45 protein-coding genes and 4 pseudogenes are annotated in these 51,820 nt (G+C 71.9%); 23 read left to right on the top strand and 26 right to left on the bottom strand.

Annotated features, from left to right (window positions below; translation table 11 throughout):
• The first annotated feature begins 124 nt into the window (after positions 1-124).
• The 3 genes from B1L11_RS29355 to B1L11_RS29345 all read left to right on the top strand — a co-directional run bounded on the left by B1L11_RS29355 (position 125) and on the right by B1L11_RS29345 (position 2,959).
• Complete coding sequence (locus B1L11_RS29355; RefSeq protein WP_218671389.1) at positions 125-1,429, top strand: APC family permease; 1,305 nt, start codon at positions 125-127, stop codon at positions 1,427-1,429.
• 84 nt (positions 1,430-1,513) lie between these two features.
• Complete coding sequence (locus tag B1L11_RS29350) at positions 1,514-2,545, top strand: NADP-dependent oxidoreductase (protein ID WP_079318285.1); 1,032 nt, start codon at positions 1,514-1,516, stop codon at positions 2,543-2,545.
• Between the two features lie 18 nt (positions 2,546-2,563).
• The gene (locus B1L11_RS29345; protein ID WP_079318283.1) at positions 2,564-2,959 is read left to right on the top strand and encodes a MerR family transcriptional regulator; all 396 of its coding nucleotides are present in this window, start codon (positions 2,564-2,566) and stop codon (positions 2,957-2,959) included.
• On the opposite strand, the gene B1L11_RS52270 is transcribed toward B1L11_RS29345, so the two are convergent.
• The 7 genes and pseudogenes from B1L11_RS52270 to B1L11_RS29320 form a co-directional block, all read right to left on the bottom strand.
• Positions 2,938-3,366 (bottom strand): hypothetical protein, encoded by a 429-nt coding sequence (locus B1L11_RS52270; protein WP_256863003.1) that lies wholly within the window; start codon positions 3,364-3,366, stop codon positions 2,938-2,940. The two genes, B1L11_RS29345 and B1L11_RS52270, sit on opposite strands and share 22 nt — an antisense overlap.
• Before the next feature lie 45 nt (positions 3,367-3,411).
• Positions 3,412-4,217, bottom strand: a pseudogene (locus B1L11_RS52265) (DUF6350 family protein); the annotation flags it as partial.
• A gap of 97 nt (positions 4,218-4,314) precedes the next feature.
• Positions 4,315-4,425, bottom strand: a pseudogene (locus B1L11_RS52260) (hypothetical protein); the annotation flags it as partial.
• 350 nt (positions 4,426-4,775) lie between these two features.
• Positions 4,776-5,651, bottom strand: a complete 876-nt coding sequence (gene sucD / locus B1L11_RS29335) for a succinate--CoA ligase subunit alpha (protein ID WP_079318281.1) — start codon at positions 5,649-5,651, stop codon at positions 4,776-4,778.
• Positions 5,651-6,832 (bottom strand): ADP-forming succinate--CoA ligase subunit beta, encoded by a 1,182-nt coding sequence (sucC, locus tag B1L11_RS29330; RefSeq protein WP_079318279.1) that lies wholly within the window; start codon positions 6,830-6,832, stop codon positions 5,651-5,653. The genes sucD and sucC overlap by 1 nt, the downstream gene beginning before the upstream one ends.
• 157 nt (positions 6,833-6,989) lie before the next feature.
• Positions 6,990-7,391: a cobalamin B12-binding domain-containing protein gene (locus B1L11_RS29325; RefSeq protein WP_076433118.1), complete on the bottom strand. Its 402-nt coding sequence runs from the start codon at positions 7,389-7,391 to the stop codon at positions 6,990-6,992.
• A gap of 72 nt (positions 7,392-7,463) precedes the next feature.
• On the bottom strand, positions 7,464-7,910 hold the full coding sequence (locus B1L11_RS29320; RefSeq protein WP_179155378.1) for a MarR family winged helix-turn-helix transcriptional regulator: 447 nt from the start codon (positions 7,908-7,910) through the stop codon (positions 7,464-7,466).
• 174 nt (positions 7,911-8,084) lie between these two features.
• Between B1L11_RS29320 and B1L11_RS29315 the strand changes: the two genes are divergently transcribed.
• Positions 8,085-8,981, top strand: a complete 897-nt coding sequence (locus B1L11_RS29315; protein ID WP_143737632.1) for a hypothetical protein — start codon at positions 8,085-8,087, stop codon at positions 8,979-8,981.
• A gap of 265 nt (positions 8,982-9,246) precedes the next feature.
• A complete protein-coding gene (locus B1L11_RS29310) occupies positions 9,247-11,265 on the top strand; it encodes an endo-1,3-alpha-glucanase family glycosylhydrolase (protein WP_256863000.1) in 2,019 nt (672 codons plus the stop codon).
• Positions 11,266-11,379: 114 nt separating this feature from the next.
• Here B1L11_RS29310 and B1L11_RS29305 read toward each other — a convergent pair whose 3' ends face one another.
• Both B1L11_RS29305 and pcrA read right to left on the bottom strand, forming a co-directional pair.
• Positions 11,380-11,946, bottom strand: a complete 567-nt coding sequence (locus B1L11_RS29305) for a copper chaperone PCu(A)C (RefSeq protein WP_079318271.1) — start codon at positions 11,944-11,946, stop codon at positions 11,380-11,382.
• A gap of 486 nt (positions 11,947-12,432) precedes the next feature.
• The gene (gene pcrA / locus B1L11_RS29300) at positions 12,433-14,649 is read right to left on the bottom strand and encodes a DNA helicase PcrA (RefSeq protein ID WP_143737633.1); all 2,217 of its coding nucleotides are present in this window, start codon (positions 14,647-14,649) and stop codon (positions 12,433-12,435) included.
• Between the two features lie 105 nt (positions 14,650-14,754).
• On the opposite strand from pcrA, the gene B1L11_RS29295 reads away from it, so the two are divergent.
• The 5 genes from B1L11_RS29295 to B1L11_RS54195 all read left to right on the top strand — a co-directional run bounded on the left by B1L11_RS29295 (position 14,755) and on the right by B1L11_RS54195 (position 18,210).
• Entirely contained in the window at positions 14,755-15,489 is a 735-nt protein-coding gene (locus B1L11_RS29295) for a PIG-L deacetylase family protein (RefSeq protein WP_256862999.1), read from the top strand.
• A 108-nt stretch (positions 15,490-15,597) separates the two neighbouring features.
• Complete coding sequence (locus B1L11_RS29290) at positions 15,598-16,086, top strand: hypothetical protein (protein ID WP_079318267.1); 489 nt, start codon at positions 15,598-15,600, stop codon at positions 16,084-16,086.
• Positions 16,087-16,256: 170 nt separating this feature from the next.
• Complete coding sequence (locus B1L11_RS29285; protein ID WP_143737631.1) at positions 16,257-17,162, top strand: histidine kinase dimerization/phosphoacceptor domain-containing protein; 906 nt, start codon at positions 16,257-16,259, stop codon at positions 17,160-17,162.
• Complete coding sequence (locus tag B1L11_RS29280; protein ID WP_079318263.1) at positions 17,159-17,413, top strand: ATP-binding protein; 255 nt, start codon at positions 17,159-17,161, stop codon at positions 17,411-17,413. Before B1L11_RS29285 ends, B1L11_RS29280 begins: the two co-directional genes overlap by 4 nt.
• Positions 17,410-18,210: a response regulator transcription factor gene (locus B1L11_RS54195; protein WP_079318261.1), complete on the top strand. Its 801-nt coding sequence runs from the start codon at positions 17,410-17,412 to the stop codon at positions 18,208-18,210. Before B1L11_RS29280 ends, B1L11_RS54195 begins: the two co-directional genes overlap by 4 nt.
• On the opposite strand, the gene B1L11_RS29270 is transcribed toward B1L11_RS54195, so the two are convergent.
• The gene (locus tag B1L11_RS29270) at positions 18,174-18,713 is read right to left on the bottom strand and encodes a type II CAAX prenyl endopeptidase Rce1 family protein (RefSeq protein WP_256862998.1); all 540 of its coding nucleotides are present in this window, start codon (positions 18,711-18,713) and stop codon (positions 18,174-18,176) included. The genes B1L11_RS54195 and B1L11_RS29270 overlap by 37 nt on opposite strands.
• 389 nt (positions 18,714-19,102) lie before the next feature.
• Here B1L11_RS29270 and B1L11_RS29265 point away from each other — a divergent pair, with 389 nt between their 5' ends.
• The gene (locus B1L11_RS29265; protein WP_079318259.1) at positions 19,103-20,305 is read left to right on the top strand and encodes an RNA-guided endonuclease TnpB family protein; all 1,203 of its coding nucleotides are present in this window, start codon (positions 19,103-19,105) and stop codon (positions 20,303-20,305) included.
• 55 nt (positions 20,306-20,360) lie between these two features.
• Here the strand turns inward: B1L11_RS29265 and B1L11_RS29260 are convergent, their stop codons facing one another.
• From B1L11_RS29260 to B1L11_RS29245, 4 genes are read right to left on the bottom strand one after another with little or no spacing between them, the layout of a single operon-like run.
• Entirely contained in the window at positions 20,361-21,047 is a 687-nt protein-coding gene (locus B1L11_RS29260) for a neutral zinc metallopeptidase (RefSeq protein ID WP_079318289.1), read from the bottom strand.
• 59 nt (positions 21,048-21,106) lie between these two features.
• Complete coding sequence (locus B1L11_RS29255) at positions 21,107-22,567, bottom strand: glutamate--cysteine ligase (RefSeq protein WP_079318257.1); 1,461 nt, start codon at positions 22,565-22,567, stop codon at positions 21,107-21,109.
• A gap of 57 nt (positions 22,568-22,624) precedes the next feature.
• Complete coding sequence (locus B1L11_RS29250; RefSeq protein WP_076432599.1) at positions 22,625-23,263, bottom strand: response regulator transcription factor; 639 nt, start codon at positions 23,261-23,263, stop codon at positions 22,625-22,627.
• On the bottom strand, positions 23,260-24,435 hold the full coding sequence (locus B1L11_RS29245; RefSeq protein WP_079318287.1) for an ATP-binding protein: 1,176 nt from the start codon (positions 24,433-24,435) through the stop codon (positions 23,260-23,262). The genes B1L11_RS29250 and B1L11_RS29245 overlap by 4 nt, the downstream gene beginning before the upstream one ends.
• 143 nt (positions 24,436-24,578) lie before the next feature.
• Here B1L11_RS29245 and B1L11_RS29240 point away from each other — a divergent pair, with 143 nt between their 5' ends.
• The 5 genes from B1L11_RS29240 to B1L11_RS29220 all read left to right on the top strand — a co-directional run bounded on the left by B1L11_RS29240 (position 24,579) and on the right by B1L11_RS29220 (position 30,687).
• On the top strand, positions 24,579-26,480 hold the full coding sequence (locus B1L11_RS29240) for a PspC domain-containing protein (protein WP_079318255.1): 1,902 nt from the start codon (positions 24,579-24,581) through the stop codon (positions 26,478-26,480).
• Positions 26,470-26,676: a hypothetical protein gene (locus B1L11_RS29235; RefSeq protein ID WP_079318253.1), complete on the top strand. Its 207-nt coding sequence runs from the start codon at positions 26,470-26,472 to the stop codon at positions 26,674-26,676. Before B1L11_RS29240 ends, B1L11_RS29235 begins: the two co-directional genes overlap by 11 nt.
• A 117-nt stretch (positions 26,677-26,793) precedes the next feature.
• Entirely contained in the window at positions 26,794-27,330 is a 537-nt protein-coding gene (locus B1L11_RS29230) for a PadR family transcriptional regulator (RefSeq protein ID WP_079318251.1), read from the top strand.
• Complete coding sequence (locus tag B1L11_RS29225) at positions 27,327-28,070, top strand: ABC transporter ATP-binding protein (RefSeq protein ID WP_079318249.1); 744 nt, start codon at positions 27,327-27,329, stop codon at positions 28,068-28,070. Before B1L11_RS29230 ends, B1L11_RS29225 begins: the two co-directional genes overlap by 4 nt.
• 1,087 nt (positions 28,071-29,157) lie before the next feature.
• Positions 29,158-30,687 (top strand): ABC transporter permease, encoded by a 1,530-nt coding sequence (locus B1L11_RS29220; protein WP_079318247.1) that lies wholly within the window; start codon positions 29,158-29,160, stop codon positions 30,685-30,687.
• A gap of 109 nt (positions 30,688-30,796) precedes the next feature.
• On the opposite strand, the gene B1L11_RS29215 is transcribed toward B1L11_RS29220, so the two are convergent.
• From B1L11_RS29215 to B1L11_RS52245, 5 genes are all read right to left on the bottom strand, one after another.
• A complete protein-coding gene (locus B1L11_RS29215) occupies positions 30,797-31,534 on the bottom strand; it encodes a TIM barrel protein (RefSeq protein WP_218671388.1) in 738 nt (245 codons plus the stop codon).
• A complete protein-coding gene (locus B1L11_RS29210) occupies positions 31,531-32,367 on the bottom strand; it encodes a carbohydrate ABC transporter permease (protein ID WP_079318245.1) in 837 nt (278 codons plus the stop codon). Before B1L11_RS29210 ends, B1L11_RS29215 begins: the two co-directional genes overlap by 4 nt.
• On the bottom strand, positions 32,361-33,248 hold the full coding sequence (locus B1L11_RS29205) for a carbohydrate ABC transporter permease (protein ID WP_079318243.1): 888 nt from the start codon (positions 33,246-33,248) through the stop codon (positions 32,361-32,363). The genes B1L11_RS29210 and B1L11_RS29205 overlap by 7 nt, the downstream gene beginning before the upstream one ends.
• A 14-nt stretch (positions 33,249-33,262) precedes the next feature.
• Complete coding sequence (locus tag B1L11_RS29200; protein WP_256863001.1) at positions 33,263-34,117, bottom strand: ABC transporter substrate-binding protein; 855 nt, start codon at positions 34,115-34,117, stop codon at positions 33,263-33,265.
• A gap of 95 nt (positions 34,118-34,212) precedes the next feature.
• Positions 34,213-34,587: an extracellular solute-binding protein gene (locus tag B1L11_RS52245; protein WP_256862997.1), complete on the bottom strand. Its 375-nt coding sequence runs from the start codon at positions 34,585-34,587 to the stop codon at positions 34,213-34,215.
• Between the two features lie 342 nt (positions 34,588-34,929).
• On the opposite strand from B1L11_RS52245, the gene B1L11_RS29195 reads away from it, so the two are divergent.
• From B1L11_RS29195 to B1L11_RS29180, 4 genes are all read left to right on the top strand, one after another.
• On the top strand, positions 34,930-35,931 hold the full coding sequence (locus B1L11_RS29195) for an SIS domain-containing protein (protein ID WP_079318241.1): 1,002 nt from the start codon (positions 34,930-34,932) through the stop codon (positions 35,929-35,931).
• 227 nt (positions 35,932-36,158) lie between these two features.
• Positions 36,159-37,031, top strand: a complete 873-nt coding sequence (locus B1L11_RS29190; RefSeq protein WP_079318239.1) for a PfkB family carbohydrate kinase — start codon at positions 36,159-36,161, stop codon at positions 37,029-37,031.
• Between the two features lie 47 nt (positions 37,032-37,078).
• Positions 37,079-38,590, top strand: a complete 1,512-nt coding sequence (locus B1L11_RS29185; protein ID WP_256862996.1) for a transposase — start codon at positions 37,079-37,081, stop codon at positions 38,588-38,590.
• 75 nt (positions 38,591-38,665) lie between these two features.
• The gene (locus tag B1L11_RS29180) at positions 38,666-39,763 is read left to right on the top strand and encodes a LacI family DNA-binding transcriptional regulator (protein ID WP_079318223.1); all 1,098 of its coding nucleotides are present in this window, start codon (positions 38,666-38,668) and stop codon (positions 39,761-39,763) included.
• A gap of 18 nt (positions 39,764-39,781) precedes the next feature.
• Here B1L11_RS29180 and B1L11_RS29175 read toward each other — a convergent pair whose 3' ends face one another.
• Complete coding sequence (locus tag B1L11_RS29175; RefSeq protein ID WP_079318221.1) at positions 39,782-40,822, bottom strand: sulfotransferase; 1,041 nt, start codon at positions 40,820-40,822, stop codon at positions 39,782-39,784.
• A gap of 123 nt (positions 40,823-40,945) precedes the next feature.
• Positions 40,946-41,836 (bottom strand): CDP-alcohol phosphatidyltransferase family protein, encoded by an 891-nt coding sequence (locus B1L11_RS29170; protein ID WP_079318219.1) that lies wholly within the window; start codon positions 41,834-41,836, stop codon positions 40,946-40,948.
• Positions 41,837-41,990: 154 nt separating this feature from the next.
• Between B1L11_RS29170 and B1L11_RS29165 the strand changes: the two genes are divergently transcribed.
• The 3 genes and pseudogenes from B1L11_RS29165 to B1L11_RS55270 all read left to right on the top strand — a co-directional run bounded on the left by B1L11_RS29165 (position 41,991) and on the right by B1L11_RS55270 (position 43,571).
• The gene (locus B1L11_RS29165) at positions 41,991-42,407 is read left to right on the top strand and encodes a hypothetical protein (protein WP_143737628.1); all 417 of its coding nucleotides are present in this window, start codon (positions 41,991-41,993) and stop codon (positions 42,405-42,407) included.
• A 113-nt stretch (positions 42,408-42,520) separates the two neighbouring features.
• Positions 42,521-43,345, top strand: a pseudogene (locus B1L11_RS29160) (stealth conserved region 3 domain-containing protein); the annotation flags it as partial.
• A gap of 52 nt (positions 43,346-43,397) precedes the next feature.
• Positions 43,398-43,571, top strand: coding sequence for a hypothetical protein (locus B1L11_RS55270; protein WP_372974743.1), 174 nt, complete (start codon positions 43,398-43,400; stop codon positions 43,569-43,571).
• 1,692 nt (positions 43,572-45,263) lie between these two features.
• On the opposite strand, the gene B1L11_RS55265 is transcribed toward B1L11_RS55270, so the two are convergent.
• From B1L11_RS55265 to B1L11_RS29140, 5 genes and pseudogenes are all read right to left on the bottom strand, one after another.
• Positions 45,264-45,767 (bottom strand): CDP-glycerol glycerophosphotransferase family protein, encoded by a 504-nt coding sequence (locus tag B1L11_RS55265; protein ID WP_372974742.1) that lies wholly within the window; start codon positions 45,765-45,767, stop codon positions 45,264-45,266.
• Between the two features lie 65 nt (positions 45,768-45,832).
• Positions 45,833-47,359: pseudogene (locus B1L11_RS55260) on the bottom strand (CDP-glycerol glycerophosphotransferase family protein); the annotation flags it as partial.
• 118 nt (positions 47,360-47,477) lie between these two features.
• The gene (locus B1L11_RS55255; RefSeq protein ID WP_372974741.1) at positions 47,478-48,113 is read right to left on the bottom strand and encodes a glycosyltransferase; all 636 of its coding nucleotides are present in this window, start codon (positions 48,111-48,113) and stop codon (positions 47,478-47,480) included.
• Between the two features lie 198 nt (positions 48,114-48,311).
• On the bottom strand, positions 48,312-50,285 hold the full coding sequence (locus tag B1L11_RS29145; protein ID WP_079318209.1) for a CDP-glycerol glycerophosphotransferase family protein: 1,974 nt from the start codon (positions 50,283-50,285) through the stop codon (positions 48,312-48,314).
• A complete protein-coding gene (locus tag B1L11_RS29140; RefSeq protein ID WP_079318207.1) occupies positions 50,249-51,667 on the bottom strand; it encodes a glycosyltransferase family 2 protein in 1,419 nt (472 codons plus the stop codon). The genes B1L11_RS29145 and B1L11_RS29140 overlap by 37 nt, the downstream gene beginning before the upstream one ends.
• Positions 51,668-51,820: the final 153 nt, after the last annotated feature.

The raw sequence follows: 51,820 nt of genomic DNA, 5'->3' as shown, positions 1-51,820 counted from the left end.
TCAACGCCGCCAAGAACATCCTCGCCGCCGGACGGGCGGAGAGACTAAACGCCTGTGGAGCGCAGGTAAGACCAGGCTCTGGCCTGGCACAGCGCGAGGAAGCAGGAAGCCTCAGAGGTGTCGCGTGACCGCGCGGCACGGGCTGAATCCCCGGCCTTCAGGCCGGGGAGCGCGTCAATGCATCTCGCAGTTCGCCAAGCGCCGGGCCTCGGCCGGCTCGCTGTACAACTACGCCGCTCAGGGGCTCGGCCCGCTCGGCGCGTACGTCACCGGCATCACACTGATCATCGGCTGTTTCGGCATCGCGTCCGGCTCCCTCGCCGGCGCCGTCTACCACTTCAACGCCTTCCTGGCCGGGATCGGGCTGACGATCCACAACACGCTGTGGAACGTCGTGCTCGCGGTGGTGATCGGCGGCCTCGCCACGCTGTTCACCGTGTGGGGCATCCGGATGTCGGCGCGCATCTCGCTCATCCTGGAGGTCATCTCCATCACGATCATCACGGCGATGCTGGTCATCGTGCTGTTCGCCGGGGACGGGCCGGTCTTCGACAGCAGCCAGCTCACCCTCGACGGCGCCACGCCGCACGGCATCGCGGTGGGCATGGTGCTGGCGATCCTCGGGTTCGTCGGCTTCTCCAGCTCCGACGCACTCGGCCGCGAGGCGCGCAACCCGTTCAAGGCGATTCCCCGGGCCATCATGTGGAGCGCCGCGGGCGTCGGCCTCCTTTACATCTTCGCCTCCTACACGCAGGTCGCGGGCTATCGCGCGCTGGGCGACCTGGGCACCAGCGGCAACCCGCTGGACGAGCTCGCGGTGGCCGTCGGCATGCCCGGCTGGTTCCGCCCGGTGCTCAGCCTCGGCGTCACGGCGTCGTTCTTCGCCGTCGTGGTCGCCCCGATCAACGTGATCGGCCGCATCGTCTTCGTCATGGGCAAGGAGGGCGTGCTGCCCGCCTCCCTCGGCCGGACCCACCGGACCCAGCAGACCCCGCATCGGGCGATCCTCACGGTCGCGCCGATCGCCGTCGCGCTGACCGCGCTGCTCTTCGCGCTGGGCATGGACGGCATGGAGATCGTCGTCAACGTCGACACCTACGGCACGTACGGCTACATGGTGGCCTACGCCGTCGTCGCGCTCGCCGCGCCGATCTTCCTGCGCCGGGAGCGTGTGCGGATCCCGCTCATCTGGCCGTGCGTGATCGTCTCGGTGGTGGGCATGGCGTACGTCTTCTACGTCAATGTCGTGCCGTGGCCGGCCTGGCCGCTGAACTTCGTGGTCCTCGCCTTCCTCGTCACCGTCGCCGTGGCCCTCGTCTGGTACGGCTACCTCCGCACGGCCCGGCCGTCGTCGTCCAGACCATCGGCACGACCGAGACCGACTTCGCCGAGATGGCCTGACGACCACGCCGTGCCCGCTTGCCCCTGACGCGCGGGTCAGGGGTTAGCGTCGCGGGGCCGTGCGGGGCTGTGCCGCACGAGCGGTCCCTTTCCGACACCGTGGGAGTTCCCCATGCCCCAAACCCCGCCCCGCGCCGCACGGGAGATCCGGCTCGCCGAGGTTCCGTCCGGTCTTCCCGGCCCGACGCACCTGACCGTCGCCGAGGTCCCGCTGCCCGTACCGGGGGCCGGTGAGGTCCTGGTGCGCAACCGCTGGTTCCAGGTCTTCCCCTCGCTACGCACGCTGATCGCCGGAGGCGTGCCGGGCACGCCCTTCCCTCCGCTGCGGCCCGGGGACACGCTGTTCGGCCCGGCCGTCGGCGAGGTCGTCACGGCCTCCTTCGGCAAGGGCACGGACGACAGCGGTCTGCGGCCGGGCGACCTGGTCGCGCACTTCCGGGGCTGGCGTGAGTACGCCGTGGTCCCCGTGTCCGCGCCGCTCGGCGACGCCCTGCCGGACCCGGCCGCGCACCTCGCGTCGGGCGCCACCGCGTACGCCGCCCTGACCCGGATCGCCCGCCTGCGCGCGGGCGAGACGGTGCTCGTCACCGGGGGCGCGGGAGGCGTCGGGTCGCTCGCCGGCCAGATCGCCCGGCTGCTGGGCGCGGGCCGCGTAATCGGCACCACCGGCTCGCCGGCGAAGGCCGAGCGCATGATGGCCGAGCTCGGCTACGACGCGGTGGTGCTCCGCGACGGGAGCCCGATCGGCGGGCGGCTGGCCGAGGCGGCCCCCGACGGCGTGGACGTGGTCGTGGACACCGTCGGCGGCGAGCAGCTCCAGGCCGCGGCCGCCGCGGCGCGGCCCGGCGCCCGCCTCGTCGTGGTCGGCACCCTGGCCACGCAGCTGTCGGCCGCGTCCGGCGGCACGACGGCGCCCGTGGAGCTGGACGCCTTCCAGCTCATCGCCAAGAACATCACTCTGCGCGGCCTTACCGGCGTCGACGACGAGATCCACGCGGAGTGGACGGAGCGCTTCGGCGCCTGGCTCCGCTCGGGCGCCATCGCCTTCCCGCACACGCGGATCGCGGGCATCGAAAACGCGCCGCGGGCGTTGCGTGAGTTGTTCGAGGGACGGCACGTGGGAACGGTCGTCATAGAAGTCTGAGCACGGCCGGGAGGTCTCATGCGGATCGGCGACGCCGCGGCGGCGGCCGGGACCACGCCACGCGCGTTGCGCCTGTACGAGCAGCGCGGATTGCTCCTGCCGCCTCCGCGCACGTCGTCGGGCCAACGGGAGTACGGCCCGCGGGACATCGCCCGCATCCGCCTGGTGCGCCAGTTGCTCGCCCTCGGCCTGACCATCGAGGACGTCGCCCGCTGCGCCGACCGCCTGGACCTTCTCGAGGGCGACACGCTGCCGCCGTACGGCAGCCCCGGCTGCTCTGGCGGCAGCGGGGTCGTGCAACGCCGGATCGCCACGCTGGACGCCGAGATCGCCCGCCTGACGGACCTGCGGGACCGCCTCGCGTCGGCCGTCGCCGAGCCGCCCGGGACGGATCAGTCGCGGTCCCAGGCGTAGGGATCGACGTAGATGACATGGCCCCCGCGGTCGTCGGTCTCGTCCACGATGTCCGTGCGCGGCTTCGGCGGGGGGCTCGGGGCGCGGCGCTTCGCGGCCGGTTTGCGCGGGATATCGGGGATTTTCGGGGTGCCCCCGGCCCGCCGCGCGCCCATGTCGTCGAAGGTCTCCGCCGCCGCCGCGGCGTGCTCGTCGGTCCAGTCGTCCCTGATGACCGGGATCGGCTGGGTGTCCGCCTCGGTGGCGTCCAGCCAGTGGCCCGGCAGGTGGGCGCCGCGGGCGGGCCGCACCCGTCCGGCCGCCTTGGCGATCACGGCGCCGGCCTTCCGCACCGGCTCGGGCGGGGTTGCCGGCCGCCGGGAGATCAGCCACCAGTTGGCGATGCCGGCCGAGATGCCGGCGGCCACGCCGACCTCGAGTGTGACCGACAGCGCCACCTCCCAGGGCGACGGCCCCACCGCGGCCAGGCCCGCGCCGCCGAGCGGGCCGCCCGACAGCGCCGCGAGCGTTCCCGCGACGAGGCCGGAGGTGATCCCGCAGACGAACCCCCACAGCGGCGCGGCCTCGATCGACGGGGTCGCGCGACGCGGGCCGTCACCACGCCGGCGACCGCCCCCGCCGCGAACGGCACCGCGATCACGCCCATGACCCAGGTGGGCGCGGCGCCTGACGACGGCAGGGCGCCAAGCAGCGGCAGCATGGGCACCGCGCTCAGCTTGACCCCGGTGGGCGCGACCAGCGTCCCGGCGCCCACCGCGAAACCGGGCCCCGAGATGTACGCCATGCCCCAGACGACGGCGTTGAAGAAGTAGAGGACCTCCAGGAGCAGGAGCAGCAGGCCGCCGACCACCCCGGGGCTGAGGAGCTCCGACATCTGCTGGATCCTGGCGAAGTTGACCACCACGGCACCGAGGACCAGCACGGCTCCGGCCACGAGCATCAGCGAGGTCGCGACGGCCGTGCCGGCCACGAGCGACCGCGGCCGCTCGGGCAGCAGGCGCAGCATCGATCGCCAGGGCCCGATCGTGCGGGCGGTGGCGACCGACCCGGTGACGAAGGCCAGCAGCAGGTGGCTGACCAGCGCCTCCCCCAGGAACGGCTGCATGATCTCGTTGCCGGAGACCAGGGCGATCACCCCGGCGAGCAGCGCGTACGGCGCGGCCAGCGAGATGCCGGCCTGGGCGATGAGCGCGAGCTGGGCGCGGCGCCGGGCGTTCTCGAGGTCGCGCGGGGTGCCCTTGGGCAGCCGGGCCGGCATCCGCACCCGCAGGTCGGCGTCCCCGCGCCATCCACAGGCCGGCCCGGTAGAGCAGCGCCCCCGGCAGGATCATCAGCCCGATGGGCAGCAGGCCCACCCGGCCGCCGGGGATCGCGAAACCGGCGTGGTGGGCGGCGAGCCAGAGCTGGCAGGCCGTACGGAAGACACCGGGCAGGCCCTCGCCGAACGGCCCGCGGGGCGCGGCCATCCAGCCGATGAGCGTGAGCGTGGTGAGCACGGCGAGGCCGACGCCGAGCGTCCCGACCGCGGCCAGCATGCCGGAGACGGGCAGCGGACGGCGGGTCTCCTCGTCGTCGCCGCCGCCCATGCGGCCGAGCACGGCGCGGGGAGCGGTCCTGAACTGATCGAGAAGGCCCGTCACGCTACCGCATCATCCCAGCCCCGCGGCCTCCCTCCACGTCGCCACGCCGAGGAGTACGCAATCCGGACGCATCGGCACGCGTACCGGCCGGGCCGGAAAACGACCGCGACCTTGCGCTCGCACCACCGCGGCGGTGGGAGGGCAAGGTCGCGGACGACAGTCGGATGCCTGCGCGATCAGCGGCTGGACATGATCTCGCGCATCAGGCGGGCGGTCTCGCTGGGGGTGCGGCCGACGCGGACGCCGACCTTCTCCAGGGCCTCCTTCTTGGCCTGGGCGGTGCCGGCGGAGCCGGACACGATCGCGCCGGCGTGACCCATGGTCTTGCCCTCGGGCGCGGTGAACCCGGCGACGTAGGCGACGACCGGCTTGGTCACGTGCTCGTCGATGTAGGCCGCGGCGCGCTCCTCGGCGTCGCCGCCGATCTCGCCGATCATCACGATCGCGTCGGTCTCCGGGTCCTCCTGGAACGCCTGGAGGGCGTCGATGTGCGTCGTGCCGATGACCGGGTCGCCGCCGATGCCGACGCAGGTGGAGAAGCCGATGTCGCGCAGCTCGTACATGAGCTGATAGGTCAGCGTGCCGGACTTCGACACCAGGCCGACACGGCCCTTGGTGGTGATGTCGGCCGGGATGATGCCCGCGTTGGAGGCGCCGGGCGAGGCGATGCCGGGGCAGTTCGGGCCGATGATGCGGGTCTTGTTGCCCTTGGAGACGGCGTACGCCCAGAACTCGGTCGTGTCGTGGACCGGCACGCCCTCGGTGATGACCACGCACAGCGGGATCTCGGCGTCGATGGCCTCGCGGACGGCGGCCTTGGTGGCGGCCGGGGGCACGAAGACGACGGACACGTCGGCGCCCGTCTGCTCCATGGCCTCCTTGACCGTGCCGAAGACCGGCAGGCCCTCGTGCGTGATGCCGGCCTTGCGGGCGTTCACGCCGCCCACGACCTTGACGCCGGCGGCGAGCATGCGGCGGGTGTGCTTGGTGCCCTCACCACCGGTCATGCCCTGAACGATGATCTTGCTGTTCTCGGTGAGCCAGATAGCCATTACGCACCTACCGCGGCGAGCTCTGCGGCGCGCTTGGCCGCTTCGTCCATGGTGTCGACCAGCTCGACCCGCGGCAGCGCGGCGTCGGCCAGGATCTGCCGCCCCAGGGCGGCGTTGTTGCCGTCCAGGCGGACGACCAGCGGGTGGGTCACTTCCTCGCCCCGGCTCTCCAGGAGCTTGAAGGCCGAGACGATGCCGTTGGCGACCGCGTCACAGGCGGTGATGCCGCCGAAGACGTTCACAAAGACCGACTTCACCGACGGGTCGGACAGGATGATCTCCAGGCCGTTCGCCATGACCTCGGCCGACGCGCCACCGCCGATGTCGAGGAAGTTGGCCGGCTTGGGCTGGCCGGGGAACTCCTCGCCCGCGTACGCCACGACGTCGAGCGTGGACATGACCAGGCCCGCGCCGTTGCCGATGATGCCGACGTTGCCGTCCAGCTTGACGTAGTTGAGGTGCTTCTCCTTGGCCCGGGCCTCCAGCGGGTCCTCCGCGGCCTTGTCGACGTACGCCGAGTGCTCCGCCTGGCGGAAGTTCGCGTTGTCGTCGAGGGTCACCTTGCCGTCGAGCGCCTTCACCTGGCCGTCCGCCGACAGGATCATCGGGTTGACCTCGACGAGCGAGGCGTCCTCGTCGACGAAGACGGCCCAGAGCTTCTCGATCAGCTCGGCGGCGCCGTCCAGCGCCTGCTGCGGCAGGCCGCCGGCCACCGCGATCTCGCGGGCCTTGGCGCGGTCGACGCCCGTCAGCGGGCTGACCGGCACCTTCGCCACCTTCTCCGGCGCGGTGTGCGCGACCTCCTCGATGTCCATGCCGCCGGAGGCCGAGCAGATGGCGAGGAACGTGCGGTTGGCACGGTCGAGAAGGAAGGAGAAGTAGTACTCCTCCGCGATCTGGCTGGCCTCCTCGATCAGGACCTTGTGGACCGTGTGGCCCTTGATGTCCATGCCGAGGATCTGCGTCGCCTTCGCGTGCGCGTCGGCGGCGTCGTCGGCCACCTTCACGCCGCCGGCCTTGCCGCGCCCGCCGGTCTTGACCTGGGCCTTGACGACAACGCGTCCGGTGAGCTGCTCGGCAGCCGCCCGCGCCTCCTCCGCGGTGTGCGCGACGATTCCGCGCGGCACCGGGATGCCGTACTCCGCGAAGAGCTCCTTCGCCTGATGTTCGAACAGGTCCACGAGGGTCCGTCCCTTTTGATGTCCGAGGCCGGGCGCCGTCGTCCCGCCCGGCGTTTCCGCGCATGAAGCCTAGTCCCCGTACGAGCGTGGCCGCGTCGTCGGGTCCCACTGGAGCCTTGCCAACAACCCTTGGGTACGGCAAGGTTGGGCAAAATGCCTAAACGGTGGCTGGGACCGCCGAACGGACCCATTCCACGATCTCCTGCGTCGTGGACCCCGGCGTGAATATCCTCGCGACCCCCATCTTCGCGAGTTCGGGGATGTCGGCCTCGGGGATGATGCCCCCGCCGAACACGACGATGTCCTCGGCGCCCTCCTCGCGCAGGACCTCGAAGAGCCGGGCGAACAAGGTCATGTGGGCGCCGGACAGGATCGACAGCCCGATCGCCGCCGCGTCCTCCTGGATGGCCGTACGGACGATCTGCTCCGGCGTCTGGTGCAGTCCCGTGTAGATGACCTCCATGCCCGCGTCGCGCAGCGCCCGCGCCACCACCTTGACCCCGCGGTCGTGCCCGTCGAGCCCCGGCTTCGCGACGACGACCCGAATCCTGCCTGCCATGAAGACCTCCCTACGGTGCCCGCTGCCCGAAGCTAACCGCCGCCCGTGGACCTTCCGCGGAACGGCCCCGTGTCAGCCGCCCGCCGGCCGTCCCCGCAGCAGCGCGCGCAGGCCGTCCACGAGCCCCTGCCTCTCCTGCGGGGTCATCGTGCGCACGGCCGCCGCCAGCGGGTCGTCGTCGCGCTCGGCGTCGTCGCGGCCCGCGTTCACGGTCGCGGTGCGGCCCGTCTCGGTGATCCGGACGTACACACGCCGCCGGTCGCGCTGGTCGCGTATCCGCGCGACCAGCCCACGACTCTCGACGCGGTCGAGGAGTTCGGTGGTCGCGGCCCGCGACAGCCGCAGGCGCCCGGCCAGGTCGCCCACCGTGAGCGGCCCGTACGCCGCCAGATGACGCAGGACCGACAGCATGCGGGCGGTCACGTCACCCCCCGGCAGGAGGCGGCCGGACGTGCGCAGGCGCCGGTGGACGGCGGGATAGAGCCGTGTGATCTCCTCGACCGCCGCCTTCTCCTCCATGACGTCCTTTCGCATCCGAACTTTTCGCGGCGAAATAATAATCAGCCCGCATACCGAGCCACTAGCTGAATACTCACAGGAAATCCTTATTTTCGTTACTTTCCTGTGATCATGAACCGCAAGGATTCCCAAGCTGCCCTCCTGATCTTGAGGGCACTTACGGGAGGAATCACCTTGAAGCGAGCACTCATGGCGCTGGCGTGCGCCGCGACGGCCGCGCTCGTGGCGCCCGCCGTCGCCGCCCCCGCGCAGGCTCAGACCTCGGCGCAAGCGCCAGCCCCCGCCGCCGACCCGGTGGCGGCGCTGCGCAAGCAGTTCGTCGCCGGCCACGGCGTGCGGTTCGTCTCCTCGGGCACGCTGAGCATCGCCGGCGTCACCGCCGTCAAATTCACCTCGAACGGCGGCTACGCCTTCGGCCGGCCCGGCGTCGTCGCCGCCGACAGCACGCAGAAGAGCAAATACAGCGAGCTGCTGAAGGACGAGGACGAGGACCTGAAGGACGCGGAGAAGCCCCTCCGCATGATCGTCCTCGGTGGGTCGGGCTACTTCTCGGGCGGGGTCTACTCGACCATGCTCCCCGAGGGCAAGACCTGGCTGCGGATCCCCGGGGTGCGGGCGAACACCTCGTTCAGCCCGTTGAACCCCACCGACTGGCGCAACCTCAAGGCGGTCCTCGCGACCACCAAGGCCAAGGGGCCGGGCGGCAGCGTCAACGGCGCGAAGACCACGCTCTACCGCGGCACCATCACGCTGAGCCAGCTCATGAAGGCCAGCCCGAGCGTCAAGGACAGCCTCGCCAGCCTGGGGTCCAACCCCGGCAAGACCGTGGTGTCCTGGAAGCTGTGGATCGGCGCCGACCAGCTCGTCCGCCGCGCCTCGGCGAGCGTCGACCTGAAGATGAAGGCCGACGGCGATTCCTTCACCTTCACCCTGTCCGAGGACCAGACGTTCGCCGGCTGGGGCAGGAAGGTCACGGTCAAGGCGCCGCCGAAGAGCCAGGTCGCGAACCTGTCCGACCTCGACGGCGACGTGCCGGAGACGCCGGGCACCGTCATCCTGCCCAACGACTGAACCGGGCGGGCGATCAGGCACTGAACCGCGCGGCCGAGCCCCCCGCGCGGCGCTGAACAGAGGCGGCCGGCCCCTGGGTGATCACACCCGGGGGCCGGCCGTTCCGTTTCAGCCCGTTTCCGGGCGTCCGGGCGCGCCTGCTTCGCGGGCGCCGACGGCCCGGGGTCGTGTGCCGTTTCGGGCGCACCGAAATTGTCATCGTTCCAAGTCGGGCGACTTCGGCGAAGATCGTGCATGCTGATCGATCTTGTCCCAATCTGGGCTGATGACTACGCAGTCCCAACGCTCGCCCCTGAGAACCGGGGCGCATCGCGGACTCCTGCCGGCGCTGGCGATGTTCGCCACCCTGCTGGCGGCCGTGCTCGCTCCCACGCCCGCGTCCGCGACCGGCACCGCCCTCACCACCACAGGCACCTCGGCGGCCACCTCCACGGCCGGGGCCGTCTCCACGAGCGTCGCCGCCACCGACGACGTCTTCGTGAGCGAGGCGGAGCCCACCAAGAACTTCGGCACCGCGACCTGGATGAGCGTGTGCGGCAGCGCCTGCGGCGGCACGGCCGCCGGGCAGCGCGTCGCCCTCGTCCGGTTCACGGTCGCCGGCATCCCCGCAGGCGCCGCAGGCGTCACCGTGACCCTCGCCGTGACCTCGGCGAGAACGACCGACACCACCATCGCGGTCCGTCCGGTGACCGGCGCCTGGACGGAGACCGGCACCACCTGGAACACCCGGCCGGCCATGGGCGAAGTGATCGACTCGCACAGCGGGTTCACCGCCGGCGGGACCGCCACGCTCGACGTCTCCTCGGTGGTCAAGGGCAACGGAACCTACGCCTTCGCGCTGACCGGCACCTCGGCGACCACGACCGTCCTGCACTCCTCTCGGGCGGGCGAGGCCCTGACCCCCACACTGAAGATCAGCTATACCGAGGGCACGGCGGGGCCGCTGCCGTTCACCATGCCCACGACGGCTCAGCTCCGGGCGTCGGCCAAAAAGGTGTTCGCCCACTACTTCACGCCCTACCCGGTCTCGCTCGACAACAAGGCCCCGGCGGACGACTACTACACCAGGAACTACCTCAATCCCGACGGCGAAAGCGGCAAGCACTCCGCCTACGGCGGGCTGCTGCGCGACCGGCCCCTCGGACGTGACCCGCTCACCGGCGACTGGGCGCTGGCCGACTTCACGACCGAGGTGCGGCAGGCCATCGCGGCCGGGCTGGACGGCTTCACCGTCGACATCCTGTCGTTGACGGGCACCCACTGGACCCGGGTTCAGAAGCTCATCCAGGCCGCCGAGGCCGTCGATCCCGCCTTCAAGATCGTGCTCATGCCCGACATGAACGGCCTCGCCTCGGCCGACAGCGCGGCCTTGGCCGACGCCGTGGCCACGCTGGCGGCCTCGAAGTCGGTCTACCGGCTCGGCGACAACCGGCTGGTCGTCGCGCCCTTCAAGGCGGAGGGACGCACCGCCGCCTGGTGGGCGGACTGGATGACGACCATGGAGACCGAGCACGGCATCAAGGTCGCCCTCGTCCCCTGCTTCCTCGACTTCACCAAGTATCGCGACGCCTTCAGCTCGATCAGCTACGGCTTCGCCAACTGGGGCGGCCGCAGCCCCGCCGCCAACAGCGGCCTGACGGCCAACATCGACCGCGCCCACGACATGGGCAAGATCTGGATGCAGCCGGTGTCCGTCCAGGACGAGCGGCCCAACCAGGGCATTTACGACGAGGCCGCCAACACGGAGAACCTCCGAGCCACCTGGAAAGGCGCGATCGACGGCGAGGCCGACTGGGTCCAGCTCGTCACCTGGAACGACTACTCGGAGAACACCCAGTTCGCCCCGTCGAGGAACGCCGGGTGGACCTACCTCGACATCAGCGCCTACTACCTGACCTGCTACAAGCTCGGCTGCCCCGCGATCACCAAGGACGTGGCATACCTGACGCACCGGGTGCACCCGGTCGCGGCCACCCCCTCCTACGGCGAGACGAAGCTGATGAAGCTCCGTACGGGCAGCACACAGCCGCGGGACACGGTCGAGGTGCTGACCATGCTGACCGCGGCGGCCCAGGTCAGTGTGGACGTCGGCGGCACCGGGCAGACCTACGACGCGCCCGCCGGGGTCTACGCCAAGACGTTCGCCCTGCGGCCGGGCTCCGCCTCGGCCTCGGTCTCCCGCAATTCCACGAACGTGGCCACGGTGGTGTCGCCCTTCGCCATCACCGCGACGCCGTACGTGCAGGATCTGCACTACCGCGCGGCGTCGAGCGGCCGGCCCTGACGGCAGGCCACCCGGAGTCCATGACACGCCCTCGGCCCCCGGTGGTCCGCACGACCACCGCGGGGGCCTTTAGGAGCCGGCCGGCCGCTCCGGACGCCCAACCGGTCGCCGCGACTAACTGCGGACGGGTGTGGGCGATCCGGCCCCTCGTGACAGCGGGAGGACGGGGATGCGGAGGGTGATCGTGCCCGCGGTGGGGAAGCGGAACGTGACGTCGATGGGAGTGGCACCGAGCGGGCGGTGGATGTCGACGAGCTCCAGGTGCGGGCGGTCGTGGCCTTGCTGGAGGGAGACGGCCCCGTGAGCGGGGATCGTCACATTGACGGCCTGCTGGGGGGAGGACGGCCCTTGCCGGTAAACGACCCGCTCGGCGTGGACGGTGCTGACGCCGTCGAGCGTCTGCGGTCGGTCGCTGTTATTGACCAGGGTCAGGTACAGCCCCAGGTCGTCGCCGGCCTTCTGCTCGTTCATGGGCGGGGCGAGGATGTGGACGTGCAGCAGCCGCACCGGGCCGATCTGCCCGTCGACCAGGCCGCTCCTGCTCCAGGTGCCGTGGGGCCTGGCCCGCTGCCGCGGGGAGTCGCACGCCTGTAGCGCCAACGCCAGGCAGGTCGCGAGCAGGATGCACAGCGCCACTACTCGCCGGTGATCCGTACGACGACGGTGAGATGACGTGTTCATGCGGCGCTCCCTGATCAGGCGGCTGAGAGTGTGGCGCTGCGATCGGTCCTTCCGGCACGCGGTCCGATGACGCGCACATGAGCCGGCCGGAATCGCCGGCTGCGTCGCCGACGGTGATCCCGCCGAGTTCGCCGCTGATCGCCCCCGCTTCGCGGGTCTTGCCTGCTCGGAAAGAGCCTCCACGCGCTCGGAGAATCCCGTCACGATCACACGGCGACGTAGTGGCGTTCATACGTGGCCATGGCGCACCTGTTCGTGCGCGCCAGACCTCCCCCGCGCGAGTGACACCGCCCACCCCGCGCGCGAGTGACACCGCTCCACGCCAGTATGCGACCGGTCCCGCGGCGGCCGCAAGACAACGGAAACGCCCGTGACCTCGGCTCTTACCTGCTCTCCAACGCTCGGGCAACCGCATGGCCGCGTTTCCCGCCACCTCGTACACCCCAGGAGCATGGGCACCGGGAGGACGGGCTCAGAGCTTGTCGATCAGAGCTTGTCGATCGGCGCGTAGGCGAGAAGCAGGGTCTTCTCGCCCTCGCTTCCGAAGTCGATCTTCACTCGCGTCTTCTCGGCCTGACCGTCCACCGCCACCACGGTGCCCAGCCCGAACGTGTCGTGGGTGACCCGGTCGCCCGGCGACAGGTTCGGGATCTGCCGGCCGCCGGGCTTCTGCGCGGGAGCCGTACGGGCGGCCGGGCGGGAGGTCGCGGCGGACCAGGCGGTCTTGCCCGGGTCGCCGCGCCACTCGACCAGGTCGCCCGGCACCTCGGACAGGAAGCGCGAGGCGGGGTTGAACGACGGCGCGCCCCAGGCCGAGCGGACCGCCGACCTGGACAGGTAGAGCCGCTCCTTGGCCCGGGTGATGCCGACGTACGCCAGCCTGCGCTCCTCCTCCAGTTCCTTCGGGTCGCTCAGCGAGCGCATGTGCGGGAAGACGCCGTCCTCCATGCCCGTGAGGAACACCACGGGGAACTCCAGGCCCTTGGCGGTGTGCAGGGTCATCAGCGTGACCACCCCGCCGTGGTCGTCCCCCTCCGGGATCTGGTCGGCGTCGGCGACCAGCGAGACCTGCTCGAGGAAGTCGACGAGCGTGCCCTCCGGGTTCGCCTCCTCGAACTCGGCGGCCACCGAGATCAGCTCGTTGAGGTTCTCCAGCCGGCTCTCGTCCTGCGGGTCGCCCGAGGTCTCCAGCTCCGTCCGGTAGCCGGTGGCGCTCAGCACCTCCTCGGCCAGGTCGGACAGCGGAAGCTCCTTTGCGCGCAACTCGTCCAGCAACGTGACGAAGTCGCGGATCGCGTTCAGCGAGCGGGTGGCCACGCCCGGCGCCTCGTCGGCCCGGCGCAGCGCCTCCCAGAAGCCGATGCGCTCCCGGTTGGCGAACGCCTCGATCATCGCCTCCGCGCGGTCGCCGATGCCGCGCTTGGGTACGTTGAGGATGCGCCGCAGCGACACCGTGTCGTTCGGGTTGGCCAGGACCCGCAGGTAGGCGAGCAGGTCCTTGACCTCCTTGCGCTCGTAGAACCGCACCCCGCCCACGACCTTGTACGGCAGGCCGGTGCGGATGAAGATCTCCTCGAACACGCGGGAGGCGGCGTTCGTGCGGTAGAAGACCGCCACGTCGCCGGGGGTCACCCCGTGGTCGTCGCCGAGCCGGTCGACCTCCTGCGCGACGAACATGGCCTCGTCGTGCTCGTTGTCGGCCGCGTAACCGATGATCTTCGGACCCGCGCCCTGGTCGGACCACAGGTTCTTCGGCTTGCGGCCCTCGTTGCGGGAGATGACCGCGTTGGCGGCGTTCAGGATCGTCTGCGTGGAGCGGTAGTTCTGCTCCAGCAGGATCGTCCGCGCGTCCGGATAGTCGCGCTCGAACTCCAGGATGTTGCGGATCGTCGCACCACGGAAGGCGTAGATCGACTGGTCGGCGTCGCCGACGACCACCAGTTCGGAGGGCTCGACGCCCTCCCGCACCACGTCGCCGTCGGCGGTGCGCACCTCGGGCCGCCCGACCAGCTCGCGGATCAGCATGTACTGCGCGTGGTTGGTGTCCTGGTACTCGTCGACCATCACGTGCCGGAACCGCCGCCGGTAGTGCTCGGCCACGTCGGGGAAGAGCTGGAACAGCGTGACCGTCAGCATGATCAGGTCGTCGAAGTCCATCGCGCCGGCCTCGGTGAGCCGCCGCTGGTAGGTGCGGTACGCCTCGGCGAGCGTGCGTTCCAGATGGGTCGAGGCCCGGTCGGCCGCCGTCTCGTAGTCGATCAGCTCGTTCTTGAAGTTGCTGACCTGGGCCGAGAAGGAGCGCGGCGGGTAGCGCTTGGGGTCGAGGTCGAGCTCGCGGCACACCATCGCCATGAGCCGCTGGGAGTCGGCCTGGTCGTAGATCGAGAAGCTGGAGGTGAAGCCCAGCCGCTTCGCCTCGCGCCGCAGGATCCGCACGCACGCGCTGTGGAACGTCATCACCCACATGGCCCTGGACCGCGGCCCGATGAGCTTGTCGACCCGCTCCTTCATCTCGCGAGCGGCCTTGTTGGTGAAGGTGATCGCGAGGATCTCCCCCGGCTGGACGTCACGCTCCGCCAGCAGGTATGCGATGCGGTGCGTCAGCACCCTGGTCTTCCCGGAGCCGGCCCCGGCGACGATCAGCAGCGGACTGCCCTGGTGGGTGACGGCGTCCCGCTGCTGCGGGTTGAGGCCGTCGAGCAACGGATGAGTGGCGGCTCGGGTGGACACCTCCTTAGGTTATGACCGCGCGCCGACATCCGGAGCCCACTCGCCCGGCAAGTCCCGTTTAAGGTGATGTGCCGGACCATGAGGAGGCTGCTCGTGCTGGACGAGGCGGAAATCAAGAAGGTGCTGGTGGTCGTCGCGCACCCCGACGACATCGACTTCGGCGGCGCGGGCACGGTCGCCAGACTGACCGAGGCGGGCGCCGAGGTGGTGTACTGCCTGGTCACCGATGGTGACGCGGGCGGGTTCGACCGGGCGGTGGACAACGGCGGCATGGCCGCGCTGCGCCGGGCGGAGCAGACGGCGGCGGCCAAGTGCGTCGGGGTGACCGACCTGCGCTTCCTGGGCTACCAGGACGGCGTGGTCGAGCAGACGCTCGGCCTGCGGCGGGACATCACGCGGGTGATCCGCCAGGTGCGGCCAGACCTGGTCATCACCTCGGCCCCGGAGCGCAACTACGAGCGGCTGGGCCCCAGCCACCCCGACCACCGCGCGGTCGGCGGCGCCACCCTCGACGCGGTCTACCCCGACGCGCGCAACCCGTACACCTTCCCCGAACTGCTCGCCGACGAGGGCCTGGAGGCCTGGACCGTCCGCGAGGTGTGGCTCACGGGCGGGATGACCGTCAACCACTACGTCGACGTCACCTCCACCGTCGATCGCAAGATCGCCGCGCTGCGCGCGCACGAGAGCCAGACCGCGCACGTCCCCGACCTGGACGGCATGGTCAAGGGCTGGCTCTCCGGTCACGCCGCCGCCGCGGGCCTCCCCGAGGGCTCGTACGCGGAGGCGTTCCAGCGGGTCGACACCGCCTGAACCGGACGCGCCGGGCCCTCCACCCCGGGTGGAGATCGCCTGATCTCCACCCCGGTTTCCACCCGCGCTCCGATCCGGTGCGCGCCCGGTCTTCCTACCGTCGTGCGCATGGAAACCGCACAGATCGTCGTCGTCGCCCTGGCCGTACTCGCCCTCCTGATCTACCGGCAGATGAAGCCGAGGCCGGTCGCCAGGCCCGTGGGTCTGATCATCGCCGCCGTGATGGTCGTGGGGGGCCTCGGCGGCGGCGCGCTCGTCGATCCCCGTCACACGGCGCTGAGCCTCGCCGTGCTCGTCGCGGAACTCCTCGTGGCCGCCGGCCTCGGCGTGCTGCGGGCCATGACGACACGTGTGTGGCGCGACCAGCACGGCGTGGCGTGGTCGCAGGGCACCGTCACGACCCTGGTCGCCTGGGTGGGCTCCATCGCCGTCCGGATCGCGATGATCGCCCTGACCTCCCTCCTCGGCCTCGCCTCGTCGCAGACCTCCGTGCTCCTGTTCGTCGGCGTGACCCTCGGCGTCCAGTTCCTGGTCGTCGCCCGGCGGGCGAGCGCCCTGCCCACCGTCCCCGTGTCGGGTGTCCAGACGGCCCGCTAGCGCCGCGACCGCCAAGATTTGCCCGTGCGGAGCGGTGTCCAGAGTGGTGCATCGCAAGGCGGAGGAGGAGCCGATGACAGCGTCATCGGCGACGACGACAACGCGGCGAGGTGCCGCTCTGGGCGACGCGACGGGGCAAAGATTGGCGGGAGGGGCGCTAACGTCGGGACGTGCCCAGTCGTGACGGACATGTCCAGGCCGGCCCGGAATCCCGCCGCAGGAACGCGATCGCCGCTGCGTGCCTGCGGCTGGCGGTGATCGCCATGCTGGTCGGCGGGCAGGCGACCAGCCCGCCGGGGTTCGGCCTGACCGGCGACCGGCTCGCCGTCACCGCGCTGACGGCCGCGATCGCCGTCGCACTGACCCTCATGGTCGTCGTCCGGCTCTGGCCGATCCTGCCGCGGCGCTGGAACGACGGGCCCGCGGAGGCCGTCCTCATCGGGCTCGCCCTCGTGGCGACCATCGCCCTCGACATGGTCTCGGACAGCGGCCCGGCCGTCGCCGTACTCATGTTCTGTGTCGGAGCCGCGGCCGTACGGCACCCGCTCAGCCGGTCGCTGCCGCTCCTGCTGCTGGCCCTGGCGGGCCTGGGGTCGAGCGTCACGGGCCTGCTGCCGCCGGTCGCCCCCGACGCGCAGGAGCGCGACGTCAGCCTGTGCGTCTCCGTCTGCGTTGTCTTCGCGGTCGCCTACGCCATCAGGCAGCGCAGGGCCGCCACGGCCGCCCAGGCGGGCGAGGCCGTGCTGGCCGAGCGCGCCCGGATCGCCAGGGAGATCCACGACATCCTGGCGCACTCCCTGTCCGCGCAGATCGTGCACCTCGAAGGCGCCCGGCTGCTGCTGCGCGCCGACCGGTCGCCGGAGGCGCTCGACCGGGTGGAACGCGCCCGCGAGCTGGCCAAGAAGGGCCTCGAAGAGCGCGCAGGGCCGTTGCCGCGCTCCGCGACGACGCCCAGCCGCTGCCCGCCGCGCTGGACGCGCTCGCCGGGGAGTTCCGCGACGCGACCGGCAAGGAGTGCGCCGTCGTCGTCTCCGGGTTCGAACGCCGCCTGCCGCCCGAGACCGAGTTGGCGATGATCCGCACCGCCCAGGAGGCCGTCACCAACGTGCGGCGGCACGCCCCCGGCTCTCCCGCCACCGTACGGCTGAGCTTCGGCGACCGGGAGTGCGAGCTGGAGGTCGTCAACCCCCCGAGTGACGAGCCCGGGACGCCGGGGGGAGGATACGGTCTCGTGGGCATGCGCGAACGCGCCGAACTCCTGGGCGGCACCCTGGAGGCCGGCGAGACCGAGGACGGTTTCCGGGTCCGGCTGCGGGTGCCGGCATGACCGCCCGCGTGCTCGTGGTCGACGACCAGGCCGTGGTGCGCGACGGGCTCGTCCTGCTGCTCGGCCTGCTGCCGGACATCGAGGTGGTGGGGTCGGCGTCCGACGGCGAGGCCGCGCTCCGCCTGGTCGCGGGCGAACGGCCCGACGTCGTGCTCATGGACCTGCGCATGCCCCGGATGGACGGCGTGGAGGCCACCCGCAGGATCCGCGCCGAGTTCCCGGACACCCAGGTCGTCGTGCTCACGACGTACACCGACGACGAGTCGGTCTTCGCCGCGCTGCGGGCAGGGGCGCGCGGCTTCCTCACCAAGAGCGCCGACGCCGAGGAGATCGCGCGCGCCGTCACGACGGTGATGAACGGCGACGCCCAGCTCGACCCCGGCGTGCAGCGCCGCCTCCTGAACACCGTCACCGGCACGGGCGGCGGCACCGGCACCGCACCGCCCGGCGAAACGCCCGGCCCGGCCGCCAGGCCTGATCACCGGTCGCGTTTCTCGCCGCGTCACGCCCGCGAGGCGGCCCGAGCACGCCGGACGCCGGGAGCGGGGACGCCGGATGCCGGGACATCGTCCGGCGCCGGGACGCCGCCGGGCGGGCTGACTCCGCGCGAGGCCGAGGTGCTGCGGCTCATCGCGCGCGGCCTGTCGAACGCCGAGATCGCCGCCGCCCTGTTCATCGGCGAGGCCACGGTCAAGACGCACATCAACAACCTCTTCGCCAAGGCCGGGGTGCGCGATCGGGCCCAGGCGGTCGCGTACGCCTACCGGACCGGCCTGGCCGACCCCCGCGAGGGCTGATCCAGGCCGCGGGCCACCCGGGCGGCGGCGTAGCCGAGGGAGTTCGTCGCCAGGTGGAGCAGCGCGGGTGCGAGCAGCCCGGCGCGGTGGCGCAGCCCGTGGAACACGAGCCCGGCGACCGCGGTGGACGCCACCGTCCCCGCCACCAGCCGCCCCGTCTCCAGCCGTCCCGTCTCCATCAGGCCGGTGCCCTCGTCCGGGTTCTCCCCGGCGGTCAGGCGGCCGAGTGCGGGGTTGGCCCTGGCCATGTCCAGGGCGGGCAGCACGTGCCACAGCCCGAACAGGGCGGCCGAGGCGGCGACCGCCGTACGGGCCGGAAGCGAGCGGCCGAGCAGGGCGGGCAGCACGCCGCGGAAGCCCGCCTCCTCCAGCAGCACGGTCCCGAACGGCACCTGCACCAGGGCCTCCTCCAGCACCCGGCGGCGCGACAGTGCGAGTGCGCGCTCGTCGTGGAAGAGCGCGCGGGTGCGAGGGTGGGCCACTCCGGCGGCGTACACGGCCACGACGCCGGCGACGAGCGCGCCCCGGTCACCGGCGCGACGCGGGCGCGGCGGAAGCCCAGCTCCTGCCAGGTCAGCCCCTCGCGCCGGGCGAGCGCCAGCAGCGCGCCGGTCGCGACCGCCGAGGTCAGCGGCGCCCACCGTCTGGCGACGCGGTTGTTGAGCACGTTCGCCGCCGCGAGCACCCCGAGAGCGCCCCCGAGCACGCCCGCCCGCCTCGTCCGGTTCGACGTCACCGCAATATCCGGAGGAAGCCGGGGCCTTCAGGGCCAGGAGGAATCCGGACCCCGTCAGGGGCGGACCGGCGAAGCCGGGACAGCCCAGCGCGCGAAGCACTCACGACCTTGCTCCTTTCGCTGACTGAGGCAATAAAGGGACGATAAAATCCGAACATGCGTACGGCATACAAGGTGCGGATCTACCCCACACACGAACAAGCCGCGGTGCTCAACCGCACGTTCGGCTGCGTACGCCTGGTCTGGAACACGGTCCTTGCCTGGAGGCACGCCCGGTACCGCACCGAGGGCGTGACAACCTCTTACGCGCAATCGGACCGGTACCTGACCGAACTGAAACGCGACGGCGGCCACGACTTCCTGTACGAGATCTCCAGCGTCCCGCTGCAGCAGGCGCTGCGCCACCAGTACACGGCGTTCGCGAACTTCTTCGCCGGACGCGCCCGCTACCCACGGTTCAAGTCCCGCCACGGTCGCCAGTCGGCGACCTACACCCGCTCGGCGTTCCGATGGCGGGACGGCCGGCTGTGGCTGGCAAAGATGGACGAGCCGCTGGAGCTCGTGTGGTCGTGGGCGAAGATCGACCTTGCCACGCTGGACCCGACCACGGTGACGATCTCCCGCGACCCCGACGGCCGCTGGTACGCCTGCCTTGCGGTGGAGACCGAGGCCGAGCCCGAACCGGTGCCCGCCGCCGGCTCGGCGGTCGGAGTCGACCTGGGGGTGAAGGATTTCGCGGTGACCTCCGTCGGGCAGCGGATCGCCAACCCGCGTCACCTGGAGCGTAGGGCCCACAACCTGGCCCGCTACCAGCGGCGCATGGCCAGGAAACAGCGCGGGTCGAACAACCGGGCCAAAGCCAAGGCGAAGGTCGCCCGCGCGCACACCAAGGTGCGGGATGCCCGCGCCGACTTCCTGCACAAGACCACATCCCGCCTGGTCCGCGACCACGACCTGATCGTAATCGAGGACCTCAACGTCAAGGGAATGGTCCGTAACCGGCACCTCGCCCGGGTGATCTCCGACTGCGGGTGGGGCGAGTTCCGCCGCCAGCTCGAATACAAAACCCGGCGGTACGGCCGTCACCTGATCGTGGTCGACCGCTGGTATCCGTCGTCCAAGACCTGCTCGGCGTGCGGGCACCTGCTCGCCGAACTCTCCCTGTCCACCCGGCACTGGACGTGTCCGGACTGCGGCACCCGGCACGACCGGGACGTCAACGCCGCCAAGAACATCCTGGCCGCTGGTCGAGCGGTGTCTGCCTGTGGAGCTGACGTGAGTCATTCCGGGTCCTCCCGGGTGCGGTCGGCTGTGAAGCAGGAAGCCCAGCCCGTGAGGGCGGGAATCCCCCGCCTTTAGGCGGAGGATGAAGTCAAGCCCGCCATGCTCCCATCGCCGCCCGGCGAGCCCGGCCTCAGCAGGCCCCCACGCCCTCGGTGTAGCCGTGGGTGAAGTACTGCCGGCGCTGTCGCGGGGTGCCGTGGGCGTCCGGCGCCCACCAGGCGTCGGTGGGGTCGCCCGCCGCCTGGAGGTTGGTGAGCAGCTCCTCCTCGTCACCCTGCTCGGCGCCCAGCACACCCACCCGGATCAGGCCGCTCAGCGCGGCCCCCGCGTAGCAGTCGGCCTGGAGCTCCCGCTGCACGTTGAAGCGGAAGTCCTCGACGAGCTGGGCCTGCACGGCATGCCCCAGTTCGTGGGGGATCACGACGTAGACCGCCCCGTCGCCCATCTGGTCGTACATCGCCTTGAGCCAGGTCGCGTCGTAGGCGATGAAATGGCCGTACGGACAGTAGAAGGCGTTCTCGGGCACGGCCGGCTGCCCGCCGCAGTCGGGGCCGTTGTTCCCCTGGTAGGCGACGAAGCGGGTGATCGGGCGGTAGGTGCCGCCGCTCTCCCGGAAGCGTTGCGACCAGAACCACTCGGTGAGGCACCTGGCCAGCTTGACGTCGCCGGGGAAGTCGTCGCCCGTGCCCTCGCACGGCGTTCCCCGGGACGCCGCGTCCCCCGGCTGCGCCCGGTCGGGCGGGGAGCCGGTGAGCGTGCCGCAGGAGGCGACCAGGAGCGCCAGGATCAGGAGCGCGGCCAGTGTACGGCGGGTCATTTCCATGTGAATACCCATTTGGACGGCAAAGATTTGCGCCGTCGCCGAACGCGAGGGCCTCACATCCCCCAGGTGTGGACGGGCTCGTTGGTGTGCATGTGCTGCAGGTAGCGGAGGGTCATGCGGCGCAGCGCCTCGTGGTCGCCGCCGAACGCGCGGGCCGTCCTGACCTGCCAGTCCGCCCCCGTACGGCCGGTCACGCAACGCCGCTCGATGATGCCGAGCAGCCGGTCGCGCTGGACCGGGTCGACCTCCCACAGGTCGAGCCCGTGGTAGGCCATGGGCAGCAGCCTGCGCAGGATCAGCTCGGCGGCGGGCACCTCCCCGAGGCCCGGCCAGTAGAGGCGGGCGTCGAGGCCGTGCCGCGCGGCGTTGCGGAGGTTGTCCTCAGCCGCGGCGAAGGACATGCGCGTCCACACGGGCCGCTCGGCCGCCGGGAGCACGCGCATGAGCCCGTAGTAGAACGCGGCGTTGGCGGCGATGTCGGCCACCGTCGGCCCGGCGGGCAGCACGCGGTTCTCCACCCGCAGGTGGGGGACGCCGTCGGAGACGTCGTAGACGGGCCGGTTCCAGCGGTAGACGGTGCCGTTGTGCAGGCGCAGCTCGTGCAGCTCGGGCACGCCGCCCTCGTCGAGGATCCGCCTCGGGTCCTCCTCGTCGCACAGCGGCAGCAGCGCGGGGAAGTAGCGGACGTTCTCCTCGAACAGGTCGAAGACCGAGGTGATCCACCGCTCCCCGAACCAGACGCGCGGCCGCACGCCCTGGGCCTTCAGCTCCTCGGGCCTGGTGTCGGTGGCCTGCTCGAACAGGCTGATCCTGGTCTCGCGCCACAGCTCCTTGCCGAACAGGAACGGCGAGTTGACCGCGACCGCGACCTGCGGACCGGCGATGACCTGGGCCGCGTTCCAGTGGTCGGCGAACGTCTCGGGGCTGACCTGCAGGTGGAGCTGCACGCTCGTGCACGCCGCCTCGGGGGTGATGCTGTCGGCGTAGGTGTCGAGCCGGTCCACCCCCTCGATCACGAGGTGCAGGTCCTCGCCCCTGGCGGCGAAGATCTGCTCGTTCAGCAGCTTGTAGCGGGGGTTGGCCGACAGCGTTCCCTCGCTGACGTCGCTCTCGCGCAGCGTCGGCAGGATGCCGACCAGCATGAGCTGCCCGCCGACGCGCGCCGCCCGCTCCTGCGCCCGGTTGAGGCGCAGCCGTACGGACTCCTCGAGCAGGCGGCTGCCCTCTCCGGACAGCACCTGCGGCGGGATGTTGATCTCGACGTTGAACTGGCCCAGCTCCGTCGCCCAGTCGGGCTCCGCGATGGCGGCCAGGACCTCGGCGTTCTTCATCGCCGGCTCGCCCCGGGAGTCGACCAGGTTCAGCTCGATCTCCAGGCCCATCTGGGGCCGGTCGAACCCGAACCGCGACTCCCGCAGCATCTCGGCCAGGACGTCCAGCGACAGCTTCACCTTGTCCCGGTAGCGACGGCGGTCCTCCCGGCTGAAGGAGACGGAGGGTACGTCACGGCCCATTAACTGAGCGTCGCACGCCGAGGGGCGATCGCACCAGACGGGTCCGCACAGACGGGGTCAGACCAGACGTCTGGCGGTGGCCCAGCGAGACAGCTCGTGCCGGTTGGACAGCTGCAGCTTGCGCAGCACGCTCGACACGTGCGTCTCGACCGTCTTCACCGAGATGAACAGCTCCTTGGCGATCTCCTTGTAGGCGTAGCCCCGGGCGATCAGCCGCAGCACCTCGCGCTCCCGCTGGGTGAGCGAGTCGAGCTCCGGGTCGATGGGCGGGGCCTCCGTCGAGGCGAACGCGTCGAGCACGAACCCGGCCAGCCGCGGCGAGAACACCGCGTCGCCCTCGGACACCCGGATGATCGCGTCGGTCAGCTCGGCACCGCTGATCGTCTTGGTCACGTAGCCCCGGGCGCCGCCCCGGATGACCCCGATCACGTCCTCTGCCGCGTCCGACACCGACAGCGCGAGGAAGCGCACCTGGGAGCCCGAGCCGAGCACGCGCCGCAGCACCTCCTGGCCGCCGCCGCCCGGCATGTGCACGTCGAGCAGCACCACGTCGGGCTGCAGCTCGCCGATCGCCGTCACCGCCGACTCCACGTCCTCGGCCTCGCCGATCACCTGGATCGACGGCCCCAGCTCGGCCCGTACGCCGGACCGGAACAGCCGGTGGTCGTCGACGATCAGCACGCGTACGGTCTTCATTGCTCCCTCTTCATGGTCAGCATGACCTCGGTTCCGTCGCCCGGCTCGGTCCTGACCCGGGCGCTTCCCCCGTTGCGCTCCATCCTGCCGATGATCGACTGGCGGATGCCCATCCGGTCCCCGGGGACGTCGTCGAGCACGAAGCCCTTGCCCCGGTCCCGGACGAACACCGTCACCTCGTCGGGCTCGACCTCGGCGTAGACGGAGACGACCGGAGCCCCACTGTATTTGCACGCGTTGACCATCGCCTGCCGGGCGGCCTGCAGCAGGGCCACCAGGCCCTCGTTCAGCTCGCAGTCGCCCACGCAGACCACCTCGATCTGCACGCCGTGGGCGTCCTCCTCCTCGGCCGCGACCCGCCGTACGGCCGCGGCGAGGGTGGCGTCGGCGTCCTGCTTGGGCTGGTAGAGCCAGTTGCGCAGCTCCCGCTCCTGCGACCGGGCGAGCCGGGCGACCTCCCGCGCGTCGTGGGCGTTGCGCTGGATGAGGGTCAGCGTGTGCAGCACCGAGTCGTGGACGTGGGCGGCCACCTCGGCCCGCTCCTCCTGCCTGATGCGCTCGGTGCGCTCCCGCTGGAGCTCCTTCACGAGCGAGGCCAGCCAGGGCGCGGCGATCATCAGCATGCCGCCGACGACGACCGCGGTGAACACGAGCCCGGTCCTGGCCTTGGCCAGCTCGCCGCTCGCGGCCAGGAAGCCGATCGCGCCCACGACGACGAGCAGCGCCCCGATGCCGGTGCGCACCCAGGTCGTGCTGACCTGCTTGACCGCGCCGGACATCCACCGCTGCCGCCGGCCCGGATCGGCCTGCTGCCACAGGATCAGCGCGCCGATGCCGCCGACCGCGATCGGCCACGTGCCGAACCCGCCGCTGGAGGCGCCCGTCATCCACGCGAAGCCCGCCAGCGCCAGCCACAGCACGCCGTACGCGGCGAGCTGGCCCCACTCGCGGGCCGGCTCGCTGCCCTTCACCTCCTCCTTGGGGGTGAACATCCACAGCGCTGCGTACGCCACGACGCCCAGCCCGTCGACGACGGTGAGCAGCACGAACGCGAGGCGCAGCACGACGGGGTCGAGCCGCAGCTGGGCGGCGGCACCCTGCGCGACGCCCGCGACCACCCGGCCAGAGGCGGGCCGGACCATCCGGGGATACGCCGCGGGGGCGTTAGGCATCTCAGACATCTCGGGAAGCATCGTCACACGTCACAAGCCATGAGCGCATCAGGGCATGCCCTGACGCCACCCCTGAGGGGTCGGGGACGAGTCAGGGGTTCCCCCGATGGCAGGGGTACGGCGGGCGAGGCCAGGATGGGACCATGACCGAGGCACCACCGACCCCCGATCCCGACTCCGCCGGCATGCCCGAGCCCGAGAAGGCACTGAGCCGCTCCCGGGACGGGCGCATGATCACGGGCGTCTGCGCGGGCCTCGGCAGGTTCACGGGCATGGACCCCGTGCTCTTCCGGGTCGGCTTCGCCGTGCTGGTCCTCGCCTCCGGCATCGGCGTCATGCTGTACGTCGCGGCGTTCCTGCTGATGCGCCAGCCGGGCGGCGGCCCCGGCCACCTGGAGCAGTGGACCAGGCGGCTGTTCGACGCCGAGACCGTGCTCGCGCTGCTGGCCGCGGTCTTCGCGTTCGGCCTGATCATCAACGTCGCCTCCGGGGGGATCAACCGCGGCACGATCGTGGTCGGCACGTTGCTGGCCATCGTGCTGATGGCCGCCCACGCGCGCGGCGTCGATCTGCTGACGATGGCCAAGTCGATGCCCGACCGGGCGACCGGACGACGCGGCATGACCCGGGCCACCCCGAATTTCGCGCCGTTCGCGCCCTTCACCGCGCCGCCCACGAGGGAGCCGTACGGGGCGGATGCGCCGATGGCGGAGACACCGCTGCGGGAGACACCGGCACCGCAGGCACCTGCGCCGGCGCCGCAGGGAGCCGCAGCGCAGGGGGCCGCGACGGACACGGCGGTCCCCGGCCCGGACGCCCCCGGCGCCACCGCGGACAGAGCCCCGGACGACACCGCGATCCAGGACACGATGGTCCAGGACGCGGCCGCGGACGAGACCGCGATCCAGGACACGATGGTCCAGGACCCGGTGGCGGCGACCCCGCAGGCCGTGGACGACACGCTCGTCCAGGAGGTCGTCCCCGGGGACGCGGCACCGGCGGGGCGGGCGGACGGCGACCCGCCGACCCGGCCCTTCGAGCCCGTCGCCCGGCTGGCCGCGGAGCCCGCCCCAGACCCGAACACGCCGCACCTCAACAACCCGGGGCCGGACGTGTACGGGGCGCCGGCCGGCTGGGCTCCCGGCGCGCCGGGGCCCTCCGGCTCCGCCGCTCCGGCCGGCGACGGCTACCGGCGGCTGTCCGACCTTGCCCGCGAGGCGCGGGCGGGCACGTACGGCCACGGCGGCGCCCAGGAGCACCGGCACGGCATGGGACACGGAGCCGGAGGGCACGGGTACGGGGCCGGAGAGCCCTTCGCCCCCCACGGCCCCTACACGAGGCGTGAGCCGTACCAGCCGTACGCCGCGCCCTACCCGCCGAGCCCCTACGCCCCGCCCACGCCGCCGCCCGCACGGCCGGCGAAGCCCAAGCGCCCCAGGTCGTTCATCGGCGGCCTCACCATCTGCCTCGCCCTGATCGTTGGAGGGATCATGGTCACCATGCAGCGGACCGGCTCCGGGTCGGTCGGCCTGCCGGTCGTCGGCGGGGCGGTCCTCGTCACGATCGGGGCGGGCCTGCTGGTCGCGGCCTGGTTCGGCCGGGGCGCGGCACTGGTCGCCGCCGGGACGATCGTGGCCCTCGTGCTGGTGGGAAGCTCGACGGTGAACGGCATCCCCCGCAAGGTCGGCAGCTTCGTCTGGCACCCCGTCGGCTCCGTCCGGTCGCCCGGCGCCTACGAACTGGGCATCGGCGAAGGCAAGCTCGACCTGAGCGACGTGACGCTCAAGCCGGGCGGCCGGGTCAGGTTCGACGCCTCGGTGTCGATGGGACAACTCACGGTGATCGTCCCGTCGACCGCCCGCGTGGAGGTGCACGGTTCCTCCAAACTGGGCGAGGTGAAGATCGACCAGAAGGTCGAGGACGGTACTGACGTCAGCTTCGACCGGGTCCTGGAGCCGGAGACACCCGTCGAGGGCGACGCGCCGACGATCGAGCTGCACGTCAAGGCCGGTATCGGAGACGTGGAGGTGCGCCGTGCGGCCTGAGTCGCGACCCGAGCGCCCGCGCCGGGTGCACCGTACGGACTGGATGGCCCTGCTGTGCGGCCTGCTGTTCATCGGAATGGGGATCCGCTACCTGACCGGGCCCGATCCCGACGCCGTCATCATGGCGCCCATCCTCGTCGGGGGGCTGGGCTTCGCGGCCTTCGTCGCCATCCTCGCCAAGGCCATCCGCCGCTGATCCGCTGATCTGCTTCCGGCCGGTGCCGCGTCCACGCGGCGCCGGCCGTTCGTCTTTTCCGGCTTTTTCGGGCCGAACCACCGCCAGGAGCATACTCAGTATGCATACTGAGTATTCATGTCAGTACGACACGGCCTGCTCGCCCTGCTGAGCCGGGGCCCGCGCTACGGCTACCAGCTCAGGGCCGAATTCGAGGCGTCCACGGCGACGACCTGGCCACTGAACATCGGGCAGGTCTACACGACGCTGTCCCGCCTCGAACGCGACGGCCTGGTGTCCCGCGACGGCCAGGGCGACCAGGACGAGCAGGGCCGGGTTCGATACGCCATCACCCAGGAAGGCCGCGACGAGCTCGACCGGTGGTTCGCCAAACCCGTCTCCCGGACCGACCGGCCCCGCGACGAGCTCGTCATCAAGCTCGCGATGGCCGTCACCACCCCGAGTGTGGACGCGGCGGCGGTCATCGCGGTCCAGCGATCCGCGACGATGCGCGGCCTGCAGGAGCTCACCCGTGCCAAGCGAAGCCTCGACGCGTCCGCGGAGGCCGCGCAGCGCCTCGTCCTCGACTCGATGATCTTCCACGCGGAAGCGGAGCAACGCTGGCTCGACCACTGCGAGGCCCTGCTCATCCGCCCGACCAAGGAGAATCCGTGACTGAACACCACCCCCCGGACCGGTTACCCGTTCCGGACGGCGAGCCGGTCGTGCGCTTGACCGGTGTCGTACGCGTCCACGGCGAGGGGACGCGAGCCGTCCAGGCTCTGCGGGGCGTCAGCCTGGACGCCCACGCGGGCGAACTGGTCGCGGTCATGGGCCCGTCCGGGTCCGGCAAGTCCACCCTGCTCAACCTCGCCGGCGGGCTCGACCGCCCGACGGAGGGATCGGTGACGCTCGAAGGCCGCGAGCTGCGGGGTCTGTCGCCGAAGCAACTGGCGGAGCTGCGCCGCAGGAGCGCCGGATACGTCTTCCAGGACCTCAACCTCATCCCGTCGCTGACCGTCGCGGAGAACGTCGCGCTGCCGCGCGAGCTGGACGGCGTCCGTACGGCGAAGGCCAGACGGGACGCCTTCGCGGTGCTGGAGGAGGTCGGGCTCGCCGACCTCGGCGACCGGTTCCCCGACGACCTGTCGGGCGGCCAGCGCCAGCGGGCCGCCATCGCCCGCGCGCTGGTCGGGGAACGGCGGCTGCTCCTGGCGGACGAGCCGACCGGCGCCCTCGACACCCGGGCGGGCGACGAGATCATCCAGGTGCTCCGGCAGCGGGCCGACGCGGGGGCCGCCGTGCTGCTGGTCACGCACGAGCCGCGCTACGCCGCATGGGCCGACCGCGTCGTCTTCCTCAAGGACGGGCAGATCGTCGACTCGGCGGCCGCCGGGATGGAGACCGCCCGATGAAGGGTGTCAGGGCCGCGTTGCGGATCTCCCGCCGCAACGCCCGCCGGTCGAAGTGGCGCAGCGCGCTGATCCTCGCGATGATCGGGCTTCCGGTCGCCCTCGCCGCCTTCGTGCTGACCGTCCTCTTCCCGCCGCCCGGAACCGACCGCCAGCACTACCCGATCGGACAGGCCGACGCGATGGTGACCGGCGCCCACGAGTGGGCGGGCCTCACCCAGGACGCGTGGGGTAACGGAGTCTCCTGGCAGCCCGGCCCCGAGAGCACGCCGTTCACACGGGCCGAGGTCACGGCGCTACTCGCTCCCGGCAGCCGGCTCGTCCCGGTCGCGCAGGCGACCCTCCGGTACCTGACCCCGCAGGGGTACGACATGGGACAGATCCGTCAGGTCGATCTCCGCGACCCGATGTCCCGGGGCACCTTCCGGCTGACCGAGGGCAGGCTGCCCACCGCCCCCGGCGAGGCGGTCGTGTCCGTCAATCGGCTGAACAGGGACGACGCCAAGGACGTGGCTCCGGGAGTGACGCTCCTCGTCGGCGACGAACGCCATGCGGTCCGGATCGTCGGCGCCGCCTTGTTCGACATGGCGGGGATCGAGCCCACACTTGTGACCTTCCCCGGCAGTTTGCCCGACACCGCCTTCGGGCCGGTCAACTCCGAGCTGATGTCACGCGCCTGGCTCGTGGACTCTCCGCGTCCGGTGACATGGGCGGACGTACAACGGCTCAACGCGCGCGGTCTCGTGGTCGTCAGCCGGGCCGTGATCGACGGGGTCCAGCCGGACGAGCCGCCGTCGCGCGTGTCCGACCTCGTGCGGACCGCGCCGTGGATAGCGATCATGCTGCTCGAGGTCGTCCTGCTGGCCGGGCCGGCCTTCGCCGTCGGGCGGCTGCGCAGGTCGCGCGAGTTCGCGCTCGTCGCCGTCCAGGGCGGCTCCCCCGCGCACCTGCGGACGATCGCGCTCGCCGACGGCCTGCTGTTCGGCGTCGCCGCCGTCGGTGCCCGGGCGCGGCCCTGGGCGTCGGCGCGGCCTGGCTCGCGCGACCGCTTCTGGAACGGCGGGCGGGCTACCTGCTCGGCCCGTTCGCCGTGCCCTGGGCGGCGGTCGCGACGGCCGCGGTGCTGGGCGTCGTCGCGGGGCTGCTGGCCGCGCTCGCCCCGGCCGTCGCGGCGAGCCGTACGGACCCCGTCGCGGTGCTGTCGGGCAGGCGCGAGCGGGGCCGTGAGCGCGCGGGCCGCCCGCTGCTCGGGATCGTGCTCGTCATCGCGGGCACGGCGGCGACCATCGTGAGCGCCGGTCACGAGCTCGGCTGGATCGCGACCTCGGCCCTGGTCACCCAGCTCGGCCTGGTGACCCTGACGCCGGCGCTCATCGCGGCGGTCGCCAGGCTCGCCGCCCGGCTCCCCCTGCCGCTCCGGTTCGCCGCCAGGGACGCCGTACGCAACAGGGGCCGTACGGCGCCCGCCGTCGCCGCGGTGATGACCGCGGTCGTGGCGCTCACGGCGGTGGGCGTGACGTGGCAGAGCCGGCTCGCGCAGAGGCCGGCGTACGCGCAGGACTACCCGCAGGCTCCCACCGGAGCGCTGTGGATCGCCGGACCGGACCTCACTCCCGGGCTCTGGGATCGCGTCCGCACCGCCGTACGCGAGGAACTGCCCGCCGGAGTACCGCTGGTGGAGGCGCGGACGCTCACGTCGAGGTCCGGAGCTCCCGTGTACGCCTCGGTGCCGGACACCGCCCCGAACGTCAGCAGGGTGGAGTCGGACGCGAGCCAATCCGGGGGCCTCCTGGTCGGAAACGACGACCTGCTCCGCTACGTGCTGCGGCGCGACGACCCCCACGCGGCGGCGGCGCTGCACGAGGGGAAGGCCGTCGTGCTCAACCCGGAGGTGATCCGGGGCGGACAGCTGAGAGTCGAGCTGACACTCGAGGCCGGGCCGGGCGACCTCCCGCCGCTCACCCTGCCCGCCGTCGGCGTGCGGGCCAGCGGAGAGGGCTGGGCCCGCGCGGTCGTCGCGCCCGAGGTGGCCGCGAAGAACGGGTACGGCACCGCGACCGCCATGCTCGTGGTGGATCCCACGGACTTCCGTGTCCCCAGGGCGACGGCACAGCGGATCATCGCGAAGGTGGAGCGGATCACCGGCAAGGCGACCGTGCGACTCGAAGTGCCGGTGGCTCCCGACGACACGATGCTCCTGATCGTGCTGGGCATCGCCGCGGCCGTGCTCGTGCTGGGGATGACGTTCGTCGCCACCATGCTGGCCACTGTTGAGGCGCGCCCGGACCTGGAGACCATGTCGGCCGTGGGGGCGGCCCCACGGGTGAAACGGGCCGTTGTCGCCGGGCAGGCCCTGGTGATCGCGCTGCTGGGCTCGGTCACCGGCGCGCTCGTCGGTCTCGCTCCGGGCGTCGCCGCGGCCCGGCGGCCCGTCTCCTACCCGACCGTGTTCCTGCGCGCCGACGGAGTGACGACGATCGTGCCGGCGAACGCCCCGGTGATCGCGATTCCCTGGGCGCTCGTCGGCCTGCTCGTCGTGGTGCTTCCCCTGCTGGCCGCGCTCGGCGGCGCCGTGTTCACGCGGTCGCGCCTGCCGCTACCCCGAAGGAGGGCGACCTGACGATGGGGCTACGGAGTCGCCGTGACGGCGGCCTGCACGGCGGACAGGCAGCGTTCGACGACGGGCCGGGGGGCGAAGGCGTAGGTGCCGTCGCCGAACAGCTCGAACGTCATGAACCCGGCATAACCGTGGCGGGAGAAGGCGGCGAGGTAGTCGGGCAGCGGCAGCTCCCCGTCGCCCCACGCCAGGTGCCCGGCCGGGCGGCCGTCGATGAGGTGCACGTGGCGGACCCGGTCGCCGAGCGCGTCGAAGTAGTCGTCCACGCTCTCCCCGGCGACCGCCATGCCCACGGTGTCGAGCACGGCGGCGAGGTTCGCGCGCCGACCTCGTCCAGCATCCGCGCGAGCGCCCGCGAGTCGTTGAGCAGGTTCGACTCCACCCGCTGGAGGGGTTCGAGCACGCAGGTCACCCCGAACCCCTCGGCGTACGAGGCGATCTCGGCGAGGGCGTCGGCGGACCTGCGCCAGGCCGCCTCCACCGGCTCGTCCTCGTATCCCCGGCCCGGCGTGAGCAGGAGCAACTCGGCGCCGAGCTCCGCGCACAGCTCGGCCGCCCGGCGGAACATCGCGATGCTGGAGGCGCGCAGCCGCGTGTCGGCCGAGGCGATGTTGACCGGGTAGGCCACCTGCTCCGGCGTGAGGCAGCGCACGCGCAGGCCGCGGGAGGCGGCCCGGCGGCGTACGGCGCGGGCCTCGGCGTCGCTCACCTGCGGCACGTGGAAGTGCGGGGCGATCCCCCACAGCTCCAGTTCCTCGCGACCGAGGTCGGCGGCGTCGTCGAGGAACCGCTCGAACGGCAGGTGCTGGTAGGAGAAGTTCGATCCGGTGATGAGGGGCATGGGGCTCATTTTCCGACTCCGTCCGCGAGTCCTTTGACGATGTAACGCTGCCCGGCGAAGAACAGCAGCACGACCGGGAAGGCCGCGATCGCCATGCCGGCGAAGACGACGGGAAACTCGGTGCCGTGCTTGCTCATGAGGCTCATCAGGCCGACGGGAAGGGTCTGCACGCCCGCGCCGCTGGTGAAGACCATCGCGAACAGGTACTCGTTCCACGCGAACAGGATGTGCAGCAGCACGGTCGAGGTGATGATCGGCTTGCACATGGGCAGGATGATCCGCCAGAAGGCGGTCCACCGGCCGCAGCCGTCCATCTCGGCCGCCTCGTCCACCTCACGCGGCAGGTCGAGCATGTACGCCCGGATGAGGAAGGTGGTGAACGGCACCCGGAAGGCCGTGTAGAGGATGAGCAGCGCCCAGAAGCTGTTGTACAGGCCCATGGCCTGGAACATCTTGACCAGCGGCACGAGCGCCACGCTCGGGGCGAGCATCAGCCCGCCGAGGATGACCCCGGTGGTCAGCTTGGAGAAAGGGATGTTCACCCGGGTGAGGCCGTACGCCGCCCACGCGCTGACGAACACGGTCGCGATCGTGGAGGTCACGGTGACCAGCACGCTCGTGGTGAGGTAGTCGCTCACCCCGCGGTTCCAGGCCTTCTGGTAGCTGTCGAAGCTCCAGTGCGAGGGCAGTGAGAAGGGGTTCCCGAAGATCTCGCCGTTGGTCTTGAAGCCGTTGAGCACCATCCACAGCAGCGGATAGACCACCACGACCGCGAGGCAGAGCAGGAACGCCCACAGGAACACCCGGGTGATCACCCCCAGGAAGCCGATGCGATTCACCACGCCACCCTTCTCCTGCGCGCGACCCACAGTTGCGCCACGGCGATGCCGAGCGTGATCACGAAGATGACGGTCGCGATCGCGGCGGCGTAGCCGAAGTCGTTACGGACGAAGCCGCTGCGGTAGAGCCAGGTCCCCAGCACCTGGGTCGAGTTGTCCGGCCCGCCGCTGGTCATCACCATGACCTCGTTGAACACCTGGAACGCCCCCGAGATCGTGACCATCGACATCACGCCGGTCATCTCTCGCACCAGGGGAACGGTCACGTGGAAGAAGCGGCGGACCGGGCCGGTGCCGTCGAGGGCCGCGGCCTGGTAGATCTCGCGGGGGATCCGCTGGATGGCGACGGCGAACAGCAGCGTGGAGTAGCCGAAGCCCTGCCACTGGCTCATCGCGACGATCGCCGGCATGGCCGTGCTCTCCTCGCCCAGCCACGAGTGGCTGAGACCGCCGAGGCCGACCGCCTGCAGCAGGTGGTTGAGCAGGCCGAGGTCGGGCTCGTAGATGAAGTAGAAGAGCAGGCCGGCGACGGTCAGCGAGATCGCGGAGGGGATGAAGTAGATCGCCCGCAGGACGCGCTGCCACCGCTCGCTGCGCACGCCCTCGATGAGCGCGGCCAGCACGAGCGCACCGAACACCTGGAACACGATCGACACCACGGCGTACAGCACGTTGTTGCCGAGCGACCGCCAGAAGACCGGGTCCTCGACGAGCTTGGTGTAGTTGGCGAAGCCGACGTACTCCTGGCTGCCGCTGTAGATGTCCCACTTGAGCGTGCTGAACCCGAGGTTCTCGGCCAGCGGGAAGTAGACGAACACCCCGACCAGCACGAGGGCGGGAACGACCCACGCGAGCCCGAGCGCCCGTTTGCCGATGGTGCGCACCTGCTCTCCTCCGGCTACTTCGCCGACGCCGAGGCCTGGCGGACGCTCTCGAGCACCTGCTCGGGGGTCTTGCCGCCGGTGATCAGCGCCTCGCCGCCGGACAGCCAGGCGTCGGCGACGTCGGGCACGGTGACGGTGTCGAGCCAGGCGGCCAGCTTCGGCGCCTTGTTGACCAGGCCGACGCCCTCGTACACCGCCTTGCTGGAGGTCTCGGGCGTGACGGCCCCGATGACCGTGCTCGGCTGGCCGTACGGCGGGGACGACAGCGTCTTGGCGTTCTTCACGCTCGTCACGAACTTCATGAAGTCGACGGCGAGCGGGATGCGCGGGGAGGCCGCGTTGACCAGGTATCCCTCGGGCGCGCCCTCGATCACCGTGGGGTCGCCCTTCGCCCCCTGCGGCGCGGGCAGCGGGAAGATGCCGAAGTCGTCCGTGGGGAGCTTGCCCTTGGCGGTCTCGTTGTCGAACTCCAGGATCTCCTGGTAGTACATGGCCGCCTTGCCGTCGGCGAACTTCTCCTGCGCCGAGCTGTACAGCACGCCGTTGGTGCCGCTCTTGGTGTCGGTGCAGGTGTCGACGAGGGTCTTGAACCGGGTCAGCGCGGTGACGTAGCCCGGGTCGTCCAGCTTCGCCGTCGCGGGCTTGAGGTCGGCCTGCAGCGTGTCCCAGGGCACGTCGTAGGCGAACATCTGCTGCAGGTAGTGGAGTGCCGGCCAGCCGTCCTTGTTGCCGAACGCGATCGGCTCGTACCCCGCCTTGCGCAGCGGGCCGCAGGCGGCGATCAGGTCCTCGAACGTGGCGGGCACCTTGACCCCCGCCTTGGCGAACGCGGCCTTGTTGTAGCCCATGAACTTGCCGTTGCCGTACAGCGGGATCCCGTAGTACTTGCCGTCGTAGGCGAAGGCCGACAGCGCCCCCTCGCTGAAGGTCTTCCCCCACTCCGTGCCGGGCCCGATGACCTTGGTCAGGTCGGCCGCGCGGCGCCGCGGACGAAGTTCTCCGCCCAGTTGCCGGTCCAGGTGAAGTAGACGTCCGGCAGGGCGTTCGACGCGGTCAACGTCTTGGTCTTGTCCTTGATGCTCTGGTCGGTCTCCTGGATGAGCTGGATCTTCACCCCGGGGTGCTGCTTCTCGTACTCGGCGGCCAGGTCCTGGAAGTACGGCTCCAGCGGCTCTCCGGCGAACTTGGTGAGGATGCTCAGGGTGCCCGAGTAGTCGGGGGCGGCGGTCACGTCGGCCGCGGGAGCCTTGTCCGCCTGCCCGCCGCCGGTGCACCCGGCGAGGGCGAGCACCGACGTCCCGGCGAGTGCCGCGAACGTCGTCAGTGCGCGAGGGCGCATGGGCTTCCTTTCTCTCTGGTCTCTCTGGGGGAGGGAGGACCGCCGGTGCCCGAGGCACCTCGGATCCGCCGGGACGCGCCGCCGGCACGACCCGCTGGTGTGGGGTGACTGTACAGAGCATCTGATACCGGTACCAGTCCTAGTTCCAAGAATTTTTTCCCGCAGGACGCGTACGGGATCGCCGGCGGCCAGAAACAGCAGCTAGACGCCGCACAAGCAAGGGAAAGAGGGGCGCGGTGTTGACGCCGCACGTTCACCTGTGCCAGCGTGACCCCCGCGTGATACCGGTATCAGGCAGCAGGGGCGCCGCCGGTCCGCAGGTGATCCCGAAAGGACGCGACAATGCTCGGATTCAACGAGCCGGAATTCCTCTCCCAGCTGGCGAGCGCGGTGGCGCTGCGCCCGCAGATCGAGGAACTGGTCGATCGGCTCGTGGACGGGGGATTCGACAACCTCTACCTCGTCGGCGCCGGCGGCACCTATGCCCAGATGTGGCCGTACGAGCGCCTGGCGCGCCAGCGGTCCACCCTCGACGTGCGCGCGGTGATCGCGGCAGAACTGGTCGCCGCCGACGAGAAGGCGCTCGGCGAGCGCTCGGTGGCGATCTTCACGTCGGTCTCGGGCACCACCGAGGACGTCGTCCGGGCCATCGAGTTCTGCAAGTCGAAGGGCGCCCACACCATCGGCTTCACCGGCTACCCCGACTCGCCGATCGCCCGGAACGTCGACCTCGCGCTGCTGACCGAGCCCAAGACGTGGCCGTTCGACATGCAGATGCTGCTCTTCATGGGCCGGCTGCTGTCGCGGCGGGGCGAGTTCGACGGCTACGAGAAGTTCGCCGCCGAGTTCGAGGACATCCCGCGGATCCTCCTGGAGGTCTCCAAGCAGGCCGAGCCGGTCGCCGAGGCGTTCGCCGACGCCCACAAGGACAGCGACTACTACTTCCTCATCGGCGGCGGGAACCTGTGGGGGTTCACCTACCTCTACTCCATGTGCATCCTCGAGGAGATGCAGTGGCTGCGCACCACGCGGGTGCACAGCGCCGAGTTCTTCCACGGCTCGCTCGAACTGGTCGAGGAGAACACCAGCGTGATCGTCTTCCAGGGCGAGGACGAGGCGCGGGCGCTCACCGACCGCGCCGAGGCCTTCGCCAAGCGGATCTCCAAGGACGTCACCGTCTTCGACACGAAGGACTACCCGCTCGACGGCATCAGCCCGGAGTTCCGCGGCCTGCTCGCGCCGCTGGTCCTCGACACCGTCATGAGCCGCGTCAGCAAGCACCTGGAGCGCGTGCGCGACCACTCGCTCGACCTGCGCCGCTACTACCGCGTCATGGACTACTGATCCGCCGTTCCCCCCTTCCGGGCCCCAGGTCGTGTCCCGTGATCTTTTTCGCCTACTGCGGTCGCCCAGATGGCGCCTCGCTGCGTTCTCGTCGTCGCCCATAGCTCCGCTATGGGCTCCTCCTCGGCCTTGCGACGCATCCATCTGGCCGATCCTCGCTACGGCAAAAGATCACGGGACACTCCCTCGCGCGTGACTGCGCGGGGGCTCGTCCACAGGAGAGTCCTTTGAGAGTCCTCGGCTTCGGCGACAACATCGTCGACCGGTTCGTCGACCGCGGCGTGGAGTACCCCGGCGGCAACAGCGTCAACGTGGCCGTCTACGCCCGCCGACTCGGCCTGGACGCGGCCTACCTGGGCGTGTTCGGCGACGACGAGCTCGGCGACTTCCTGCGCGCCTCGATCGCCGCCCAGGGAGTCGCGATCGACCACTGCGTCGTACGGACCGGCGAGAGCGGCGTCTCCACCCTGCGCGTGGACGACGGCGACCGCGTCTTCCTCGGCTGGAACGGCGGCGGCGTCACGCTGCGGGAGCCGCTCGTCCTCGGTGACGACCTGCTTCGGTACGCCGCCTCCTTCGACCTGGTGCACTCCAGCGTGTACTCCCGAAGCGAGAGCGAGCTGCCCAAGCTGGCCGGGCGCGGCCCGCTGGTGAGCTTCGACCTGTCCAGCGAGGACGAGTTCCGCGCTCCCGGCTACCTCGACCGGGTCTGCCCGCACGCCGACCTGGTGCTGCTGTCGTGCTCACACCTCGACGAGGCCGCCACGCGGGACCTGCTGGCCGAGGCCGTACGGCGCGGCGCGCGGCTCGCGCTTGCCACGCGCGGCGTGGAGGGGGCGATCGCGCACGACGGCAGGGTCACGGTCGCGACCGCCGCGCGCCGGGTGGAGGACCCCGGACTGATGGTCGACACGATGGGCTGCGGCGACGCCTTCCTCGCTGGGTTCGCCGTCTCGCTGCTGCGCGGCGGCTGGACCACCGGCACGTCCCCGGACCGCGACGCCATCGAGCGCGCGCTCCACGACGGCGCGCGGTCGGCCTACGAGCAATGCCTGGTGGAGGGCGCGTTCGGCCACGGACGGCCCGTTCTCACAAGATGAGCCGGAGGATGCCCCTGCCTGCGAACGGAGGAGGAGACATTCACTTCATGGGCAGTGAGGGTAAAGACGCTAGGCAGGTGATCGTTCGGTGTCACAAATGCGAGAAAACGCAGAACTTCCGGCCGTCCGAACTCCAATCGTGCGACGGCTACGCCTGCTGCTGGGAACACGGACCGAGGGAACCTCAGGCACCTGCCCTGACGTGTGACATCTTCCGTAACGCCGTCGGCGGCTTCTACGGCTGGCACTATGTCACTCCAAGGCAAGAGATCGCGCAGGCGGTTCGCCGTGCCCGCGAGATCGCCGTCATCGGCGCCGCCGAGATCGCCGTTCGTGATGCTGCGCCGGAGGATGGTGTGACAACGTCAGCGGTAGCGCAGGCGTCCGGGCTCGCCCGGTACACCTACCGGCTTCGCGTGCCGTCGGCCGCGCTCACCTCGCTGCTTACCGAGTGGGACCGGTGCCGATGGGTGTGGAACGAATGCGTCGCCCAATCCCGGGCGGCACACCAGGCGAAGCAGACGTGCGGCCCGGCTCAGCTCGACAAGATGCTGACCGGGTGGCGCACCGAGCACGAGTGGCTGCGCACGGGGGCGTCGGTGCCGCAGCAGCAGACCATCCGGGACTTCGCCAAGTCCCGCGCCAAGGCCTTGAAGGACATCAAGGCACGGCTGCCCATCAAGCAGCGAGCGGGAATGCCCAGGTTCAAGAAGAAGGACCTGGCCTACCCGACGCTGAACTACACACGGAACGGCTTCCGCCTCAAAGACGGCCGTCTGCACCTGGCCGGGGGTATCGCCCTGACGGTGGTATGGTCCCGCGACCTGCCCGCCGGACCGAGCAGCGTCCGCATCTACCGGGACAGCCTCGGCCACTGGTACGCATCCTTCGTCGTCTCCGCCGAGACGCAGCCGCTGCCCGCCACGGGACGGTGCATCGGCATCGACTGGGGCGTGAAGCAGACCGCGACCACCACCAGCGACGACCATGACCTCCCACACGCCGAGCACGGAAACAAGGCCGCTGCCAGATTGGCCCGTTACCAGCGGAAGATGGCCCGCCGTAAGCCCGAGCGCGGACAGACCGCCTCCAGCGGCTACCGCAGCGCCAAGAGGCAGGCCGCGAAGCTGCACAAGAAGGTTGCCCGGCAACGCCAAGACGGCGCACGCAAGTGGGCCAAGAAGGTCGTGAGGGACCACGACGTGATCGCGGTGGAGGACTTCCGCCCGAAGTTCCTCGCCAAGACCACCATGGCCCGCAAGGCAGCGGACGCCGCGATCTCCACCACCAAGCAGGCCCTGATCGAGATGGCACGCAAGCACGGGCGGGATATCCGCCTCGTGCATCCCGCATACACCACCATGGACTGCGGGCACTGCGGAGCGAGAACCAAGCACGCACTGCCGCTGTCGAAACGCACCTACACCTGCACCACGTGCGGAGCCGTCTCCTCAAGGGACAAGAACTCCGCGCGTGTGATGCTCATCCGGGCTGGTCTGAACCCGGCTGGCGTTGATCGCGTAAGACCTGACCGTCCGCCGGGCAACCAGGCAGCGTGAGCCAGGAATCCCCCGCCCTCAGGCGGGGGAGCGGTCAATAAGCTTCCGTAGGATCGAGAGGGAGGAACGCCAGCCATGCCAGCTGAGCCGAGCCAGGCCGCCGGGCGGGTGACGATCTCCGAGGTGGCGGCCGAGGCGGGCGTCGGAAGGGCGACCGCCGCCCGCACGCTCGGCGGGTATGGACACGTCAGCCCGGAGCTGCGCCAACGCGTGCTCGCGGCGGCCGAGAAGCTCGGCTACCGCGCCAACGCGCTCGCCCGCAGCATGTCGACGGGCGTGAGCCACACCATCGGGGTGATCGTCGCCGACATCGGCAACCCCTTCTTCGCCGGACTGGTCGGCGGCGTCTGCGACGCCTCCCGGGCCCGCGGCTTCGACACGATCGTGCTGAGCACCTACGAGGACCTCGACGAGGAGGTCGCCGCCACCAACGTGCTGATCGACAAGCGCGTCGACGGCATGATCATCGCGTCCGCCGCGGTCAGCGGCCGGGAGGCCGGCCACGTCAAGGAGGCGCTGAAGCGCGGCGTCCCCGTCGTCCTGGTCGACCGGGCCATCCCGGCGCTCGACCTCGACGCGGTCGTCATCGACAACCGCGACGCGGCGCGTGAGGCGGTCGAGCGGCTGATCGCCGCGGGGCACCGGCGGATCGGCTTCGTGTGGGGCCCGTCCATGACGCAGCCGCCGGCGACCCGCCGCGAGCTGCTGGCGGCGGCGGCCCGCAACCTGTGGACCGACGGCGAGCGCCTGCGCGGCTACCTCGACGCGCTCGACGACGCACGGATCCCCTTCGATCCCGAGCTGGTGATGGTCGGGCGCAAGGTCGAGGAGCGGGCGACCGAGGAGGTCGCGCGCATGCTCGCCCTGCCGAACCGCATCACCGCGCTGTTCTGCACCGAGACCGAGGCGATGACGGGAGCCCTGCGCGCCCTGCGGGCGGCCCGGCTGTCCTACCCGCGCGACGTCTCCCTGATCGGGTTCGACGACAGCGCCTGGGCCGCGGTCATGGACCCGCCGCTGACGATGATCGAGCAGCCCGTGCACGGGCTCGGCGCGAAGGCGGCCGAGGTGCTTCTCGACATCGTGCAGGGGGCCGAGGCCGACCGGGAGACGCACACGCTCCGCTCGCGCCTCATCGTGCGGTCGTCGGTCGGCCCCCCGCCGGGCGCCTGAGATGGCCGAGAGGGGATGTCAGCGGGGAAGCAGTTCGTAGGAGCGCTGCTGAGGCAGGCCGGCGAGCCGCCGCTGGCCCTCCGTCAGCAGCGCGGCGATCGGACCGGGCTCGCGCAGCCGGGTGAGCCGGTCGCGGTTGTACTTGCGCAGCCGCGCCGCGCGGCGCTTGGCCGCCGCCGCCTTGAACGCGGCGACGTGCTCGCGGTCGGCCTTGCGCGCGCCGCTCAGCTCGTAGCCGTACGCGGTGAGCCGCTCGCCGAGCACCTCCTCGCACAGCGAGATCTCCCAGGGCTCCAGCCGGGAGGCCCACTTGCCCGAGTGGGCGGTGGTCACCTCCTCGTGCGTGTTGCTGTGCCACACCTTGTGCTTGGGCACGGCCAGCTCGGCCATGTGGCGCGGCTCGCACATCGCCGGGTCGTACTCCTCGCCGAGGAACACGCACAGCTTCTTCAGCTCGGTCTCCGGGTCGGCGGTGAGGTCCTCGTACCGCAGCTCGTAGAAGCTGTCGGCCGGCAGCTTGCGCGCGTGCCGGCGGCCGAAGTCGACGGCCTCGGCCCAGTTGGCCATGGCGTGCACGGCGTCCGCCTTGTACCAGGGCATCTGCTTGAGCGAGGCCACGCAGTCGCGGCCGTCCCTGACGAGGTGGACGAACTGCGCGTCGGGGAACATCCGCATGAGCATCTCGACGTGCCGGTAGTAGCTGGGCCGCTTGTCGCCCCACCGCGGCTTGCCGAAGCGCTCGGCGTAGCACTTGAAGACCATGCCGATGACCGAGCCGAAGCTGCCCGGGCCGAGCATGGCCGCCTGGACGAAGTCGGGGCGGCTCAGCCCGAGCTCGTGGAACTTCGTGGTCCGGCCCTCGGCGATCCAGGTCGCCAGCCTGCGCCTGTTGTCGGCCAGCCGCATGTCGCCGTACGCCCGGCGGGAGAAGTAGGCCGGGACGAGGAACCGCGTCTCGGGCGGGACCGCGATGCGCGGGTGCGAGTGCAGCATGAGCTGCAGCATGGTGGTGCCGGAGCGCGGGCAGCCGACGACGAAGACAGGCCTGTCCGAATGCATAGTTCTATCCCCCGTGGTGAAATTGCCAGACGCCAGGCCGCCGCCCTCCCCCGGGCGCGGCTCGTGACGCGGGTCCTACGGCGTCACGCCGTACGAGCGTGCGGATCCGGCCGGGACGGCCGGTCAGACAAGGATCTTCTGTTTCTCGGCGGCGGTGCGGGGCACCTGGCGTGCCGCCAGCCAGACGCGGTAGACGAGGCTCATCTCGAACGCCAGCAGCAGTGCGCCGGCCACGACCGAGACCGGCACCAGGGCCTTGGGTCCGAACAGCGGGCCCACGACGAAGATCGCGGCGTGGAACTCGATGCCGCTCACCACGTGGGTGCGCACCCGGTGCCGCACCAGGAAGACGCGGAACCGGTCGTACCAGGGGAAGCGGGCGTGGAACGCCTTCTGCAGGTCGACGACCGCGGCGCCGTCCTCGGCGGCGACCTGGCCGAACTCCGCGGCGGCCTGCCCCAGCTCGGTCCGCGGCCTGGAGCGCAGGACGCTCTCGGCGAGGACGTACTGCCCCTCCAGCCGCGCCTCGAGCAGCGCGCGCGTGGCGTCCTTGACCCGCTTCAGCTGCGGGCCGTTGATGTAGCGGAACAGGTCGAGCACCACGACGCCGACGGCGGCGAGCACCACATCGGTGTCGCCCGTGCGGGTGTACTCCCCGAACCCCCACCCGAAGGCGCAGCAGACCACCCGCACCCGGTCGCCGACGTAGTCGAGCCACAGGCCGAAGGGCGTCCCCGTGCCCTTGAGCCTGGCGATCTTCCCGTCCATGCAGTCGACCGTGAAGCTCAGATAGAACAGAGCCGCCCCGGCGACGAGCATGCCCTCCGCGAAGGCCGCCGCCGACGCGAAGCCGATCAGCATGGACAGCCTGGTCAGCCCGTTCGGCGTGATCGAGGTGTGATTGGCCACGAGCAGCGCGAGCCGGCAGGCGAGCGGATCGACCATGAAGACGGTCCACCACGAGTCTCTCGGCTTGCGCGTCGCGAGTATGTCGTCCAGCGTGAAGCCCCCCATGCAGGCAAGAATGACTACAAGCGGTAGCCGCGGCCTGCTCTTCTGTAACAGGCAGGGCATCTCGTTGCCGGTTCTTGACCATCTCCCCCATCTACGTAAACCATCCGCCAATCCGGTCGCCGATCGGTTACAGTCCGTGTTCGAGGGGGAGACCATGCCCGTTGTCACGTTGTACCGGCGGCTGCAGGGGCGGCTGCCGTCGTGGGAGCCCGCGCCGCGGGCCGCGCTCATCCGGGCGGACGCGGGTCCGCTCCAGGCCCAGCGCGAGACGCTGGACGTGGTGTGCGCCCTGCTGACCGAGGCGCGCGTGCCGTACTTCTGCGTGCGCCCGCTGCCCAACCGGCCACCGGTGATCGCCGTGCCCGAGGACGACCGCACGCGCGCGCTCGCCGCGCTCGCGGCCGGCGGTCATCCGCTGTTCGCGGCGCGGCAGCCGTACGGCAGGCAGGGGGCGCGGGCACGCCAGGCGGACGCGGGCCGGATGCGCCCGGTGCGGCGGGCGGCGGCGCTGCTCGGCGACGCCAAGGTCGTGCGGCTGGCCTGTACTTCGCCAGCCCCTCGCGCACGCTGACGCTCGGCCCGGAGAACGGATGCGACCTGGAGTTCTGGGCCCGCGAGGGCGACGAACTGGTCGCCCCGAGGCCGAACCCCGCCTGCGACCGCGTCCCCGCCGACGGCCCCGCCGTGGACGGCGGCGAGGAGCTGTTCACGCCGCTGGCCTGCGCCGCCCGCCGGGCCCGCGCCTACCGCACCCGGCCCGAGTTCGTCCGGCGGCTGCTGGACGACATCGACTTCCCGATCGACGCCGTCTACACGTGGGTGGACGGCGCCGACCCGGCCTGGCGGGCGCGGCGCGACCAGGCCGAGCGCGACGAGGCGCTGCGGACCGGCACCCCGCCGAGCGAGATGGCGACCACGGAGGCACGGTTCACCAGCAGGGACGAGTTGCGTTATTCGCTGCGCTCCCTGCTGATGTACGCCCCCTGGATCAACCGGATATGGATCGTCACCGACGGCCAGACGCCTCCGTGGCTCGACACCACCCACCCCATGGTCTCGGTGGTCGACCACAAGGAGATCTTCACCGACCCGTCGGTGCTGCCGGTGTTCAACTCCCACGCCATCGAGACGCAGCTTCACCACATCGACGGGCTCAGCGAGCACTTCCTGTACTTCAACGACGACTTCTTCCTGGGCCGGCCGCTGCCTCCCCGGACGTTCTTCGAGGGCAACGGGATCACCCGCTTCTTCCCCAGCACCGTCCACGTGCCGTTCGGCATGCCGGAGACCGAGGAGTCCCCGGTGCACGCCGCGGGCATGAACAACCGGCGCATCCTGGAGAACCTGACCGGCCGCACGATCACGCAGAAGCTCAAGCACGTGCCGTACGCGCTGCGCCGGTCGCTCATGTACGAGCTGGAGGGGCGTTTCGCGGCGGAGTTCACGGCGACCGCCCGCAGCAGGTTCCGCACGTCACGGGACATCTCGGTGGTGTCCTCGCTGGCGCACTACTACGGCTACCTCAGCGGGCGGGCGGTGCCCGGCACGGTCGACTACACCTATGTGGACCTGTCGCTGCCGAAGACGCCCGCCAAGCTGCGCCGCATGCTGGCCCGGCGCAGGCACGACGTGTTCTGCCTCAACCGACACCGCCCCCACCACCCCCGACCAGGACGCGCTGCTGGCGCGGTTCCTGGAGGCCTACTTCCCCACCCCGGCGCCGTTCGAGCGGTGAGCGTGCCGCAGGTCGTACCTGTCCACGAACAGGCCGCGGAAGGTCCAGCGGCCGGCGGGGGCGAACGAACGGGCGACCAGAGCACGGCGGCGGGCGGGCATCGCGTTCTTGCCCGTGTGGCCGACGACCCAGAGCGTGCGCAGCCCGTCGAGCCGGGCGGCGAGCACCCGGGTGCCCACCTCGCGGCCCGGAAAGCTGCCGTCCTGCTCTGGTGACCGGGCCAGCGCCACGTCGCGGAGCCTGCCGAAGACCGACGGATAGACCGCTTCGTACTTCCTGACCTTGGCGGGGACGAACAGCACCCCGTCCCCCGGCTTCGCCTCGGCCGCGAGCAGCGCCATGACCGGCCGCGGATCGTCCTGCCTGCCGTCCGGCCCCCGCGTGGCGAACTGCCCGGGAACCGACAGGCCGAGCCAGGCGGCCAGCATGGCGGCGGCGAGGCCGGGGAGGCAGCGCGGCCCAGGCCCCGCCCCCGGCCAGCAGCGCCGCCGCCGGAACGCAGCAGAAGACGTAGCGGAACACGTACACGGGATGGAGGGCCCAGGAGGCCGCGAGCAGCACCAGCGCGGGCACGAGCAGCCACGGCAGCGTCAGCCGCACGAGCGCCGCATGGCCGAAGGGGGCCGGACCCGCCTCACCGGCGGGCGGCTTCCCGGCCGAGGCGGCGGCCCAGGGCGCTGCGGCGCGGCGCGCGACGGATCCTTCGGCGGGCATTCCGTCGAACTCCTCGATGGGCTTTCCGGCGCGGCGGGCGGCCCGAACCCGGCGAACGCGCACGACCGCGGCGTATGCGAGGCCGAAGAGCGCGAGCGCCCAGGTCAGCGGGGCCACCCCGGGTCCCGTCGCCCCGCCGAGGTCGCCGAACAGCTGGACGGCCAGCCTGCCCACATCCCCCGCGTCCGGCCGGGGATCCACCCCACCTGCGCGCTCTGCCGGGAGCCGAGCCAGGCCAGCGGCGCCACGGCCGCCAGCGCCGGCGTCGCCGCGCACGCCCACCGGAGCAGCGGTCCCCTCGACAGGATCAGCGCGACGCCGTGCGCCCCCACGACCAGGAACGCGAACAGGTTGAGGTAGGCCAGCACGGTCAGCGCCGCCGCGTACGCCGCCAGGACGCCCGAGGTGGGCGATCGCAGCACGCGCAGGAACAGCAGGGTCACGCCGACGGCCGCCGCCGCCGTCAGCGCGTACGGCCGGGCCTCCTGGACATACCTGGAGAAGATGGGCATAAGGGCCAGCAGCACGCCCCCGTACAGGCCCGCCCGGGGGGCGCCGAGGGCGCGGCCGAGGGCGCCGGTCCCGGCCGCGGCCAGCGCGCCCGCGACGACCGACGGGATCCGCAGCGCCACCTCGGCCGTGCCGGACAGGCCCGCGACGACGTGCATCAGCGCGTAGTAGAGGCCGTGCACCGCGTCGACCGACTGCAGCAGGTGCGCCAACTGGGGAAGGGTGCGGACGGCCGCGCTGACCGTGGCCGCCTCGTCCCGCCACGGCGGCGGCCCGCCGAGGTCCCACAGCCCGGCGGCCAGCGCGAGGACGGCCGGCACGACGGTCACGACGGCGGGCCGGTCCAGCCGGGCGGCCCGCCCGGTCGCTCGGCAGGGCACGCCGAGGGAGCCTCGGCCGCGATGGGCTGCGACGGCGTTCCGGCGACGCGGCGGGGCGGGCGACCGGCGACATGCCGGGAGGCGCGGGTCATGGCCGCATGCGCGCGACCACGCGCGCCGAGGCGTGCCCGTCGTCCCAGGGGCAGTATCTGCGGGCGAACCGCTCGTAGCGCGCCGCGAACGGCCCGAGGTCGCCGTGCCGCAGCACGTCGAGCACGTCGTCGCCGGTCCTGAGGACGGGTCCGGGGGCCTCGGCCTCGAAGTCGAAGTAGAAGCCGCGCACCTGGTCGCGGTAGCGCTCCAGGTCGTGCGCGAAGAACACCATGGGCCTGCCGGTGCACGCGAAGTCGAACATCGCCGACGAGTAGTCGGTGACCAGCACGTCCGCGGCGGCCAACAGATCCGCCATGTCTGGAAATCTGGAGACATCGCGGATGCGGTCGCCGTTCGGGATGGCCATGTCCCGCGCCACCAGGTAGTGCGCCCGCACGAGCAGCACGTCGTCGTCGCGCAGCGCCCCGGCCGCCCTGACCGGGTCCAGCGCGAGCCGCCCGGTGGTCTCGTCGTCCCGCCACGTCGGCGCGTAGAGGATGACCCGCCGGTCGTCCGGCAGGCCCAGCCGCCGCCGGGCCGCGCGGCGCGCCCGGGATCGAACAGCACGTCGTTGCGCGGATAGCCCGACTCCAGGATCTCCCCTTCGTAGCCGAACGCCCCGCGCAGCGCGGAGGTGGCGAACGGGCTCGGCGACAGCAGCAGATCCCAGGTCGCCACCTGCCGTGCCAGTTCGTCGCGCGGCACCCGCTGCGCGTACGGCATGCCCTCCAGGTCGAGCCCCAGCCGCTTGAGCGGTGTGCCGTGCCAGGTCTGCACGACCGTCTGCCCGCGCGGCTTGCGGTACCACCCCGGCTGGGTGCGCCGGTTGGCCACGACGAAACGGCTGGTACGCAGCGCCTCCTCGTGCTCGCGCGAGCCGTACAGGACCAGGCGCACACCCGGCGGGACCGCGAACTGCCCGTCCCGGGTGACCCAGACGATCTCCACGTCGGGGTGGCGGCGCGCCAGTTCCTCGGAGACGGCGCGGGGATTGCACGAGTACTGCCCGCCGCCGTAGCTGTCGAAGACCGCGGCGTTGCGCAGGGTCACCCTGCGTGGAGCCGACGCCCGCCGCCTGCGCGTCGCGTACGGCCCGCGTTCGTGCGGGCCGAGCGCGGGGCGCACCGCGAGGCTCAGGTCGCCGTCCCGCGAGGTGCGGACGGAGATCTCGTGAAATCCGGTGACCCGCGGCCTCGGCGGGTCGGCGATCAGGGCCGGGCTCAGGCGCACGCGCTCGTCCCCGCCCGTCGGTGACAGGGCGAGCACCCGCCAGGTCCCGCTGCGGAGCGGAAGCCCCTCGGCCGTCCTGCCGATGGCGGCCGTCCACGTGGCCTCGTCCTGGCGAACCGGCCAGGAGTGCCGCTCCGCGCCGCGCTCCAGGACGATCCGGCCGGCCGGGCACGGGCCCGTCCCCTCCAGGACCAGCTCGCCGGACTCCGTCCACCGCGCCGCACTGACCTGGCCCTCGGACTCCGTCCTCCGAGCGGTGTCCACGCGGTCGTCGGGATCGGGAGACGGGCCGCCTGCGGCGCGGGGGCCGAGCGTCAGCCCGCGGTCGTGGGTGAGGGAGACCCGCACGTTCCCGGCGTCGAAGACGCGGTCGCCCGGGGCTCCGATCGCCCGGCCCGCCCGGGTCACGCCCCGCGCGCGCACCCGCGTGTGCAGCGCCCACCGGCCGGCGGGCAGGGCGTCGAGGGCGATCACGGTCTCGAAGCCGGAGTCGTCGTGGCAGGCGACCGACTGCCGGGAGTCGGCGGTCACGTCGGGCCTGCGGGTTCGATGCACCGGCAGGATGATCCGCTCCTCTCCCCGCTGGAGCCACAGCTCGATCCGGCTGCGCCCGCTGTCCAGATGGGCGATGTACGCGTGGCCGGTCAGGGCGAGCCTGCCGTCCGCGTGGCGTACGTCGTCCACGCAGGCGACGAGCCGCAGGTCGCGGGTGGCGTCGAACAGCGAGCGCGGCAGCCGGGGGTCGCGGCGGAAGGGATAGTCGAGATACCAGCGGCGGCGCCTCAGCCCCCGCCGCAGCACGCCCCGGTGCCTGATCTCCGACGCGGCGAACGTCCGCAGCTCCGCCAGTTCGCCGGTCATGCCGTGCGCGGCGAAGTGGATCTGGAGCCGCCTGAGCACCGGCAGCCGTTCCACCGCGTTCGGGTCCAGGCGGCCCAGGGCCTCGGCGAGCCCGTCGGGAACCCGGTCGCGTACGGCCTCAAGCACGGCTTCGAGGTCCGGCCCCTCCGCCAGGCGCAGGTCGTAGGCCGTACGCAGTTGCGGCGCGTGCCGTCCGAGCAGGTCCGACACCTCCAGCATGGCCCGCAGGCGGCGCAGCGGGTCGGCCTGCGGCCGGGACCCGCGCGTGAGGCAGACCACGTCGCCGAGCACGTCCGCCGAGGTGGACAGCACGTGCGCGGGGATCGTCACCGGAAAGTCCTCGCCCAGGCCCGCCGGGAAGGCGAACCCGTGCCGGTTCCAGAACTCCCGGCGGAACACCGTGCCACCCGCCCGCGGGTCGTCCAGCAGCTTCTGGTGCCGGGTGATGTGCGTGCGCAGCCTGGCCTTCGCCGCCGGGACGGGCGCCTGGCCGCGCGTACGGCGTCCAGGTGCGGATCCGGCCGCAGGCGAGGTCGGAGCCGGTGTGGTCGAGGGCGCCGACCAGCGCCCGGTAGGCGTCCGCGGGGACGACCGAGCCGGGGTCGGCGAAGGCGAGGTAGCGCCCGGTGGCGAAGGCCGCGCCCGCGTTGCGCGCCGTGCCGGGGTCGTCGCCGCCGTCGCCGAGCGTGAGGAGCGTGAACCTGTGGTCGGGCGGGCGAAGACCACGCGGGCGGCCGACGAGGATCACCTCCATCTCGTCCAGGGTCTGGTCGCGCAGGGATTCGAGGCACTCCTCGGCGTGTTCCTCCCCGCCGTGCAGGGGGACGACCACCGAGAGCCTGGCAGGCACCGTCACGCCGTCAGGATGCCGACGCGCGGCCGCACGCCACCCGGCTCATCCCCATTGCCTTACGGTCGCTTGGGCACCTCTTGACCTACCCCGACCAGGCGGTCAGCCGAACAGGGCGTCCACCAGGCGGCGGGCGGCCTGCCCGTCGGCCATCGGGCGATACCTCGTCAGGAACGCGGCGTACGCGTCCCTGTGCTTGTCCTCCGCCTCGTCGAGGTGCGCGAGCGCGTCGAGCACCTCGGCCTCCCGCCGGAGCACCGGCCCCGGCGCCTCGGGCAGGAGCCACAGGTCCTGCGGCCGGCCGGCGTGCAGGAGCACCGGGCGTCCCGTCACGACGAAGTCGAACACCGCCGCCACGTCCCCCGCGAGCAGGACGTCGGCGGCGAGGTACAACTCGTGCGGGTCCGGATGGCCGCCGACGTCCCACACAGCCCCGTTTCCTGAGGGATGGGTTCCCGAGGGGTGGCGGACCAGCAGGACCTGGTCGCCGGTCAGGCCCGCCGCCAGGCGCCCGGCGTCGAGCGTGTCGTGCTCCCCCGCGACGTACAGCAGCACGTGGGCGCGTTCCGGCAGACCGAGGCGGCGCCGCACCTCGGCGGCGCGCTCCCGGGCGCCGGGACCGGTCAGCAGGTCGTCGCAGGGCAGACCTGTCTGCAGCACCTCTCCCTCGAAGCCGGACGTCCGCCGCAGGGACGCCGTCGCCCCCGGGCCCGCGGACACGAGATAGGTCCACTGACCCGCCCCGCGACCGCCGGCGGCGTCCGTCCCGGTGTACACGACCACCTGGCCGGGCCTGCGCTCGAACCACGGCGGCAGCGGCGCGTCGGTGACGACGTAGCGGCACCGGGCGAGGGCCTCGTAGTGCTCCCGTCCCAGCATGCGCACCGGTTCGACGTCGCCGGGCAGGGCGACCTGGCCGTCCCGCACGTTCCACAGCAGCGGCAGGTCGGTCCCCCGGCGGCGCAGTTCCTCGCAGACCGCCCTCGGGCTGCCGCCGAAGCGGGTGCCCGCGCCGCCGTCGAACAGGACGGCGTCCCGCAGCGGCCTGTCCCTCATCTGGGGGTAGGTCCTCGTGCGCAGCACCCGCTGGGCCTTCTTGCCGCGCTCGTCGGCGGTCAGGTCACCGCTCACGGTCAGCACCGCCCGGCCCGGACCCGACGTGGCGATCCCGAACGTACGGCGGGCCGTCTGGTGGGCCGCCGGCACGTCCGTGTCGAACTCCAGCGGCAGGTCCGTCCACTCTCCCCCGGCGGCGCGTGCCCGGATCGCCAGGGCGTACCGGCCGCGCGGCAGCGGCAGCCGCCCGGCGGTCGAGCCGACCTGCTCGGGCGTCAGCCGCGCCCGGAAACGGGTTCCCGCTCCCTCGATCGGCAGCAGCCACTCCCCGGGCCGGGGGGTCACCCGGGTGACGGGGCCGAGGGCGGCCACCACCAGCGCCGACATCTCGTGCGGCACCGCGAGGCCGCCTTCGACGAGCAACTCACCGCCAGGCAGCCACTCGGCGAGGTCGGCGGACGCCGCGACGGGCTGGTCCCGCAGCACCAGGCCGCCGGTGCGGTCGCGGAACACGACGATCTCCCGGCCGGCCAGGCCGTACCGGCCGGTGGGCACGTCCTCGGCGAGGGTCACGGGCGTCACCGTGCCGTCGGCGGCCCGCACCTCGACCTCCCACCACGTCTCGGGCGCGGCGACCTCCGCCGGCACGGCGATCTGTGTGGTCCGGGACGCGGGCAGCAGGTCGCACAGGTCGACGGCGGCCTCGAACGTACGGCGGTCGACGTTCACCGGATAGGTGCGGGGGACGCCTCCGGGGCGCCGGGTGACCTGGAGCATCGGGCTCGGGCCGAGGTCGTTGACGACGTGGCCCACCAGGCGCAGGCGGCCGTCCCGCACCTCCCGCGTGACGACCCGGGCGGTCTCCCGCTCGGCCCGCAGCACGAAGACGCCGGTCTCCCCGAGCAGCGGCGCGACGTAGTGGTCGGGGCCGACGGCGCGATACCCCGCCTGCTCGACGATCGAGGCGGCGGCGCGCGGGTCGGTCAGCCGTCCGCGCCGCAGGACGCCCCGGTGCAGCACGCGCAGTTCGACGTGCCAGCGTCCGAGCCGGCCCGCCTCGCCAGCGCCGCGGGGTCGATGGTGAGCCGGAAGCCGCCCCAGTCGCGCTCCTTCGACTTCGTGGACACGCGGGCCCTGGTGACCGAGGCCGGCACCCGGACGCGCCGCCCGGTCCGCTCGTGCACGAGGGCGGCGAAGACCTGCTGGTGGACCCGCCGGGTGGGGCGCAGGAACGGCGGTGCCGCGCGTCCCTCCACCACGAGCAGGCCGTCCTCCCAGCGGACGGCGTCGATGCGGTGCCGCGGGACGAGTTCCTCCCTGGCCCTGGTGACGGCGGCGGGGATCTCCCGGTCGGCGGAGCGGGCGAGGGGCACGTTCAGGTGGTGGCCGCCCATCCTGCGGACGAGCCGCCGGTCGGGTTTCGCCTCCCGGTCCCAGGCCAGGACCTCGAGCAGCTCGGCCGGGCGGCGCAGGCGCACCAGATGCCACTGGAGGCGCCGCAGCGCGGGCAGCCCGTCGAGCACGGGCGGCGCCACGTCCTCCAGGTAGAGGCCGGCGAGGTCGAGGAAGCGCTCCCGGAACGCCGGGGAGGCCTGGTCGAGCACGTCGAGGAAGTTCGTGAGGTCGCCGTCGAGCACGGCGTGGTCCCAGGCGTGGATGTGGGCGGTGAAGTTGTGCTCGCTGAGGAAGCGGCGGACCTCGGTGACGGCGGCGAACCGGTCCTCCAGATGCGCGGCCCGCGTCTTGTCCTGCGTGATCGAACGGCCGCCGCCCTCGCGCCGCCGCCACAGGTAGACCGGCGCGGGCAGCACGTCCACGGCCCGCGCCAGGAAGTGGGCGCGCAGGGCCACCGCGATGTCCTCGTACAGCACGCCTTCGGGGAAGGCGAACCCGTGGGCGTCCCAGAACGAGCGGCGCCACAGCTTGTTGGTGACCAGGCGGTCGCGCAGGAGCGCGCGCGTCCGGGTGATGTGGGTGGCCGCGGCGGCGTCGGCGAAGACGGCCCGGTGCATGGCCGACTGGCGGGCGCCGCGCCCGTCGAGGCGCAGCACGTTGCCCGTGGCGAGGTCCGATCCCGACCGCTGCAGGGACGCCAGGAGGTATTCGAGGGCGTGCGCCGGCAGCAGGTCGTCGCTGTCGAGGAACATCAGGTGCTCCCCGGTCGCGTGCCGCACGCCCGTGTTGCGCGCCGCCCCGAGCCCCGCGTTGGCCTGGCGGACCAGCCGGAACCGGCCGTCGCGCGCCGCGAAGGCGGCGGCGATGTCGGCGCTGCCGTCGGGCGAGCCGTCGTCGACCATGACGACCTCGATGTCCTGCCAGGTCTGCGCGGCGACCGAGGCCAGGCAGCCGGCGAGGTACGGTTCCACGTCGTAGATCGGGATGATCACGCTGAGGCGGGGCACGGGCGGTCCTTAGGGTCGGCGAAGCGGCGGGCGGCGGGTGTGAGCGCCCCGATGGTGCGCGGGAAACACGCGCGGCTCAGGCCGGGCGCACGAGCGCGCGCAGGCGCCTGCGGAGCAGCCGGGCGGTGCGGCGCAGCGGCCGGCGCCACGGGA

The organism is Microbispora sp. GKU 823 (assembly GCF_002027145.1).
GTDB classification, from domain to species: Bacteria; Actinomycetota; Actinomycetes; order Streptosporangiales; family Streptosporangiaceae; genus Microbispora; species Microbispora siamensis.
Note: the sequence above shows the minus strand (reverse complement) of the source record. Positions and strands in the feature narration are given on the sequence as shown.

Bases quoted from the DNA above. Each gene is read 5' to 3' on its own strand.
- B1L11_RS29350 (WP_079318285.1), top strand. From the start codon at position 1,514: ATGCCCCAAACCCCGCCCCGCGCCGCACGGGAGATCCGGCTCGCCGAG.
- B1L11_RS29165 (WP_143737628.1), top strand. From the start codon at position 41,991: ATGCCCGTTGTCACGTTGTACCGGCGGCTGCAGGGGCGGCTGCCGTCG.
- B1L11_RS29185 (WP_256862996.1), top strand. From the start codon at position 37,079: ATGGGCAGTGAGGGTAAAGACGCTAGGCAGGTGATCGTTCGGTGTCAC.
- B1L11_RS29345 (WP_079318283.1), top strand. From the start codon at position 2,564: ATGCGGATCGGCGACGCCGCGGCGGCGGCCGGGACCACGCCACGCGCG.
- B1L11_RS29305 (WP_079318271.1), bottom strand. From the start codon at position 11,946: ATGAACACGTCATCTCACCGTCGTCGTACGGATCACCGGCGAGTAGTG.
- B1L11_RS54195 (WP_079318261.1), top strand. From the start codon at position 17,410: ATGACCGCCCGCGTGCTCGTGGTCGACGACCAGGCCGTGGTGCGCGAC.
- B1L11_RS29170 (WP_079318219.1), bottom strand. From the start codon at position 41,836: ATGGGGGGCTTCACGCTGGACGACATACTCGCGACGCGCAAGCCGAGA.
- B1L11_RS29230 (WP_079318251.1), top strand. From the start codon at position 26,794: ATGTCAGTACGACACGGCCTGCTCGCCCTGCTGAGCCGGGGCCCGCGC.
- B1L11_RS29260 (WP_079318289.1), bottom strand. From the start codon at position 21,047: ATGACCCGCCGTACACTGGCCGCGCTCCTGATCCTGGCGCTCCTGGTC.
- B1L11_RS29320 (WP_179155378.1), bottom strand. From the start codon at position 7,910: ATGGAGGAGAAGGCGGCGGTCGAGGAGATCACACGGCTCTATCCCGCC.
- B1L11_RS29325 (WP_076433118.1), bottom strand. From the start codon at position 7,391: ATGGCAGGCAGGATTCGGGTCGTCGTCGCGAAGCCGGGGCTCGACGGG.
- sucD (WP_079318281.1), bottom strand. From the start codon at position 5,651: ATGGCTATCTGGCTCACCGAGAACAGCAAGATCATCGTTCAGGGCATG.
- B1L11_RS29280 (WP_079318263.1), top strand. From the start codon at position 17,159: ATGATCCGCACCGCCCAGGAGGCCGTCACCAACGTGCGGCGGCACGCC.
- B1L11_RS29250 (WP_076432599.1), bottom strand. From the start codon at position 23,263: ATGAAGACCGTACGCGTGCTGATCGTCGACGACCACCGGCTGTTCCGG.
- B1L11_RS29290 (WP_079318267.1), top strand. From the start codon at position 15,598: ATGGAAACCGCACAGATCGTCGTCGTCGCCCTGGCCGTACTCGCCCTC.
- B1L11_RS55270 (WP_372974743.1), top strand. From the start codon at position 43,398: ATGTGGACCTGTCGCTGCCGAAGACGCCCGCCAAGCTGCGCCGCATGC.
- B1L11_RS29245 (WP_079318287.1), bottom strand. From the start codon at position 24,435: ATGCCTAACGCCCCCGCGGCGTATCCCCGGATGGTCCGGCCCGCCTCT.
- B1L11_RS55255 (WP_372974741.1), bottom strand. From the start codon at position 48,113: ATGGAGGTGATCCTCGTCGGCCGCCCGCGTGGTCTTCGCCCGCCCGAC.
- B1L11_RS29255 (WP_079318257.1), bottom strand. From the start codon at position 22,567: ATGGGCCGTGACGTACCCTCCGTCTCCTTCAGCCGGGAGGACCGCCGT.
- B1L11_RS52245 (WP_256862997.1), bottom strand. From the start codon at position 34,587: ATGCGCCCTCGCGCACTGACGACGTTCGCGGCACTCGCCGGGACGTCG.
- B1L11_RS29265 (WP_079318259.1), top strand. From the start codon at position 19,103: ATGCGTACGGCATACAAGGTGCGGATCTACCCCACACACGAACAAGCC.
- B1L11_RS29310 (WP_256863000.1), top strand. From the start codon at position 9,247: ATGACTACGCAGTCCCAACGCTCGCCCCTGAGAACCGGGGCGCATCGC.
- B1L11_RS29195 (WP_079318241.1), top strand. From the start codon at position 34,930: ATGCTCGGATTCAACGAGCCGGAATTCCTCTCCCAGCTGGCGAGCGCG.
- B1L11_RS29215 (WP_218671388.1), bottom strand. From the start codon at position 31,534: ATGAGCCCCATGCCCCTCATCACCGGATCGAACTTCTCCTACCAGCAC.
- B1L11_RS29180 (WP_079318223.1), top strand. From the start codon at position 38,666: ATGCCAGCTGAGCCGAGCCAGGCCGCCGGGCGGGTGACGATCTCCGAG.
- B1L11_RS29295 (WP_256862999.1), top strand. From the start codon at position 14,755: ATGAGGAGGCTGCTCGTGCTGGACGAGGCGGAAATCAAGAAGGTGCTG.
- B1L11_RS29240 (WP_079318255.1), top strand. From the start codon at position 24,579: ATGACCGAGGCACCACCGACCCCCGATCCCGACTCCGCCGGCATGCCC.
- B1L11_RS29175 (WP_079318221.1), bottom strand. From the start codon at position 40,822: ATGCATTCGGACAGGCCTGTCTTCGTCGTCGGCTGCCCGCGCTCCGGC.